This is a genomic window from Spiroplasma kunkelii CR2-3x (assembly GCF_001274875.1).
GTDB lineage: Bacteria > Bacillota_I > Bacilli_A > Mycoplasmatales > Mycoplasmataceae > Spiroplasma > Spiroplasma kunkelii.
In genome coordinates this window covers 403699-461369 of record NZ_CP010899.1, presented here as the reverse complement: position 1 = coordinate 461369, position 57671 = coordinate 403699, and the positions used below count along the sequence as shown (strand labels likewise).

Genomic DNA, 57671 nt, shown 5'->3' with positions numbered 1-57671 from the left:
AAAGACATCATTAGCTCTAATTCACGATTATCTTAAATCAAAATAATAACATTAAAATATTCACGGAAATTTACAATATTATATCCATCTTTATTAACTACTTGTTGTAATTGTGCAAAAATACTGCTTATTGTTTCACAAATTGAATCATTTACTTTTTGAAAGCCTAGTTTAAGTGCACTATTATATTTTCTAATATTAACTTAATTTACAATTAAATCAACAACTGCTGTTCCAGTAACAACATTATCATTTCCCACAGTAGTAATGAAAATTACTTTATTCCCAGTTTGTAATTTTTCAACATTATTTTCTGAAATTCCACTAATCCTAAAATCACTATCTGTTAAATTTAAACCATATCTTGCAGCTTGACTTAAAATACTAGTTTTGATTTGCCGATAAGCTTGTTGCTGTGTCCATGAACTATCTGCAAACAATAATGGTACTGTAAGATGTTCAATTAGCGCTGCTTTTACATAAATTAAATTAGTTCTTAATGTTCCTTGATAATTTAGTGATCCTTTTGTTGCTGTCACACTAGCATTATAGATTCCAACTCGTAAATTATTGTTATTATTCCGTCCATCATTAACTTGATTTAACTTAATTGCAAACGAATTTCGATTTGAAAATTCAACGGGATAATTATTATCTTTATTTCCTGCTCCCATTGGATTATTATTTTCTCATATATTAGCAACACCAATTATTTCTTCACGATAATCATTTTCTAAACTTGTTATTTTATCAAGGGTTGTATAATTTTCAAAAAAATTAAAATCACTTTGTAAAACTATGATATTATTTTTATCAACACCACGTCAATCTTTAACTACTTTAGATGCAACATCATATTGATAAGTTAAATTATAGGTTTTACTGCTAATACCATAATAAGAAAAACGTACTGTAATATAAATTTTTGGTAAAGTTATTTTTGGTAAAGTTAACAATTTATCTTGATATACTTTATTATTATTCCCACGCAAAGTTCCATTAATAGATGACTGTTTTAAAAAAAATGTTCATTCAATTGTAGAAACATTATTTGTAACACCAACAGTAATCTCTTTTACAATATTATCAATTTTAATATAGGGATTATTTAATTTCTTTAATAAATAATTTTTTAAATGAGTTTTAATAATTCCACTTTGATTTTGTAGAATAAAGGATGAAGTAGGACAAAAAACCAACCCAATAAGGGTCGGTTTTTTTATTTGAAAATTAACTCTAAAAATTAAATAATTGGCTCTACAAGTGTTTAATTTATAATTACATATTTTTAGGGAAGGTTCCCCAACAAGGCATTTCCGCCGGCATGAAACCATTAGAGCTGTTAACTTGTTTTTTTGCGATTTTGTAAATTAATGACTTTGATTAAGATAGACGCGTAGTGGTGCATTCATAACTATTAATTGCAAGAAGAAAAATAAAATCGTGTGCGTAGAGGTTAAATAACTTTTAAGAACTGGGCAAGGATTTCTTAATTAATCTACTAGTGGGGACTTGATGAGGAGTTACTTAATACTACAAGTAACTACAAAATGTAGAACATTTTAGTACTTTGTAGTTAATTGTAAAAAGGAGAATTTAAAAATTATTATGAAAAAGAAAATTTGTTTAAAAAAGATATTGAGGTTATTGTTTTACATGTAATAAAGAAAATGAAGAAGAAATTGAAAATAGATTAGTTAAATATACACTTTCAGCAGATGAAATTACAGATGAACATTGAGCATTAGGTAAACAAAATTAGGATTAAAAAATCTATGAAATGTCAAAGAATTAATTGTAATAATAAAAATGCTTATTTTGGAAATAATTATATTGAAAAAATTGGTGATAAATTAGAGTGAAATTTAGGTTATAAAAAAGAAATTATATTATGTGAAGAACATTGATTACAAACTTATCAATTAGAACCCAGCAGTAATTGATATTATTGCAATAATAGCAAAAAGATTTAAATTGCTTTCCGAGAAATTTTTCAACGAACTGGTTGAGTTGTTAATTTCACCACATTATTATTGCTATCTTCTTTATTCATTAATACAGTCTCCTCTAATATTTATTTTATATTATTCTTGTTTAGATGATTTTAAAGCTTCTTGTTCTTGCTCTTCTAAAACAGGTTTTTGTACATAAATATTTTTATTTTTTTCCTTTAAATGATTTAAACTATACTTTTCTTTATTATACTTAATCATTTCTAATTCAACAAGGCGCTGACGTCGTAATTCTAAAGTTGCTAATTTTGTTTCTACTTGTTTCATTTGTTCTTCATCTGCTAAATACTCAAATTTTTTTCGTAAAATTCATTGTTTTTTTACTTCACGTCATAATAAAAAATATGATAAAAAAATTACTAAAAAACAAATAATAATTAAAGTAAAACCCACAATAAAATAATTATTCATAGTGTTAAACATATTCATAAAAATTACTGCTAAGGTAAAACATGTTGTATAATATATTATTGCAAAAATACTTGAAATAATAATTCAACTTTTAAAACTAGCTGCTTTTTTTAATTTTACATATGGAAAACCAATAAAACAAAAGAAAAAACAAGCACAAATTAGAGCAACAATACCAGCAATAATATAATGTAATTCATAAGTTCGATGGGAAATAACACCTGTTAAATTTTTAATATTATTATAAGCCATTGCACAACCAGCACTAATAAAATAACCCATAGAAGTTCCTAAAATTGAAAAACTAATAACTAATAAACGTGCTGCAACTTCAATTCCTGTATTTCATTGGAGTGCTAATTCATCTCGTTTTGAACTAATTTTTGTTAACATAATAGTTTTTCTCCTTACTCTCTTAGTGCTCTAATTTGGTTTGATATTTCATTTTCTAATTTTGTTTGATATTTTTTACAATCACTTTTTAAAAATAATCACCCCAATATAAAACAACAAAAAGCAACAATCGCAATTGAAGGTAAAACAAATGGGTTAATATTTAATCCAGCAACTGAATTTTTAGCATAAATAAATTGTAAAATAGCTAATCCAAGAATTGAAAAGCAATTAATATTACCAACAATACTAACAATAATTATTCAAATATTAACAGTTTTTAATGTTTTAGTAATTAAAATTGGAATTGTTATAAAAAAGAATGTTGTAACCCATAAAATAGCTAATAAAATAATTATTCCAATTACAATTGGTTGACCAATTGCTACAATTTGATCAGTAAATGGAGTTTTAAATTTGGATAATAAAGAAATAATAAATTGTGCTCCTACCTGCCCTAACGTTGGAATATATATTAGAGCAACTACAATTAACAATAATTGTGAAAAGACAATTAAAGTTCTCGCTATTGTTTCACTTTTAGTAGAAAAATAATACTTACTTGCTTCAATGTTGTATTGGTAAGGTAATGGGCGAATTTGTTGCTTTCGATTTAATTCATATTTCCCTAATGATTTTACGGTGTGATCAATAACAGTTTTATCTAATTTTTTTAAAACTTGCGGACAATCATCAACAACAAACTGCATTTTTTTTACTACTTTTGCTGATTGTTCTTGATTTATTGTTTTACTATTTTCTGTTTTTTTCATTAAATCACCTTCCTATTTAATTATATTTAATTTAGAACTAAAATCTAAACTTTCAGCAATAGCAAGGTTAATTCGTTTCTGCTGACGAATTGCTGAGAATCATAATAAAAAACTGCCTCAAAATAACATTAACATACAAAGTCCAGCCATAATTATCCCTGGTAAATTTAGCCGAACAGGAATATAAAGATATGCAATAATGCTTAATACTAACATTAGTAAAACAAAGATGCATCCGACTGTATTAAAAATAATTCCAGTTACCTTTAAAAGGTTAATATTATGAACAATTAATGTTGGAACTACAAATATTAAAGAAAAGATAATCCCAAACAGAGCAATAAAAATGGTAAGACCACGAAAAACACCATAAGCTAAACCAAAATTATTAAAAACGGCAGGAATTGGTAATTTACTAGTTGCAATCATTGCTAAAGAAGCTGATACAATAATAATTACTCCTAGCATAACCGCTTGTCCAATTAAAATCATAATTCTAGCAATAACTTCCATTGGTGTAGTAAAATACATTCTTGTTAACCGAACATCATTTTTTTGAAAATCTTGTGTTGCTTTCTCCATAAATAATCACCTAATTTAATAATTTTTCCCTTGTTTAGAATGATTATAGCATTTTCTTTTAAAAATACTATCTTTCTTAATAAAAGCTTAGAATAAATTTTTAGGTACCGACTATACATAAAAAAGCAAGATTAAACGATTAAAATGCCACCAGAAAATAATCATTAATCTTGAAGTTATAAACTATATTCTAAAAAATGAAAATGATAAGGAGATGTTTAAATGTTAAATGAATTATGAAATGGTGTTACTTTAGAAAACTATAATAATTTTAATCCAATGACAGGTAAAATTACCCAAGTTCCAGTTCGTTATAATAAATTTTTTAAAAATGATGTAGAATTGTGATTTAAAACTTTTACATTAATAGCAAAAAATATTATTAATTCATATTTAAATTATCCTTTTACAAAATTAAAGTTTGAAACATTTAAAGACCCATTATTAAAAATAATATGTAGTATACCACAGACATTTTAAAGATTACAATAAAATAACAAAAATAATAAAAACATTTTTTCGTTGACTTAAAAAATATGAAAGATGATTAAAAATAAAAAATAAAATTAAATAAATTAAAAAACAACATCCAAGATATGAAGTTAAAGAAATAGGTTTATTAAAGATGGACGATAAATATTTTGTACCAAGTAAATTTCCATTTGATAAAAAGTATTATGTTTATGATTTTATTGATGAAAAAACAAGATTAGCATTAGGATATGTTTATGATGTATTAAGTATTGATAATGCTATTGCTGCTGTTAAAAAAGCAATTAGCGATTTTAAAAATATACTTTATGTTAAAATAACACGAATTAGAACTGATAACGGTTCTGAATTTATTAATAATTATCGGAATAATCAAAAAAATAATGTTAAAGAAACTAATTTTACTCAATTTTTAAAAGATAAAAATATTTTTCATCAGACAACACCCGTTCGTTCTCCACAGTCAAACGGCAAGATTGAAAGATTTCATCAAAATTATACTAAATTATTTGTATTTGAAGAAAAAATATTAAATGCAGTTAGTTTACAGAATAAATTAAATGAATATTATTATTTTTATAATTTTGAAAGAGTTCATAAGTCTTTAAATTTTAAGACACCATTTAATTTTTTGAATAGTTTAATTAAATAATTTTAAATTATTAAGTTTTTGTATTTAAACTAATTTTTAGTTTGTTTAATTTTATATTTTTTATTTATTTATTTTATGATATTTTTATATTATAAATAAATATTTTTATTATTTTTGTTATTTTCTTGTAATCTTTAAAATGTATGTGGTATAATACATATTTTTTTTAAAATTGTTTCTGGCAAATTATCAACTAACTCACCTAAGATTCAATTTTTAATTTATTCATTTAATACTTTAAAATTTTCTTGCCGTTTACTTCGGTTTAATATTTGTACTTATGGATTATAACTACTATTAGCATTGACTATTGGTCAACTACTTCTTATTAAACTAATTTATTAAACTAATACCGCTTAATAAATTCACTATTTTTTTCATTTTTAGATATTCTCTTTCGTTAAAATTATTATTATTTAATAAAATATTAATTGTTCAAAAGGCTATAATTGTTATATGTATTTAAATTAAAATAATGATCTAAATTATTTTTTAAGTATTGTATTTATATTCATAATTTTACAAATAAAAAAACTCTGAAAGTGCTAATTTTTTTTTTAATTTTATGGTCCGGGTGAAGGGACTTGAACCCCCACGAGTTACCCCGCCAGATCCTAAGTCTGGTGCGTCTGCCAATTCCGCCACACCCGGTTACTCTATTTTAAAAATGGTCTCCTGTAAAGGACTTGAACCTTTGACCCACTGGTTAAAAGCCAGTTGCTCTACCGACTGAGCTAACAGGAGACAGGCAATGGTGCTGGCTAGAAGAATTGAACTCCCAACCTACTGATTACAAGTCAGTTGCTCTACCTATTGAGCTAAGCCAGCTTATTAATTAAAAATGGTCGGGTGTAACGGACTTGAACCGCTGACCACCTGCTTGTAAGGCAGGCGCTCTCCCAACTGAGCTAACACCCGAAAATGGTGACCTGTACGGGGTTTGAACCCGTGAATGCATGCGTGAAAGGCATGTGTGTTAACCGCTTCACCAACAGGCCGGTAAATATCAATAAAAATTTTCAAAAAAATAATGGCGCCTAGTGCAGGACTCGAACCTGCGACCGATCGGTTAACAGCCGATTGCTCTACCAACTGAGCTAACTAGGCATGGCATATCTTTTTAACCTTATTGATTATATACTAAAAATGAAAAAACAAGCAACTATTTTTAGGATTTTTTTATTTTTTATGAATTATATCTTCAAAAATATATCATTTAAAAGAATAAAACATATTATTTTTTGTTAAGATATAGTTATAGACTTGATAAATAATGAAAGGAAGATAACAATGAAAATTACTACTGAACAGCAAAAATGATTTATTATTACAAAACCAATTAACTTTTTAGGAATCAAAACAATTGGTAAAGATATTAAAGAGTTACCAAAAACTTTTAAAATTCTTTTAATTTGCATTGGGATTATTGTTACTTTTTTATCTTTTTTTGATTTTAATCATTTTATTGATGCTAACCATAATCCTTCTTTTTTTAGTATTGTTAATAACTTAAATACTCCCAAACCTTATTTAGGAAATATTCCTAAATGAATTAACGCTACACTTTATTCATTAAGTGGTTTAGTCAGTTTTACAAGTATTTTAAATGTTGTTTTAATTAGTTTTGGTAAAATGAGCAATTATTTTTGAGGATTAATTAGTGTAACTACATTTGGTCTTTTTTCATTTAGTTTTGGTTATACTGGTTATGCTCAATTAAATTTATTTTTTTATTTACCATTTCAATTTATTGGTTGATATACATGACAAAAAACTTTTATTTTTGAACAAGATTCCTTATTAAACATTCGAAATTCAAAATGATGAATAATTTTACCAATTTCTTTAGGTATTTGTGCTATTCTTGCTATTGCTTGATATTATGAAATTCCAGCTTTTCATTATGCATTATTAAAATCAGATTATGCTTATTTAAACCAACCTATTGTTCATATTTTTGACAGTACAATCAATAGCATCGCAATTATTGCTGCAATTTTAATGTTTTTACGACTAAAAGAACAATGAATTTTATGGTTAATTTCAAATATTTTACAATTTGCAATGTTTGCAGGAGTTAATAGTATTGGTGCTAATTATCCAATAACAATTAATATTAATATGTTAATTCAAACAAGTTTTTTTATTGCAAATAGCATCATTGGCTTTTTAATTTGAGGTGGTTATTTAAATAAAATAAAATCAGAATAATGCTACTGATTTATTAATATTTTCTTGCTTTATTAGCCATAATAAAATTATAAAACATTGTTATTTATAGAAAATTAATTAGAATAATCTTTATATATTAAATCATTATTTATCTTATTTTGTTTTTAATTAGTTTGGACAAAAGCAAAAACTATAAAATAATCAATAAAACAAAGATCTAAAATATAAATTGGAATGGAAACTGTTTTAGCTTTTTTAGTAATTAAACAAATAAAGGCATAAGTGTAGTACACAACATACATTTTAAATATTACAAGAAAATAACAAAAATAATAAAAATATTTATTTATAATATAAAAATATCATAAAATGAATAAAAAAAATATAAAATTAAACAAACTAAAAATTAGTTTAAATACAAAAACTTAATAATTTAAAATTATTTAATTAAACTATTCAAAAAGTTAAATGGTGTCTGAAAATTTAAAGACTTATGAACTCTTTCAAAATTATAAAAATAATAATAATCATTTAATTTATTCTGTAAACTAACTGCATTTAATATTTTTTCTTCAAATACAAATAATTTAGTATAATTTTGATTAAATCTTTCAATCTTACCGTTCGACTGTGGAGAGCGAACGGGTGTTGTCTGATGAAAAATATTTTTATCTGTTAAAAATTGAGTAAAATTAGTTTCTTTAACATTATTTTTTTGATTATTCCGATAATTATTAATAAATTCAGAACCGTTATCAGTTCTAATCCGTGTTATTTTAACATAAAGTATATTTTTAAAATCGCTAATTGCTTTTTTAACAGCAGCAATAGCATTATCAATACTTAATTTATCATAAACATATCCTAATGCTAATCTTGTTTTTTCATCAATAAAATCATAAACATAATACTTTTTATCAACTGGAAATTTACTTGGTACAAAATATTTAGCGTCCATCTGTAATAAACCTATTTCTTTAACTTCATGTCTTGGATGTTGTTTTTTAATTTCTTTAATTTTATTTTTTATTTTTAATCATCTTTCATATTTTTTAAGTCAACGAAAAAATGTTTTTATTATTTTTGTTATTTTATTGTAATCTTTAAAATGTCTGTGGTATACTACATATTTTTTTCAATAGTGGGTCTTTAAATGTTTCAAACTTTAATTTTGAAAAAGGATAATTTAAATATGAATTAATCATATTTTGTGCTCTTAATGCAAAAGTTTTAAATCACAATTCTACATCATTTTTAAAAAATTTATTATAACGAATCGGAACTTGGGTAATTTTACCTGTCATTGGATTAAAATTATTATAGTTTTCTAAAGTAACACCTTCTCATAATTCATTTAACATTTAATCATCCCCTTATCATTTTCTTTTTTTAGAATATATTTTTTTTGTTATTAATTTTCTACTATTTAATAATGTTTTTGACTTAATTGTTTTACTTAAATTTTTATTTTTTCTAAATTGTTTATATGTTTTAAAAAGTAATCCACTACCCAATAAACTTGCTGCAACACTATCTTCAACAGTTTTTAACATTTCATTTTTACTCCAATTATTTTTTATTTGCTCTTTTAATTTTAAAAATTTAGCAATTATCCGAAATGTTTTAAAACTATCTCTTACTACTTGGCGATAAGCAGCGGGGGCAAAAGAAACTAAATTAAATAAACTTGTTTTTTTAAATCCTCAACCAATAAATCATTCACTATTCATATAAAATTTAAATGGTTCTTTTGATAAGATGAACTGTTCTGCTTTGATTAAAGTTGTAGTAACAACAATTGGAAAATATTTAGGACTTTTATAATATATTGTTAAAGCAACTTCACCCGCAACACTTATTGGAACAATTTTAACTGCTAAAAAACATCAGAACCATAAGCAAACGGCAGCAACTGTCCTTTATTAATTGCTTTGGTTTCAAATTTAGATAATATTTTTGCTCTTTGCTCACTAATTTTATTAATTACTTTTTGTTTAATATTAATTATTCTTTTTTCAATTGGTGCTAATAATTTTTTCGTTGCTTTTTGAATATAAAAATTTGGGTTTATTTTTTCTAATTTTTCTAATATTTTATTTAATTTGATTGGAGTTTTGTGGATAAAATTAACTAATTTATTTTTATATATTCTATTTGCTCGCATTAAATTAACATTTAATAATAATTTTTTAGCAATGCCTTTTTTATGCAAATCAGTCATAATTTTATATCATTCATCGGTACTAATTTTTGTTATTTGTTCAAAATTTAAACCATATTCAAACAACCATTTATCAACATATCCTTTATATTTTTTATTTAATCGTGGTGCTTTTTGTACCAACTTTGGGCTTATTTTTTGTAAGTTTTTTTCAATTTTTAATAGATTGTTAATTTTTTCTAAATTAGAAATTTTAAAACCCTTAGAAAAATCATTACGTGCTAATTTACCAATTGTGTATAATAAAGTCTCATTATTTGCTTGTTTAGTAAAATCAAATATTAATTTATTAAATAAAATCTTTTTACCTGTTACTTGTTTAACAACATCTTCTAAATTTTTAGCAGTTATTATTCCTAATTTTTCAAGTAATTTAGTTTCTTTTGCTAATTTTAAAACTTTTGTTATTCTAGCAGCACGTGTTAATTTATTAACACCACCAATTGCTGGTAATAAATTTAGCGTAGTACTTTTTGCTGTAACTTCTGAAGTTAAACTATCGTATATTTGATTTACAGCAAAATCGGTTGCTGTTTCTACTCCAAACGAGATAAGTGTGGCAGCAAAATTAGATAATCCAGCACCAAGACCAACAGCTGAAGCAACACCACCAGTTAAAACAGATAAACCAAGTGCTAAAACTTGTATTCCTAAAAATTCTAATAATTGTAAACTAAAATTTTTTTGTTGTTGTTGAATTGATAATCTAGTTGGTGTTTTAACTGCATAAATCAGAGCAGTTTTGCTTGTTCCTATTGGCATTTATTTATTTTCTAGTAGCAGCAGGAACTGTAATTTTCTTTCCAGTTGTTTCTTCGGTTAATCAATTTGTACCACTTAAAGTATATGGCACTTCAACATCTTTACTAAAATCACCTTCATCTCTATCATTAAAGATTTGATATGAATAATCTAAAATATTAACATTATAATCTGATGTTCTTAAACCAGAATTAATTTTTTGAATTGCTTTAATAATTCCTGTATTCATTTCATCAATTACAACTGATTTTTTAGTTAAATCAGGAACATCACTATATCAAGGTGTTGTTAAAGACCCAATATTATCTTTACTAAATCGTTTAATACTAATTTTATTTACTTTTTGTACTTTATAATATTCAACTTGTGAAACGCCAGTTGCTTTATTTTTACCAGCAATATAAATATCAATATTAATATCTGTTGATGTAATATCATAAGTATCTGGTGAACCTTGATAATATAAAGGCCATCAATCAAAATCATTAGTTGTTAAACTTGCATCAACTGCTTTAACAGCTTTTAAAACTTTTGCATTTAATAATGGTCTTAAATCTTCACTTGCTACTTTTTGTGGTACAGTAATTCCTTTAATTATTTCATCATCTGTTAAACTATCAACACTTGTAATTTTATCGTGAATATCTATGGCGCTAATTTAACTGGTGCTTGTTTAGAAGATGCTAATTTATGTGGTGCTAATTTATATGGTATCGAAATCACAGAAGAACAATTATACCAATTAGATATTATTTAGGAGGATTAATAATGACTATAACAGAATCAATTAAATTTGATAAATTACAAGAAGAAAATGAAGCACTTAAAGCAGAAAATGAAACACTTAAAAAAGAACTTGCTGAATTAAAAGGTGCTAATTTAATTGGTGCTGATTTATATTGTGCTAATTTAAAAGATGCTGATTTATATGGTGCTTATTTACATGGTGCTAATTTAAAAGATGCTGATTTATTTTATGCTAATTTAAGCGGTGCTAATTTAGAAGATGCTTGTTTACAAGGTGCTTATTTACAAGGTGCTAATTTACATGGTGCTTATTTACATGGTGCTAATTTAAAATATGCTAATTTACATGGTGCTAATTTATATGGTGCTAATTTAAAAGGTGCTAATTTAGAAGATGCTTATTTATGTGGTATTAAAATCACCAAAAAACAATTAAACCAATTAACTATTATTGAGGAGGATAAATAATGACAAAAACAGTTAAAGAAATAGAACAAATACAAGATATTATAGATTTTATTTGTTCTAAGCATCAAACAAATGTAGATGATAAATTATTTAAATTATATGAAATTAGAAATAAAATGTTATATTACGAAAATGAACTTGCTGAATTAAAACAACAACAATTATATAAAGAAGATTTTGATGAATATTGTCAATATGTAAATGGTCGAAGAGAAGATACTTTTATTATAAAAGATAAATCTTTATATAAAAAATTACCTAATAAGGATGTGGAATATGAAAAAGTTAAATAAAAAAATTATTAATAAATTAAATGAATTGATGCTTAGAGGTTATCCAGTTTCACAAAATAAAATTACTGATGAACACTGAACATTAGGTTTACGCAAAATAATTAAGGAGTATAGATAAAATGACAGAATATAAAAGTTTGTATATTAATAAAACTTGAGATGAAATAACAACATCGTTTGACTGAGTTAATTATAAACCCACTAATTGCCGTATTTCACATCATAAAAAACATTATGATTTGCAATGTTTAGAATGAGCCAAAATGTATTTAAATTTATTTGAAGATAAATGAAATTTAATTGCTTCTTATATGGAACATTACAAAATTAACGATATTTTAGATTTAGCTTCCGATGGGTGAAAAATATTACAATTTGAGAAAAAAATAAATCAAATAAATTAAAATATATTATTGCAATTGACCCCGCTGGAATTGGGCAAACTGGTATTATTATTTATAATGTTTTGAAAAAGAAAATAATTAATAATATTACTTTTAATTCTAATTCTGAAGAAGAAGCAATAAATAATATCTATTTAATATTAAATGAGTTTAAAAATAAAATTTGTTCTTATTTAAGCAAAGTTATTTTAATAATTGAAGATTACCAACTTCATAAAGGTTTAAAAATAAAAAACCCATTATCTACTCCTAAATTTATTGGTGGTTTAAAAGTTTTATGTAAATATTTATTTAACTTAAATTATGTTTTACAATCGCCAGTTGTTAAGAAAAATTATATTTATAAAGGAAATATTAAAATGACGGAGCATGAATTAGATGCTTGAAAACATTTACAATATTTTTTAGCAAAAGGAGTTAATAAAAATGGCACAAACAAAAAGTAATTTACATAAAAAAACAATAACTAATAAACCTAAATTAAAAAATAAAAAAGTTAATAAATTAGAATTAACTGTTAGATTACATGAAAATCCGATTAAAACTAAAATTAAGGCACTGGTTGCGGGGGGTGTTGAAGTTGATGCTTGCTCTGCTAAATGTCAATGAGAGGGATTAAATTATTCAACATTATCAATATATAATCCATTGATTTTAAATGATTTTTTGAAATTAAAAAAAGATGATGAAATAAAAATTAAAGGCTCAGTTTTTAATCAGTTAAATATAAAAACTAAACGCTATTTTTTATCTTTTAGGGTAGATAGTTTTGAAATTATACAAAAAGCTATTAGAAAAAGAACAAATACAAATATTAAAAAATAGGAGGAAAAATCAATGGCATTAAAAAATGTAAAATATTTTCTTATCAATGAAGATAATGAACCAATTAAAAATGAAGATGGCAGCTTAGATATTAAAACTGCTGAAATTATTTTAGAAAATACTGATGAAGTTGAAGAATTTAATGCAAGTAATTTAGAAAATAGTAATCAACAAATTACCGAATTACAAACAAAAAATAATGAATTAACTTCACAAATTGAACAACAAACAATTCAATTAAAACAAATTGAAATAATTGATTTTATTAATTTTTTAACTGATAATGAAGAATTTAAGAATGTTTTATTAAAATCTTATGACATTACTGATGATATTGAAGTTATCAAAACACAATTGCAAAGTGTTTATGATGAATTAATTAAGGTACAAACAGTTAATACTGGTGGAGTACCAAAAACAAAAGAAAAACAAAACAATATTTTAGATACAGACAATGTATTTAATAAATAGAAAGAAGGAATAAAATTATGGCACAAAATCCACAAAGAATTTTTGGTGATATTGTAAACCAAGCAACAGTTAATGATAAAGAAACATTTGAACAATGATACTTAAAAACTTATCAACAAAAATTAAGCTGAGAAGCATTATTTGCTTGACTAGATAAAAATAAATTTGGTTTACAATATAAAATAAAGAAAAATATTAAATATAAACAAGGTTTAGGAAAAGATGGGCAAGTATTCAATACAGATGATAATTTGTTAAAATATTCAGCAGTAGAATTTGAGGATGGAACTGTTGTATTAGATACAATTTTAACTTTTGCTCGTAAATTAGACCCTGTAGAGGGTGATTTTAACCCTAATCTTTGAGCTGCTGATATTGAACAAGCAATGGATACTGAAGTTGCTTATAAACGTAATAAAATTTTAGAAATTATTAATAAAGGAGAAGTTACAACTATTAAAGGAAATAAAGCAGATGATACAAATGCTTTACAAATCCATGATGAAATTATGGATAAAATATATGAAAATGGTTTTACTCCATCAGAAACAGTTGTCTTGGGTTCAGCAGATTTTATCCGTGGAATTCGTAATAAATTACAGTTACAACTTGGAGCAAATGACCAAATTAATAGTGTAATTTCAACAAGTGGAGCAATGAAAACCGTTGAAGGAACAACATACTATATGGTTCCTAAAAAATTACCAATTATTAATGAAGATGGTTCAGAAGGAACAATTAGCCTATTACCAAATGGTGTTAATGCAATCGCCTTTAAATTTAGCAAAAAATATGACCCATTAATTTTGCGTAAAAAAGACCATACCCCGTTAAGAGTAGGTGCAGCAGCATTAGGTACTGGAATGGGTAATACTTTAATTATGGAAAGAGTTTTATATTTAGGTGGAGCAGTAGTTGAACCCAAAGCAATTATTAAACATAATTATTTACAACCCTTATCAACAGTTATTACACAACCTAATTTAGGTCAAATAACAATGGCAGGCAATACACCAACAACAGCAGAATTAGAAGCTGCTATTAAAGTAAAAAATCCTAATTATCAAACTGGGGATGCAACATTCACTAATATTACATCTACTGGCGCATTAGCAACTGGAAATCCAAATAAATATAGTGGGACAGTTAACTTAATTTATTCAAAGTAAGTAGCATCTTCTAAATTAGCACCTTTTAAATTAGCACCATATAAATTAGCACCATGTAAATTAGCATATTTTAAATTAGCACCATGTAAATAAGCACCATGTAAATTAGCACCTTGTAAATAAGCACCTTGTAAACAAGCATCTTCTAAATTAGCACCGCTTAAATTAGCATAAAATAAATCAGCATCTTTTAAATTAGCACCATATAAATTAGCACCTTTTAAATTAGCATCCTCTAAATTAGCATCCTCTAAATTAGCATCTTTTAAATTAGCACCAGTTAAATAAGCACCTTCTAAATTAGCATCTTTTAAATTAGCATCTTTTAAATTAGCACGGTGTAAATTAGCACCGCTTAAATTAGCATAAAATAAATCAGCATCTTTTAAATTAGCACCAGTTAAATAAGCATCTTTTAAATTAGCACCAATTAAATTAGCATCTTTTAAATTAGCACCGCTTAAATTAGCACCAGTTAAATAAGCACCTTCTAAATTAGCATCTCATAAATTAGCTTCTTTTAAATTAGCACCTTCTAAATCTAATCTTTCACTTTCTAAATATTGATTTAATTTTTCTTTTTCAACAGTAACTCCTGTTAAATCTTTAATCATATCTTTTAATGTTTTCATTTAATTTTTTTCCTTTCTGTAAAAAAAACATAATATTCCTTTATTGGTTAATATTTTGATATTTAGTAGATAATTTATTTTATTATTTACTTACTTCGCCGCCCGCTTCACTTTGTGGGTGAGCGGGGGCGGTAGAATATTTTTATAGAGTTTAACCCCCCACGGAAATAAACAAACAATTTACCCAGTTATTAATTACACTTCATCCATCCCTACACAACTTTATATAAAGAAAATAACCTTTTGGAGCTCCTCCCTCTTGTTTTTTAGTGTCCGATATTGTTTTTTTCGGTTTAACAGCACTCTTTTTATGAAACAAGCAAAAACACACGCTCTGACATTTCGCGGGCGACTAACCCCGCCGAGAATTAAAAAAATAAATATGGGTAAATCCAATCGCTTTCACACTTTCTTTAAGGCTTCGTGTCATAGATGAGTTATTCATCTTTAAGCATCAAAATATTAAGTTTTAGTATTGCATTATTCATCAGATAGTACCTTTATTAAAAATGATATTATTAGCTGTTAAACCAAAAAAATATAATAAATCACAGAAAGGAAATTATAAAAATTAACTAATTAATGGAGAAAATAGGTTAATTTTTAATTTTAAAGATACTATCTGATGAATAATGCAATTAAAAAAAATCGCTCTAATAAGCGATTACTTTAATTTGTATTTAATTACTTTATTTATAATTTTTATAAAACCTAAGCTTTTTTCCGACTATCATCTTTTTTTAAACATATAATTTATTTCTCCATCTTATGGTTAAAGGATTTTGGTATTTATTATTTATCATATATTTTAACTGTGATACACTAGTTTTATAAGTGATTTGATGTAAAAAATAAATTTATTAAATAGAAAAATTAAATTATTATATTTACTATTTTAAAAATTTAGATTTTACAGATCGAACAAAACCAGCCCCACCCGAAGATGGTGTTATTTTATTTGATGAAAGTTATTTGTATATTGATGGAACTAGTCCTCACGATGAGAAAAAGTTCATATTGGTAAAATACCATGAATTGTTTTAGCTAGACATTTTGGTAATCGTGCGTTGTTTACTGCTCAACGTGAGGGTATGATAGTCAATGATTAAAATTTGTGCGTGATTTAAAAAATGATGAAATTGTTAATAAAAAAGAATATTATTGGTCGGAAATAGCAAAATTGAGTGTTAAAGAACGATTGGAGTTATTTGATATTGATATTCTCAAAAAGAATTTAAAATTAATTCTGTAAATGCAAGCAGTAAATTCTGTCTCTTGTTAAAAATGATGTTATTATTAAAAATAAAAAGAGGCAAAAATTACTGCTTGCATTTACAGAATTCCAAAGATAAAATTATTGGTTTTTATTAATATCACAGAATGGGGAAGGAATACTTGTGAGTATTAACTTTACAGAATATTACAATCAGTTAATGGCTGAAGTAACTTTAATTAAAAATGTTGAAAAAATTTCTGATACAAAAAGATTGGTTGTATACATTATTAAAAAATTTAAAAACTTTTAATACAAAACAAATTAAACTGCAACAACATGAATAGTTAATTTACCAAATTATGCGTGTTATTAATCATAGTACAGAATTTATTCATAACCGTATTAGTAATGCCCTTAATGAATATAGCAAATTATATCGACAACATTTTAAAGTTAATTTAAAAATTCGACAATAAAATTTACGAACTTTTGAGTATTGTGAAAAACAACTACAAACTAATTATGGCAACAAACTTAAAATTTTACGAGAATCAATCATTAATTATTATTACTTAAATTATTTAAAAGATAAAATTAAAGAAACATTAAAAATTATTAGTTTGTACGCACGAACATTATAAAAAGAGTAATTATGTCCTAATACTCTTTTTATAATGTCAAAATTGTTCATCATCTCAAATTTTATTTATACTATGCTCATTAATCTGAACAAAAACAATTGCTAACGTAATTCCCATTATTGTTGCAACAGCAATTTGAATTGCATCAGAAATTAATTCAATAATTGCAACATCAGGTCCAAATAAGAAATAACTATACAAAACATATAATAATAACATTAAAGAACTAACAAAAATAGCACCATAGCGACTTAAAATGCGAGCACCAAAATAACTAATTAAAAACATTAAAATTCTAATTAAAATTGAAATAGGAATAAAAATAAAACCGCCGGTAACAAGATCAATAATTATTACATACAAAATACCACTAATTAATAACATTGGTCCTTTGATTAACTTTATTAAACCTAAAAATAACCCATCTGCTAACTGAATAATCCCTTTACCAACACCAAAATTGAACTGAATAAATTGTGAAATATAAGCAATAACTACTAACAAAGCAGTAATTAATCCTGTTGTTGCTAAATATTTTAGTGATTTTAAACGATACATTTTAAATAAAAATATTTCCCACCATAATTTCTGACGAGGCATTATGATAATAATTTTTAGCATCAGTTACTTTTTTTCCCTCGCGTTGTAAACGCGTAATTAGCAAATAACCATCTTCAACTTTAACTTTAATCCCTAATTTTGAAATATCAATAATTGTCCCATTTACAAAATCAGCGTCTTTTTCCTCTAATGGATGTAAAGTAATCATTGCTTGGTGCAATTTATAATAAATATTATTAACAGTTGTATGAGCAATTGGTCATGCATATAATCCACGAATTTGGTCAACAATTTTTTGTTTTGGTAAAAACCAATTTACTTTTTCTTCATCACGTGTAATATTATAAGCAAATGTTGCTTGACTATCATCCTGTGGTGTTCCTTTAATTTTACCAGTAATAATATCTAATAAATATTTTTCAATCATTGTGCCTGCTAAAACCATTAACCGGTCATGCAAAGATGAGGCTGTTTCGGCGGCACTAATTGGAATTGCTGTTTGAACATACATTTCTCCTGCATCCATTTTTTTAATCATTTTCATTAGTGTAATCCCCGTTTCTCGCTCACCATAAATAATAGCCTTATGAATAGGTGCCCCACCACGTAATTTTGGTAATAATGAAGCATGAACATTAATACAATTAATACGTGCTAATTTTAAAATTCGCTCTGGAATAAATTGCCCATAAGCACACGTTACAATAACATCTGGTTGTAAAGTTCCTAACTCTGTATAAAGATCATTAATTTTTTCTGGTTGAAAAACAGGAATCTGATTTGTTAAGGCAAATTCTTTGACTGGAGAAAATTGAACAAGGTGCTGACGTCCAATTTTACGATCAGGTTGGGTAACAATTCCAATTATTTCAATTGTTGGCGCTAAATTTTGTAAAGCTTTTAAAACAGCTGTTGCAAAGATTGGCGTTCCCATAAAAATTACTCTATATTTCTGCATCTTTTTTCCCCCTTAATTGGTGTTAAAGATCCCATTAAACGAACAATATGTTGATAAATAACAACCATTGCTAATGTATCCCGATTACAATATTTTAACATTTCTCCTCGAAATAATTTTTGTCAAATGGTGATTGGAATATTATTCTCCACCCGACGACGAAAGATTTCACTGGCCATATCACCTTTTTGTACCTTTAATGTTTGATAAGTAAATTGATTATCAAATGCTGGTTGTGTTTTTTTAATTGAAACTGAACCATAAAATTCTTTTTTATAAATCATAAAGTCCTGAAAAAAATCCATTAAATCAATTGTTTTATTTAGAATAATCCTTAATTTTTTTTGTCAATCTTGAAAAGTTGTCATAAGTTCTTCATTGCGACTTTGATTAATTAAGATTGTTAAATAACTAATTAATTCGGCTAAAACTTTACATTCAAAACTCTTATAATAAGCAACATAAACCCCTCCGCCATATCTAAATAAATCAGTAACTAAATGTTTAATTAGTGCTAAGCGTGGATCACCTTCACCATCTGCTAAAAAGGCATAATGTTCAATTGTCGTTTCATCTTGATAATCAAAGTGATTATCTTTAATAAGATGGACTGAATATTGAAACGGAATTTGCTGATAAGAATATGAATAATCAAAGCGAGGAACTGCCGCTTTCATTGTTTCAAAATCATACATATATATTGGATACTGATACTGTTCTAAAATTTGATTAATAATAGCAACCTTCTTTGGATTAACAACTGGGGCATTATCTTGAGCAGCAAGAATTTGGCGTTGTTGTTTTTCTGAAAATAAAATTGGCTTTTTTTGTCGCGTTGATTGTTTAAAGGTAAATGGTAACACAATATCTTTTAACAAATCAATGTGTTCTTGATATTTTAATAACGTCTTTTTTTCCATCCCACGTGTTAACTCAAAGACATTATGATGCGGTGGTAAATAACTAGTAACATGTTGGCAATAACCATAACGATCACCTTTTCCATTGAAACATTGTTCCTTGTTAAATAACGGAAAAATTGTTTCAACTGGTTGCATAAAATAATGTTTAATTAAAGCTAAATCATCAGTAATATTGCGATTCTTTTCAACACGTTTGGCAAATTGTCCAGTCATCATTTGCTGACAAAATTCTAATAAACTAATAGCCGGTAAGGTTTTGGTTGGCAATTTATAATAATCTTGAAACATAAACAACTGGCAATCATCAATATCACCAATCCGTTGATACTCCGAATTTAACAACATTAACGAAACCCAACTAATTGTTAAGCCTGCTCCAGTTAAAACATAATACTGATAGGCAACATCATAACCATATTCATCCTTAACATCCTTGTCAACATACATTTGTGCTTCTTTATCATATTTTCGACCAGTTGAAGCTTTAACCTCAATTAAATGATAAGTACCATTTGGAAGTTTCTTTAAAATATCACACTTTGTAATACAATTGTTATAAATAAAAGATGGTTCAAAATAAACATCATAGTTTGGATTTGCTAACGCTTCAGTTGTCTTTGCAAAAGCAATTTTCTTGCTGTAATGTTCTAAATTAAAATAGGTATAATCACGCATAAAATATTCACGCGCGCGTTGGCCAACTTCATTTCCATCAGCAATTGTTTCACCGGGATAAAAATCAATTTGAACATCTGCCATCGTTGTTTGAATCTCGTCTGGTAAAGTTCGAACATCATTACTATCCGTGTCCTCAGCTGCTGATCAATAAGTTTCTAGAGCTAAATCATACAAATGTGGTTGAAATAAACCTTTTCCCTTCTCATTTTCATCATCATCAATAAAAATATCTTCATCAATTTTGGCACTGTTAATATTTTCTTGCAAGTCAAAAAAGACCGAAATTTTTTGAGCTGTCACTCATTCTTGGACTGTTTTTAAATTACTTCGTGAAGCTAATGTTCAAGCAATTTTAAAACATTTTTTAAATCTTTTAAAATCTTCTTTTTTTAAAGTGATTTCTAAATCCATTATTGCACTTCACTTTCGTTATTTCGGATTTGCTTTTTAAAGACAAAGAAAATAAGTTCTATCTTATTTTCTAGGGACAAATTTCTCTGGTTTTGGTTTTGGGCGTTCATCAACAGGAAGTTGTCCAGCTTTTCGCAATTTCCGTTCTTCTTCACGCTTTTTAAGCATTTCAGCACGATGTGCTTCATATTCTTTTCTTGCCGCAATTTTTGCTGCTTTTTTTTCTTCTTTTGTTAACTTAATTTTTTTTTCACTAATTTTAATTCGATGTTTTGTTTCTTCTAAATCAATTTCTTGGTTAACAATTCAAGTTGTTTCATATTGTTTTTTACTAATTTTTTTTGAAATACCTTCAATTTCAAAAGCTTTTTGTTCTAAAAAAGCATTTGTTTTTGCTTCATAAATATCAACAATAACATCAAAAATATCGCGATATTTAAATTCTTTTCCTTTACGAGCAATAACTTTTTCATATTCTAATCTTAAGTTTTTACGATTATCAGTATCTTTAATATATTGTTTAATTTTATCTTTAACTTGTTTTTTTCGTTTTTCTCGTTCAATGCGTTGTGCTTTTCGTCCCATAATTGAAGAAACAATTGCAAAAATAATAACTACGACTACAATTACGACTAAAATCACATTCATTGTCATACTACCACCCAAAAAATTTGACATTATTATCTAAACTCCTTTTTTTACTTTACTATTATTATGCACTATTAGCAATAATTTTTCAATTGTTTCTAATTTTCCAAGTTGTTTTCCTGCTTTTCACGCTTAACTAAACAAGGAAAACATTATGATAAACATCTTGCACATCATCAATGTCATCTAACATATTTAACATTTTTTCAAATTGTTCAGCGTCATCACCATGTAAAGTAATCCGGTCATGGGAAAGCATTGTAATTTCTGCCATTTGAAATGTTGTAATCCCGACTTGTTCTAATGCCCTTTTAACACTATTAAATACTGTTCCTGGCGCATAAACAACAATTTGTCCATTTTCAGCAACAACATCATTAATATCACAATCTGCTAGTAATAATAATTCTAATACTTCTTCAACCGTTTTACCTGTAAATGCAAACACCGCTAAATAATCAAATAAATGCACGACAGCCCCATTAACTCCTAGTTTACCACCTATTTTAGTAAAACAATTGCGTACTTCTGCCACAGTGCGGTTAACATTATTTGTCAGTGTATCAACAATAATTGCACTGCCTCCTGGTCCATACCCTTCATAACGAATTGCTTGGTAATTTTCATTATCGCTTCCACTTGCTTTATTAATCGCACGTTCAATAACATCACGTGGAACCTGTTTTGCTTTTGCTTTATCAATTGCATTCCGTAATGCTAAATTAGCATTGGGATCAACACTTCCTTCGCGTGCTGCTAAATAAATTTCTCGAGCAACACGATTATATAATACTGCTTTTTTTGCAGCTGTTGCTGCCATTGACTGCTTGCGAACTTCAAATGCTCTTCCCATTTTTTCTTTCCTTTACCACCTAATTTTTTCTTATATATTATACCGTAAAATTAAATAAAGTTAGTGATGATAAACCATTAAGTATCTATTTTCTGCACCATAATATTGAGCAATTGTTCGAATAATCTTAAACCCATGCTTTAAATATAATTGTTGAGCAACCAAATTATGTTCATTTACTTCTAAAAAATTTGTTGATATGAAAAATGTGTTAGAATATATTTTAACATTTGTTGACCATAACCTTGATGGTGATGACGCTTTTTAACTGTTAAAAGTATTAATTTAAAATCACCCCCACTATGCATTAAAATAAAATAACCATAGAGATTATTTTTAACAATTAATTTATAAACAAGATAATTTTTGTTATTAATCATTTAAATTAAATTACGATATTTATAATAATTATGTGGATAATTTTCTTGTTCTAATAAAAATAATAATAAAGCATCACTATTATTAACTGGTTTTAAAATAACCATTTAACTTCAATCCTTTTTTAAATACTGTGGCTCTAAAGCAAAAATATCTTCAACTAATATAAAATGCTTTTTTAGAACAAGATAATTTTGAACAAAATCAATTTCTTGTAAATCATAACGAAACTCATAACCTGGAAATTGCTTTGTAATTTCAATACAAGTTTCATAATCAAGAACTTGCCTTGGAATCACCTCTACACCATTACTAATTACCGCAAAATACCGTTTTCCACTCCGCGCATCAAGCATTGAAACAACATTATCTAACCCCGCCTGATAAAGTAATGTATTAATTGTATAAACATTAATCGCCGGATTAATTACTTTAACTGTTTTCACAATTGTCATTGGAATCCGAACACCAGTATAACTACCCGGACCAGCTGTTAAATAAAAATTATTAATGTCTTTTAATTTTAATTGATGCTGACCTAATAACTGGGTAATTGTTGGTAATGTTGTTTCAGTATGACGACGAGCATGGTTTTGGTGAACTTGAGCAATGATTTTTTGTTCTTTTTCTAAAATTAAAATTAAAAAATCAGTACTAGTATCAATAAATAGATTTAACATCTTATCCCTCTTTTCCTAATGCGCTTTGTAAATGTTTATTGTTGGTTTTAATCGTAAAAATTCGTTCATCCTCATTAATTATCTTAATGGTAATTTTAATTACCTCGTACTTTGAACTTAACTGGTTACTAATTCCCGCTGGTCATTCAATAATATTAATACTATCAGAAAAATGTTCAAAATACATTTCTCACTCTTCTTCTTGTTCTAAAACTAACAATCGATAGCAATCCATATGATTAATAATAACTTGCTGATTTGTCATATACTGTTGCATAATTAAAAACGTTGGCGAAGTAACGGGAGTAGTTACCCCTAACGCTTTTAATAAATATTTTGTAAAAGTTGTTTTCCCAGCGGCTAACGGTCCATCTAATAATAAGCATAAATTAGGATGTAAAAATGTAGCAATTTTGTCAGCTAAAAGTTTTGTTGCTATCTTATTTTTAACAATTATTTTCATCAATATCCCACTCTCTTTTACTAATTATATCTAGGAATTAATTATTGTGCTAGACTTTTAGAAAAATATGTAATAATTAAAGTGCAAAAAAATTAGAAAGGTTGTTATAAATAAATGAAAGATATTTTAATTATTGGGGCTGGGCCGGTTGGGTTATATGCTTGAAGTTGTGCTGGCATGTTAGGATTAAGTGGCTATATAATTGAAGGAAATGATAGTCCTGGTGGACAACCATGAGAATTATATCCAGAAAAACCATTATATGATATGCCTGGATTTGGCGAAATTAAAACTAAAACATTTATTGAGAATTTAATTAACCAAACAAAAAAAAATACGGGGCAAATAACATACATTGGTAAAACTAACATTAGTAATATCCTTACAACAACTGATGGTTTTACTATTACTTTAACAACTAATCAAACATTTACAGTTAAAACAATTTTAATTACAAGTGGAAATGGTGTTTTTACCCCCATTCGCCTAGAACATCTTGACCCTCACCAAGAATATGAAAACTTATGATACGCTGTTAAAAACCCAACTCTTTTAACAAACAAGAAAATTGTTATTCTTGGTGGTGGTGATAGTGCTGTTGATTGGGCAAATCATTTGATTAAAAATAACATTAGTAAAGATGTTACAATTATCCATCGTCGAACATTATACCGAGCTAAAGAAAACAATGTTCAAAAATTACAACAAAATAAGGTGACCGAATTAAAACCTTATCATGTTAAAACAGTTGAGCCAATTGATAATAAAATTACCGCTTTAACATTAGAACATGAAACAACACATAAACTATTAACTATTACAGCTGATTATTTTATTGTTCAATATGGAGCAAAAGTTTCACCAACAATGTTACAACAATTAACTTTAACAACAACTCCAATGCAAAAAATTATTATTGCATCAACTGGGCAAACAAGTCATCCTCATATATTTGCGGCTGGAAATAGTGCTTATTATGAAGGAAAATATTATAATATGGTAACTGGATTTGGTGAAGCTATTAATGCACTTTATAATATTACAAAAATTATTCATGGTCAAAAATACCATCCTGGTTATTTAAGTGATATTAAAAAATAAGTTAGTAATAACTTATTTTTTAGCCTGTTAACTTATAAATTTCTTTATTAGGTTCATCCTTCTCTATTTTTTTCGTATTTTTACGTAAAGTTTCTTCTCGTTCTCACATTTTTTGATATGGCATTTCTGGTTCCGTTAAGGTAATAAAATCATCTTCATATTTTTTACGACGTAGAATTCGCATTTTATCTTGGCGTTTAGTTCAAATTTTATAAACAAGTGGTAACCGTAAGAAGATCCCACGAACAGAACCAGGTGCTCAAAAAATTGAATTAGCAAAAATAACAAACAAGGAAGCAAAGATTAAACCAAAGAAGAAATTCAATAATTTTTGTCATCCCCAAACTGGCTGTAAATCAATATTATAAATTTGATTAGGATTATGTGTTTTTGATAAAAATAAATAATTAACTAAAATAGCAATAATCATTGGAACTAACAAAATTATTCAATTTCGAAAAACACCTTTAAAGTTACTATTATAAGTTAAAAATATTCAATTATAACATCACAAGTATAAAAACCGCAAAAAACTCATTAAGCAAGTAATAATTAAAATACTATATAATGCAGCTGCTAAATTATTAAAGCCAAAACGTCATAGTAAAGCACTAAAAAAACAAAAGACAATGTTAAGACAGCCAATAATAAAAGTAGGGATTGCGGTTTGTTTATAATTTGCTTTAGCATATACCAAAACATTTGCGGGTTCAGCTAATACAATAAAAACAGAACTTAAAGCAACTAATAAGGAAAAGGTTGGTTGATAAAAGATGCTTTTAAAAATTTCACGTTCCTGTGATGTTCATGGATTTAATGTTGAATCACTAGTTCGAATTTGTTCAATAATTTGTGGCGCATACAATGTTGTCACAAAATATGGTGATAAAATAAATTGGTTAACAAACAAAAACCCAGCTATCATAAAAGCGTATGTTTCAAATTTCATATAACTCTGTCAATCAACCCGACCATTTTTTGCTGTTCATGCGGCAAAAAACTCACGGAAGGAATTAATTAAAATCATCATAATGCTACGAACTCCAACCGTAATTGTCATATATAGCAATAAGGTTGATGATATTCGTAACCCTAATAACAGCGCCGTAATAATAACATCACCATTAATTAACAATGTTTCACCAATATTTTTAAACACAACAATATTACTTGATTTAACTAGTTGCATGTTATCGCGTTGGCGAGCAATACGAACTCAAGGATAATGTAACTTAATAAATAAATAAACTAAATTTCCTTTCATAACAGAATAAAGTAAGAAAATTAAAAAGACAAAAACAGGATCCACTGCAATTGAAATTAAGTAGAAAACAATTGAATATGAGATTAAATCACAAATCATTAAAATTAAACGGCGTAAATGATTATTTTGATCAGCTTGCATTAAGTTTTCATATGCTGCCGTTCAAAATAATGCAATTAAGTTTTTTGACCCAATAATAAATAGAATTAAAATCATTTTTCATAATGGATAACTAATTGTTTCATCATTTTGTAAAATACTAAAATTTTTTTCAAATAAATAAATATAAGCACTATACCCAACAGCAATTGCAATTAATAAAATAATACCAATGTACCCTGATATTTTATATTGATGCTTTGCTGTATTAACCATTTCATTTGCTTTAATTCAATCTTTTTGTAACAATGGTTTTACTAAAAAAATAACAGTAATGGCTCCTAAGCCACCTTCCACTGTTCCTAAAAAAGCAACAATTGCAACGCTATTCTTTACAAACCCATTAAACTGCGAACCATAACTACGAATTAATAAATACATTAGCATAAATTGAAAACATGTTCCAATTAACGAAGTAAAAGACCCGATTAAAATACTAAAAATTCCTCTTCTTGTTGACAATTACTTCACCTCGTTCCTAATATTTTTATTTTATAATATTTTTGGGAATTTTAATAATCTTTTCATTTAAATAACTTAAATGGTCTGACAATTTATGAAAGATTAAAGTTATTGAATATAAAGCAATCATATACTTCTTTGTTTCTTGTTTTGTTCCATATTTAACATCATTAATAATGGGATGATATAAATAACTTAATGAAGCACGAATTTGATGCTTACGGCCAGTTATTAATGTTGCTTCCAATCACGTTGCATTTGATATCTGAGCTTGAATTTTAAAATGTGCTTTAACTACTTTAGCATGTGATTGCTCTGTTTTAGTAAAAACCATTTTTTGTTTATCTTCATCTTTATATAAATAACCACTAAGGGTAAAATCAGTTTCTTGAATAATTCCTTCACACTTTGCTAAATATTTCTTTTCAATAAATTCTTTTTTGTTAATTTTAGCTAATAACAAATCTAATGTAATTTTATTTTTTGCATATATCACTAATCATTGTGCTAATTTAGCTAATAGATGAACATGGGAAATAACAAATGACTGTTCATCCTGCGGATGATATTCATCTTTTTGGATTAAATAATGTTGCACCATAGCATCTAATGAAGTATGAAACTTTGAGTGCATTTCTACTCAATGTGGTTTATCAACAACAAGAATGTTATCATCTTAATAAACAACTTATAATGGTAATGGTGCAACATTATTATAAGTTGCTGTCTGGTTTCGTTCTGTTACAACTAAATTTTTATCAAAAATAATAATTTGGTCTCCTAATTGAAGTTTATAATTTCGTTCTTTCATTACTTTGTTATTTACTTTAATTTTTTTTATTACGAAATAAATTATAAATAACTGATAACGGAGTTGTTTGAAACATTTTTTTAATAAAATTAAAAATTGTTTGATTAACATCATTTGCTTTAACTGTTAAAGTAACAACTGTTTTTGGTTCCATACTTCCCCTGTTTTCCTAGTATTAATTATATAATGAAAATTAACCATTATCCGAAGAAAAAACATTCTAAGCCATTATTTTAGAGTGTTTATCATTTTTTGCTTTCTGTTTTTCTTCAATTTTTAAGATATTTGCTTTAATTTCTGCAATTTCACTCACATCTGTAATTTGATTAAATAAATGATATAACATATAATTTTTTTCTTTTTCTTTCAAAAGATGTTTATCGAAGAAAGCGACTGTCTCATCAATTATTTTCATTAACTCATAAGCTTGTTCGCGAGTAATGTTGTTATTTGATAATGGTTTTTTCACCAATGTTGGTAATTGTGTTACAAAAGCATAGTCTTCCAATGCTTTTTCTTTTTCAGTATAATAGAAAATTCGAAAAGAACTCACTTTTGCTCCAATTGTTTTAATAGCATTACGAACACCAGTAACTTTTGTTGATAACATATTTTTTATAAATACTGAAATAATAACAGTAATTGTTCCAATTGGAATAATAATTGAAACAATCAAGTCTAAATCAACACCAAATTTTGTTACAAACATTGCTTTAATTAAAGTATAACCATTTTGAATTAGTAAAACAGTAATAAAGAAACTAAAGTTAGCTGCTTTTCATCATTTATGTGAAACTAAAACTTCTGTTTGACGATTCAACAGGTATCAGAAGAAATATGACACTAATACTAATAAAATTACATATATTAAAGTAATTAAGGTTGTTAAAAAGTTAAAAAAACTAAAAATTATTGTTAAATTTGTTAAAAAATTTAAATACATTCGCGGATTAAAAATAACATAATCATTTGGAAAAGTTGTTGATAATCCATAACGAACTTCAAAGCGATGACGTTGTGCTATTTTAATAATAATTACAATATAATAGCATAACGCAATCAAGGCAATCATCCCCGTAATAAATAAATATGAATAAGCCATATTAATATTTGTTGCACGTTGATTTCATGCTGCACTTCAATCGGTTACATTATTGTTTTCTCCAAAAAAATTAAAGGATAATAATGAAAAATCAATTAATGGATATGTAATACTCATTAAATTCTTATATGTTTCTTGCACTTGTTCAGCTGATTTTTTCCCAGCTGCAATTTCTGCTAAAGTTGTTGAAACATCGTTTGCATTATTAATCCGATCACGTTCATTAATAAATAAAATTAAAAATGTAATAATTACGGCAGTATAAATAATCCAAAAAAGCATTGAAACTAAATACTGCCAACCAACTAATGCTTTTAGTTTATTGGGTTTTATCATTAGCATCACCTATTTTCTATTTTTTTAAATAAAATGAATTATGTAAAATAAAATGCAAAAAATTTTTATTAATTAAATAATATAATAAAAATTACAAAAATCAACCATAAATTTAAAAAAATTAAAAATATTTTAATTTTTCTTTTATTTTATCCACATTTAAACACACTAAAAAATATTTTATTAAATTTTATTAATAAATTTATTTAATATTCTGTAAAAAAATTTCTTTTGCACTTATTCAATTTAAACACGGTCGAAGTTTATCATTTATAATATTAACTACTCAATTTATTTGTATAAAATTTAATAAATGCTTTTTTAGTGTGCTTAAATATGGATAAATTAAGTTATATTTATAAAATATTTTAATTTTTTTAAAAAAGAGTTGCATTTTCGAAAAATAATGTTATTTTTAAAAGTAAAAAGATGCAAAAATTACTGCTTGCATTTACAGAATTAATTTTAAATTCTTTTTGAAAATATCAATATCAAATAACTCCAATCGTTCTTTAACACTTAATTTTGTGATTTCTGACCAATAATATTCTTTTTTATCAATAATTTCATCATTTTTTAAATCACGCACAAATTTTTTACCATTGACTATCATACTTATTAGCAAATTCAAGCGGAATAATTATTTTAAAAAACCAAATTCCTAACCCAACATCCGACTTATGTTTTACTCGCTTACCTTCTGCTGTTCGTTCTACTGATTTTGTTTTTAAAATTTCATAATCTGTTATATCTTGAAAAATTCCAATTCGCATAATAAAGAAACGGTTAAAAAAATTAAACCCTTTCTTAATAACTGGTTTTTTCAATGAAATTGGAATAATAATTCCACTTGCTAACTGGCGAATATTGTTTCAAATCATTCCCTCACGCTGAGCAGTAAACAACGCACAATTACCAAAATGTCTCGCTAAAACAATTCACGGTATTTTACCACTATGAACTTTTTTCTCATCGTGAGGACTAGTTCCATCAATATACAAATAACTTTCATCAAATAAAATAACACTATCATCGGGTGGAACTGGTTTTGTTCGATCGGTAAAATCTAAATTTTTAAATGTTAAAACTTTAACTTTATCATCTTCTAACGTATAATTACTATAAATTTCATCTGTCAATAATTTCATAGTTTGCGATAAATAAGTTAAAAGTAATGTTTTACCAGTTCCTAATTTACCAATAATTACCGACAACGGATTATCTCAAATAAATTGAACTAACCGAAAAGCATTTAACTGATAAAAAATATTTTTTCACAATCATCACACAAAATAAACACACTGCAAAGCAAACAACAATCAAAATACTAAACCAACACAATACAAATAAATTATCCAAAATAATAAATAAATTAAACTAAACAAAAGCATTGTATCATTTAATTTTTCATTTAACTTTTTTATAAAAAAATCACGAGCAAATATAATTCTTTTTTGTGAATTTGACAATTTTTCCTTTGGAATTATTGGATTTTTAACTTGTATTACATCTTTTAAAAAAAATTCTATCACTTTCACCTAAATATAATGTTTGTTGTTCGTGTGTTTTAGTAATTCTACCTATATATTTACTTGTAATATCATTGGCAGTCTCTTTTAAATCTTCTAAATTAATACTTTTAAAAAATTTCCTAAAAACTAATAGTAAAATAATAGTTGTTGTCATACGTTGCTGTCCATCAATAATAAAACTCTTTTTTTTCATTAATACTATTATTAACAACTATTTTCCCAAAAAATAGGACTCCATTTCTTCATTAATCATTTCTTCTGTAGTATACCACAGACATTTTAAAGATTACAAGAAAATAACAAAAATAATAAAAATATTTATTTATAATATAAAAATATCATAAAATAAATAAAAAATATAAAATTAAACAAACTAAAAATTAGTTTAAATACAAAACTTAATAATTTAAAATTATTTAATTAAACTATTCAAAAAGTTAAATGGTGTCTGAAAATTTAAAGACTTATGAACTCTTTCAAAATTATAAAAATAATAATAATCATTTAATTTATTCTGTAAACTAACGACATTTAATATTTTTTCTTCAAATACAAATAATTTAGTATAATTTTGATGAAATCTTTCAATCTTGCCGTTTGACTGTGGAGAACGAACGGGTGTTGTCTGATGAAAAATATTTTTATCTGTTAAAAATTGAGTAAAATTAGTTTCTTTAACATTATTTTTTTGATTATTCCGATAATTATTAATAAATTCAGAACCGTTATCAGTTCTAATCCGTGTTATTTTAACACCAAATATATTTTTAAAATCACTAATTGCTTTTTTAACATAATCAATAGCATTATCAATACTTAATTTATCATAAACATATCCTAATGCTAATCTTGTTTTTTCATCAATAAAATCATAAACATAATACTTTTTATCAACTGGAAATTTACTTGGTACAAAATATTTAGCGTCCATCTGTAATAAACCTATTTCTTTAACTTCATATCTTGGATGTTGTTTTTTAATTTCTTTAATTTTATTTTTTATTTTTAATCATCTTTCATCTTTTTTAAGTCAACGAAAAAATGTTTTTAAATTTTTTGGTGCTTTATTTTTTAATTCTTCTCCATGAATCCCTTTTTTTAAATTATAAAACAAAGATAAAACACCACCAGCACACTTATTACAATATTCAAAATATAAATCACAAATATTTTGACGAACATCTTTACTATATTGATAATTAATATTATTAGGAATTGTTGACTTTAATAACAATTTATCAAAATCATTATTTTTATATGCAATTAAAATTCTATTCGCTCAATAATAAAAAGTTGAAAACTTATTTTTAAAATATTTTTTAATTAAATCTTTCAACAAAAATTTATCATTATTAATATAATAATTATTACACAAATTAATATATGAAAATATTTTTTGTTTTATTTTTTTATAATATTTATTTTTATAATTTTTACTTAAAAAATTTTTTAATTTTGCTTGTAAATCAAACAAATTAAAATTATTAATAATATATTTCATTAATTTACACCTACCATCAAAAATATATAAAATTAATATTTAATACAAAATAATTAATATATAATTGATATATAATAAAATCAATTATATATAAAACAATAAAAAGGAACAATATATATGAAAAAATGAATAAGTATTTTAGGAACAATCTGATTAACCGCAACAAGTACAACAACACTAATCAGCTGTGAAAAATCTGAAAAACCAAATAATAATAAAGAAGAAAATAAACCGATAATACCAACACCAGAAGCACAACAACCACCAAAAGATAGTAATTGAAAATTAATTGCTTTAACTTAACTCTTGGATAATGATTTTCTTTATAACGCTCAACATTATCCACAATTTTTTTAGACACATCATACATATTATATTTTACGGCAAAAGCATAAATAAAATCAGTTAAATCATTCAAAAAATTTTCCTTTTTAACATCATAAAATTTTTCAACCATATATGTATTTTTTCAACTATCTCACATTTGATAAAAACTAAAAAAAGATGAACTTGGTTTATCATAAACAAATCCCGTTGAATAACTATCTTGTAAAAAATCCAAATACCATTTATCATTAAACGATAATTTTTTTGATGTTTTTAAAGTTGGATTAATAAAATAATTTGTCTCCGACCAATTTTCAAAAAAACTACTACGTAAAAACATTGTATTAATAAAATCAGTTTCATTAATACCTTTATCAGTACTATTCTCTAGTTTAAGCATATAATGCTTCTCATTTAACGGTCCAAACGCCGTTAAAGTAATAAATGGAATAACCAAACCTAAAAAACTTAAAATAAATATGACAAATAAAGATAACGATTTTTTCATAAAATCAACTCCTAACTATACAATGTTTTTGAAACAATAAACCCAACAATATATAAACTTGATATTGTTAACATTAAGGGATGACTAAATAAAATTGCCATTCTACCAAATAATCAAATCAACCAAGTATCAGAATTATATAAATCCATAATAATATTTTTTGCTGATGTAAATTGATTAATAATAACAGTAATAAAACCAGTTCCAAATATAGCAATTGCCGCCACCAATAAAACTAATTTAATCATTATTTAACACCTCTTTTAATTTTTACTTGTTGTCTAATATTTTGACGTTTAATTTCTCGTTTAACTTGTTGCTTATTACTATTGTGATAAACTTTTTTACCTATTCCAATACCTTTTCGTACGGTTGATGAATATACTTGCGAAACACCATTATTAACTGTTGAACCTAAATTATTATATTGTGTTGATGTACCGTGAATTGCATAAATAGATAACTTAATAACCATAAAAAAGATTAAAAAATAAGCAATTGACGTATTTGTCATCGGTAACTTTGTATTTCAAATTACATCAAAAATAAACAAAAATATATCAAAAACAAAACTAAAAATCTTGTCTCAATTACTATTATTATTTTCAACTAATAAATTAATCATCTTTACTATTTCCTTTCTCTTTTTTAGGTTTTAAATTCTTTTTCAAAATATCAATATCAAATAACTCCAATCGTTCTTTAACACTTAATTTTGTAATTTCTGACCAATAATATTATTTTTTATTAACAATTTCATTATTTTTTAAATCACGCACAAATTTTAATCATTGACTATCATACTTATTGGAAAATTCAAGCGAAATAATTATTTTAAAAAACCGAATTCCTAATCCAACATCCGACTTATGTTTTACTCGTTTACCTTCTGCTGTTCGTTCTACTGATTTTGTTTTTCAAATTTCATAATCCGTTATATCTTGGAAAATTCCAATTCGCATAATAAAAAAACGGTTAAAAAAATTAAATCCTTTTTTAATAATAGGTTTTTTCAATGAAATTGGAATAATAATCCCACTTGCTAACTGACGAATATTATTTCAAATCATACCCTCACGCTGAGCAGTAAACAACGCACGATTACCAAAATGTCTCGCTAAAACAATTCACGGTATTTTACCACTATGAACTTTTTTCTCATCGTGAGGACTAGTTCCATCAATATACAAATAACTTTCATCAAATAAAATAACACTATCATCTGGGGGAACTAGTTTTGTTCGGTCAGTAAAATCTAAATTCTTAAATGTTAAAACTTTTACTTTATCATCTTCTAACGGATAATTACTATAAATTTCATCTGTCAATAATTTCATAACTTGCGATAAATAAGTTAAAAGTAATGTTTTACCAGTTCCTAATTTACCAATAATTACCGACAACGGATTATCTCAAATAAATTGAACTAACCGAAAAGAATTTAACTGATAAAAAATATTTTTTCACAATCATCACACAAAATAAACACACTGCAAAGCAAACAACAATCAAAATACCAAACCAACACAATATAAAGAAATTATCCAAAATAATAAATCAATTAAACTAAATAAAATCATTGAACCACTAATATAACAATAATTTTTAAAGAAAAATATAAATTTTTTCATTTTACCTCCAATAGTTATTTATAATTAAACTAGTATTATTATGGTTTTTTCTCCCCACAAATCAAAAAATAGAGTGATAAAAATTAAGAAAATTTTAAAAATAATTTCAATATTATTGCCTATTATTGCCTATTATTGGAATTATAAACTTTTTAATCAACCCTATCGGAAAATTAATTACTACAATTAATTTTGTAGAATGAATATTTAAAAATATTAATCAAATAAATGCAAAAGAAATATTTTTTACAACATTATTTATATTAATAATTATTGCATTCATAATGAAAATATATATTATATTCAAAAAAAGATTTTAAAATTTTGTGGGGAGAGAAAACCATAATAATAACAAAATTTAATTATTTAAAACAACTAACTATTTTAAAAACCATTCACAAGAAAAACCAAGTTAAGAACAAAATAACAATTCAAATACCAACCATTAAAGTTAAATATTCATTTTGCGTTAAATTCCACATTGTAATAGTTTCAACATTTGTTTTATCTATAAACAAAAATATATGAATAAAAAACTCTTTTAATTTAATTCAATCATTTTGCATATTTAAAAACTCCACATTTTTTGAATAAGTTTAAAAAACATTCCAAAAAACAAAACAATAAATAACACAAACGATATAACATATAAAAACTCAGGGGCATTTGCACCAATAATATAACTAACAAATTGAACTCAATAATCATATAAACTCATTTAATTTAAATCTTCCAAATCTTTAATTAATTGTTGCTCTTTTTCAACAGTTCAATTTATTAAATTATTATTATTATTATTATTTGCTTTTACTTTTTTAGGTTCACTTGAAAATAACGCTTATTTCATTTTAGTAAAATAATATTGTTTATATTGATTATATAAATTGATTAAGGCTGTTCCAATTAAATATTTTCAAATATTTCTCTTTAAATTTTCATCATACTTTATAATAGGATAAGAATTATCATAAATCAAACCAATTGCTACTTGCTCTGAATGTTTTTCACTCGGATAAATAAACTTATTACTCAACCAAAAACCAATATGGCGATTATGATTGGGTAAATTAATAAAACTTGCTTTATCTGTTGTAAAAGGGATAAATTCCTTACTAATAAAATAATTTTCTATATTCTGATTTTTCTTAATATAATTACTCAATTTTATCAACTCCTTCAATTTGTCAATATTGAATTAATTTTTCTTTTTCAACATCAAAATCCACCTTAATTTCAAAAATATATTTTATATGCATAATAATCATAAAAATAAATGATATAAAAGCAAATACAGACATAATAATTTCAAAGAATGGAAAATCTTTACCATAACTTAATATTGAAAGATAAATAAATAAACTTAAAATAAATAAATTAATAATATGTCCAAAAAAACAAATCAAATTTAATCAAAAAATATCTTTAATAAAATCTCTCTTTATTTTTTTATATTCCTTAGTTGTTTTAAATTTCATATCCATAATATAATCTCCTAACTAAATATTTGTTGTAAATTAACAGCTCACAACTTAACTAGAAAAATTAAACACTTATTTAGAAAACATTTACAGCTGTAAATTAACAGTTCACAACTTAACTAGAAAAATTAAACACTTATTTAGAAAACATTTACAGCTTAATAAACAATGTTATAAATAATGTTCGTATAATGTTTATTTATTGTAATAAACAATGATTATTAACAATGTTATAAAAAATGTTAATATATTGTTTATTTAATGTTTAATAAACACTGTTAATAAACATTGTTAAATATATAAAATAATAAAAATTGGCACACTGAAAATAACTATTAAGAACTTTAATAGTAAATATAATAAGTTCATTTTTCTATTTAATAAATTCATTTTTTACATCAAATCACATATAAAAACTAGTGTGCCACAGTTAAAATATATGATAAATAATAAATACTAAACTCCTTTAACCATAATACGGAAAAAATTTAATATTTTTATAATACAAAATATAGCAAACGGAATTAAAATAATTCACGCTTCACCTAAGAAAACCATTATCTCAGGTAAAATATTTGTTACACCATCTTTAACTTTTCATAATGCACTAGTTAATCCAGTTCAAATACCAGTCATACCCTCAGTCATAGTTTTAGGTGTATTTGCTAAAAAATTAACTGCTGTTGTTAAATACATACCTAACATTATTTTTTATCCTCCTTTCTTTCAATTTCTTTTTAATCTTTTTTATTTCGTTCAATTTGACGAATTTTTTGATAAATTCCTAAACCAATATAAAGAAAAATCCCCAATACAATAAGAACACTAAATATTGTCGTTAATCAAGTTGGCATATTACATCTCCTCTCTAAAAATTAAAAAATTGAAATTTGCAAACTCACTCCGCTCGTTGTCGCTTCGCTCCATTAAAAAACATTATTGAATAAATTATTCCGCTAATAAATTACGCGGAATAATTTATTCTTTTATTTTTTAATTTCAATATATTTTGCAATCTTATTAACAGTATTAATAACATTATCTTTACCATAATTTTTAACTAGCGACCGCAAAATAAAATATTGCTTTGTTTGCATAATTTCAACTCCTTAAATTAAAAATATTAAAAAAATTTACTTTCCAAAACTGTAAAAACCAAAAATACAAAATGTGTGTGGTTTCTACAATTAATCATTTCTTCTAAATCTATTCATAAATCAATAAGTTCTTCTTTATCTCATGAATATTCTCTTTGAGAATCAGGTATTCAGTAAGTATCACCAAAAATAAGAGAACCTATTTTCTTAATTTCAGAACTCTTGATTGACATATTTTTCACCTATTTTTAAATTTCTCGTTTAATATAATATGAATTAAAATAAATAGCATTTAATATTTTCCACATGGCATAGTTTTTGTATAATAATTATAACATTCTAAAATATAATGTTAATAGATATTTAAAAAGTTCATGGAAAGGTGTTATTTTATAACACATTTCCATGAACCTAAATAATAATATATTTGTTATTCATTAATGATTCCACATTTCATGATAATTCTTGTGAGTAATTCGTGGTAAAATTGTTTCTCTTCGACCAATAAAAGGATAATCAAAATAAAGAATTGCTTTCCAAAATATTGGCATAATAATAACAAATCAAATAAGAGTAAAGACTGGGACTCATAAGAAATTAGTTCCTTTGGCCACTGGAATAATTCCTCTGTAAATAAAATCAATTAAACCATTAACAAACGATACTAAAATGTGCACATCAAGCATCGACATAAATAAACCATTAAGACCAGCAAGTGGCGTATAAACACAAAAATATAACATTGGTGAAACAAAGAAAGTAAATAAATTAATAATAACATTATTCCCTGTTAAAATGGTAACCACCACAATTGCTGTCATTAAAATTGCTGTTGGCATACGGTTTTCTTTTTTACTAGTTAAAATAATGGCCGTACTAATTGCTAACGAATCACCAAAAACAAACGCATAATTTGGTGGTAATTTTAGTTGTAATAATTGACCAAAATTACTAGATAAAAACCAATTATAAGTTTGCGCAGAATAACCATTTACTTGTGGTAACCGGTCAATTGGTAGTAAGTTAAGTCAATCTAAAATTGTTAAATGACGTTCTTCAAATGTTGGTTGGTTAATAAAATCCCACATTTTTTGAATTGTGGCATTATTCCAAGTATCATCAAAAATATTGTGTATTCAACCATAATGCACGGCAATATTTTTGAATAAATTTTCAAACTCTGTTTGACTTAATAATTCAACATTTGGGTTAATAAATAAATTAGTAACAAGATCTTTAAAACCAAATGGAATTAATAATGTATTTAATAGTTCATAAACAAAAGCAGCTCCTAAAAAATGGTTTGCATTTTGTTGTCACATTCATTGATAAATATGGTTTAAAACAATTGCAATTACAATTCATAGTAATAAAAAAAATAACGCTAAGAACATATTTGCTAAAACAACAAGTAAGGTAACAAATGGAAAACCATTTAATAAACCAAATGCTTTTGCCAAGCGTAAATCAATACACTTAATGTAAATGTATGATGAAATAATTCCTACTGTTATTCCCCCTAAAATTGACGTATTTAAAGTAACAAGGCCAAAACTTGAGCCTAAAAACATTGCTAAATTTTCACCTTGGTAAAAGAAGAGAATACTTGTTACATAAAGTTTTCCTTCTGGGGTTATTTTATATTGAATTAATGCATATTGCATCACAATGAAAAATAAAAAGCCAATAACAGCAATTGCTACAGCTTTTACATTGTTGGTAATACTAATCACTGTTACTAAACAAAAGATAATTGATAAATTGTTAAAGACTGCTTTTCCAATCTTAATACAAACATCCCCAATCGTTAGGGCAACAAGATTACTAGTATATTCTTGTAAAATCATGCCAATTCCATAAATTAAAACAATTAATAATAATGGAATAATTATTAAAGTAATAATTTTAATAAAATATTCATAAATATTTCTAATTTTAATTTTATTACTATTATTACTATAGCCTTTTCCGTTTTTTCTAATTTGATACAACTTATCAATTTTCAAAATTATTATCCTTTCTTTACAAACAAATTATTTTTTTATTCATGGTAAAACTGGATTTTGTCAGTTTCTGAACTAAAAAATGGATAAGGCTTAATATATTGTTGTGAAATATTGATATTATATAAAACACCAAAATTAATAATCTTCTTGTCTTCTTTTACTTGGCCAAGAACCGATAAACGAATAAAATCAGTAATATATTTTGATTCAATTGTCTTAATTATAAATTGACCATTTTGTTCTTGTAATTTAAAATCAGCAGTGTTAAAAGTATATTTTGACAAATCTTCTTTTTTTTGGTCTCCTTTTAAATTAGTTTTCATACTTAATGTAGTAAATTTAAATTTTGGATATTTTTGAACAAATTCTGCTCAAGTATTAGCATAGTTTCCATATTCAAAAACTAAAGATTTTTGTTTATTGACAAAACCAGAGGCAAGTTTTTGCGCAGGAAAAGTATCTGTTCCTGTCATACTTGCAATACTATATTCTACTACCTCTTGTACAAATTCATGCGTTTGAACTGTTGAAGTTCCTTTATTAATATTTGGCATACCTGCAACTGAAGTCGTTGTCGCTGCAATCATTCCTAAAGTAAATATTTTCATATTTAAAAACTCCTTTTTGTATATATTAAATTGATATTGTTGATAATTGATACATAGTTAATACATGGTTGATATAAAAATAGGAAATCCTATGAGATAATAATACCATATTTTTAAAAAAGAAAAAATATCATAAATTTAACATAAAAAAGACTTAAAAAGTCCTCCTAAATATTACTTATTTTAATGCTGCAAGAGCAACATTTAAAGCTTCATGTAATTGTGTCGCTGATTTTTCAAATTTAACTTGCTCTTCTTTTGTTAATTTTCACTCAATAATTTCTTCAATCCCATTAACACCAATAACTGCTGGTACACCAATGTAAGTTCCCATAACATTATATTCACCTTCACATTTTGCACCAATTAAAAAGGTTGATCTTTCATCATTTAAAATTGCTTTTGCAATTGATGATAAACATATACCAATTCCATAAAAAGTTGCTTTTTTCAAATCAATGATCGTATAAGCCATTTTCATCATTTGTTGGTGCATATCTTCTAAATCTTTTTCTGTTAATTTTCCTTCTGCCACAAAATCAGCAATTGATTTTTGCATAATTGAAGCTTTTGATCAAACAGAAACTGAAGAATCACCATGTTCACCCAAAACATAAGCATTAACACTAGATGGAGAAATGTTTAATTTATTACCAACTAATCTTCTTAAACGTGCTGAATCTAAAGTTGTTCCTGAAGAAATAACTTTATTTTTTGCATAACCAGTTACTTTTTGATAAACTGATGCCAGAACATCCACCGGATTTGAAGCAATTAGTGTAACACCCTTAAAACCTGAGGCTTTAATTTTTAAAGCAATATCTTGTATAATTTTTGCATTATCAACAACCATATCTAATCGTGTTTCACCATCTCGTTGTGGTTTTCCTGCTGTAATAACAATTAAATCAGCATTTTTACAATCACTATAATCACCAGCTTTAATTGTACTAAAACGATTTTCTAAAACAGCAGATGCATCTGATAAATCAATAGCATTCCCTTCTGCTGCTTGTCGAAACGCATCAATTAGCACATAATGTTGTGCAATCCCTCTGTTCATTGCTGAATATAAAAAGCTGTTTCCAACCATTCCACATCCAACTAAAACTACTTTTCTCGTTGAATTTTCCATATTTTTTCTCCTTTTAAAAATCTCCTACATTTATTATATACAAAAAATAAAAAATTTTTTTAAAAAGATTCAAAATAGATGGGTTTTTATAATTAAAATTATAAAAAAGATATTTTTTATTATAAATTCTGTTTTTTTCTTTTTCTACTTTACATGACAATAAATTAATAAATATCAATGGTAATTAGGTATTTTACTTTGAAATAGTTTATCATTTTTACAAACCATATACCAAAATCCAATTTGTTTTCTTTCACACTTTAAAATTCAAAATAAAAAGGAGAATTTATGAGAGGCACTATTAAAAATATTATTTTTAATAAATATTAGTAACATTCCCTTAATAATAAATAAATGTGTTTTAATTCTATTACTATAAAATGACAGCGGACTAAAATGATTATTAAATATTCAAACAATTAATATACGTTATATTCTACTATAAAATGACAGCGGACTAAAAGTTAAATTTATTATACTAAAAAAGATGTTAATTAAATAATAAATTACATTTATCAAAAAAGTTTTTTCTACATTATCAACAATAATATTAATATCTAAATTTTTTAAAAACAAATATACAAAAATAAAATTAGCCTTAGTTACTTCTAAACATAATTCTGGTTTTTCTAAAGCAAATGTATTTTGATCTTAAATTTTTAATGATATTTTATCTCAATAAATAATATGTAAAATTAATAAAATATTATTTTTGATATAATTATTGTTTTCATAAAGAACACATCATCTTCTGTTAAAACATAACTTAAATCTTTTACAAAAATTTCATAATCAATATACTATCAGATTCTGAAAAAGCATAAATTGCAATTGTTTTAATAATTGTTTTAATAATAATTGAATTAATATTTTCAAAAGAAAATATCTTATTTTTTTTTAAAAAATACACTTGCTAAATTTTTTCAAAGAAAAAAGTAAACAAAACAGGGCAATTGCTAACAATTAATTATAATTACACTTTTCTCACTTAATAAATTTTTAACTTCATTAACTAAATTTCATAATGATTTAATTTGTTGATCTAAAATAAACACCAAAGGACGTAATTTATCTTGTAAATCACTATATTTTATAAAATATTCAATAATAATATTCGTAACTGATATGAACTATATTTTGCTGAATAAATTATTGCATTTTCTAAATCATAAAGATTAAATTAATAATTTATCAACAATTCCTTCCACTGATAAATTTGAAAAATTATATTTTAAAACCAATTCACTACTAATAATTTTAGTGTTGATTGAAATTAAATCTGTTTCTAATAAAATTAAATTAAATAAAGGATTTAATTTTTGTAATAACTCAACAGTTTCATTATATTTATCATTATTTAAAATAATTTCATTAATTGTCTTTATTAATTTATTTTGAAAATTAGATGTTTTTGTTAACTTAATTTCTTCAAGCAAATCCATTTTCTATTTTAAATAAATAATTTGATAGTCCCCAAATCCAATGATTTTATCATTAAAAGAAAATGTACTATCTTTGCCTAAAAAACTGGCATATATTTATTTTAGTAATTTGGTTTTGCCACTATTATTTTCCTCTATAATTAAAAATTTATTATTATATAATTTAAATGTCTTTATTTCTTTATTATTGTCTTTAAAAGTTAAAACAGTATAATCAATTTTATAATTCTAGAACCATTTTTGTTGTCATATATTTTTCTTGATGACTTTTACTACCAACTAATATTTTAATTGACTCATATTGTTTTTCTGTAATAATTAAAATTCGAATATTACCTCTTGGTGGTTTATTAAACATTGATAAAAACATTGGTGAAATTACTGATTAAAATAGTTATCAACAAAGTCGTGTAAAACAGTTTATTGATTTATCTTTATATTCTGTTTTGCAGGAAAATATTAGAGTTCAACAAGGTGGTAGTGCAGATTATGAAAATCCGAATAAGGTTGGAACAAAGCGGATAATTTTTAATTTTGAAACGGTTGATGAATTGGATGTTAAAAATATTAAAAAGCAATTTATCGAATGATTTTAACTGTTGATGAAGCAAATTTAATTATTTCGGGTAGTTTAGAGTTGAATAATGTTAATATTGATTATTTAAGTTTTAATTTTAGTTTTATGCGAACAGGAACGGGTGAAGTTTTTAATTTTAATGGTTCAATTTATTCATCATTAAATAGTAAAGATTTAAAATATTATCAACAATTTAGCGGTCAGTTTGATTTATCTAAGTTTTTACAGTCGTTTTTTGCAAGTGCTTTGGTGCCAGTGTTTCAAAATCGTAGTTCGTTTATTGAAAATGGATATATTGATAATTTACAGTATGATACTGTTTTAGTTAACTTTTTTGCGTTGAAATTGCAAAATTTTAATAATTTTTTTGAGTGAAAATATTAACTATAAATTACAATTTGATAAATTATTAAATAGTATGTTTAAGATTTCACAAAAATTTTATACTAATTATTTACGTACGATTTTTGTTTTAGAGAATAACACTTATGTTCAAGGTTATAATAAAAAATATGGTTTATTAGTAAATAATGGTTTTAAAATTTATCCACGATAATTTTTATTTTTCAGATAAATATAAGCAATTAGATATTAAATTATATTCAGCATTTAAAAATCGGTTTTTAATTATGATTTTTCGGTTACAAATGAATATAATATTAACTCAAATTCGGGTTATGTTTTTGGCGATAATTTACAAAATAAATATGGTTTGCAATATAAAAAAATTGAAGAACAAAAAAATGGTTATAATGTTTTTGAATTGTAAGAACAAAAAGAGAATGATATGTACCGATATTATGATTTTAATTTTGGAATTTATAATTGACAAGAAATTAATAACGGTGGGTTGTTCCCCAATAAACAATGATGACGGGTACAATATATAACGCCGGAGGGTTGATGAGATTTTGGTGCTCATATTAAAAATACGGTCATTTGAATTGTTAATACTATTCCCGGAGTTAAACAAGTTAACGAATTAGCGAGCGGTGTTGGTAAGGTTTTTGAAACAGTATATAGTTTTTTTAGTCAAATATTTGAGGTATGAAAATTTAATCCAGCATTGTATAGTACAATAACAAATATTTTTTTATTAATTATTTTTATGAAATTTGTGCAATTAATATAAAAAAAAGAACTGTTATTCAGTTCCTTTTTGTTCTTTTCAATCAGTAATTTAACCGGTGTTTTTATCAATGGTAGTTATTTGTGGTTAATTATTTAATTTTCATTTATATATAATATCCATTGGATAACCAGTACTATTTTCAAAGTTTTTTGAACTATTAATTTTTTCTATTATTCATAAATTAAAACTTTTATAAATTATTTATATTTTTTTAAGTTAACGAAAAAATTTTTTTAAATTTTTTGGTTCTTTATTTTTTTAATTTTTCTCCATGAATTCCTTTTTTTTAATTATAAAACAAAGATAAAACACCACCAGCACACTTATTACAATATTTAAAATATAAATCACAAATATTTTTGCGAATATGATTACTATATTGATAATTAATATTTAATATTATGTGGTAACGTTCATTTTAATAATAATTCATCAAAATAATTATTCTTATATGCAATTAAAATTTTATTCGCTCAATAATAAAAAAGTTGAAAATTTATTTTTAAAATATTTTTTAATTAAATCTTTCGATAAAAATTTACCACTATTAACATAATAATCATTACATAAATTAATATATGAAAATATTTTTTGTTTTATTCTTTTATTATAATATTTATTTTTATAATTTTTACTTAAAAAATTCTTTAATTTTACCTGTAAATAAAACAAATTAAAATTATTAATAATATATTTCATTAATTTACAACTACCATCAAAAATATATAAAATTAATATTTAATACGAATAATTAATATATGATAAAATCAATTATATAAAACAATAAAAAGGAACAATTTATATTAAAAAATGACTTAGCATACTTTTTCACTAGCGACCACAAAATAAAATATTGCTTTGTTTGCATAATTTCAACTCCTTAATTAAAAATATTAAAAAAAATTTACTTTCCAAAACTGTAAAAATCAAAAATACAAAATATGTGTGGTTTCTACACTCCGCAACTTTTACCCCTTTAAGTACGGTGGTAATAAGGAATTTAAAAAGGTTATTTAATTGAAAGTTTAAAAGATATTGATGAAAATTTAATTAAGCATTTTGATTATTTACATCCTTCAATTGCTACTGCAAAACAAAAAAGGAATGTGCCAATTATTAAAAAACTTAATCTACGCTTAAATCTTTGAACTTTTAAAAATAATAAAGATGTGAAAGTAATTAATAATTTATATGATAAAACTTTTATTCATGGTTATATTAGCGACAATGCTACTTTAAATCCTAATTTAAAATAACATTTGTTATTTTAAAAAGGAAGTAAAAAATGAAAAATAATAAGCAAAAAAAGTCTTAATCGTAAAAATAATTAATATTATTGCTATCTTAGCTTTAACTGATGTTTTAATAATGACTGTCCCATTTTATTTAAAAAATGTTATTTCTTCTGTTAAAATTGCTGATGGTTTAGGAATCACTGCTTCTGAATTCTCACAAGCAAATGCCATTTATGGTTATGTTGCGTTATTAAGTTATTTTGTTAGCGATTATTTTGCTGACCGATTTAATTTAAAAAAATTAACATTGCTTGGATTAAGAGGAATTGGAATTGTTAGTATTTGATATGGTGTAATTCCCTTTATAAATAGTGAGAAAATCATTCAAGTATACATTATTTTTTCGTTATGAAGTTTTATTACCTGTTTTTTTTAAAGCGCCTTATGAAAAATACTTTCAGAACAAGGAACACCAGCTGAAAATGGAAAATTAAATGTAATACATGGTAGTTTAAACGGTATAATTGGAACAATTTTAATTGCCTTTGCTTATTTATAGTCTTTTGATTATTTGAAAATGTTTGAACAGCATCATTAGGTAATTGAGAATTTAGCACATTAGTTTTTATTTTTACGGGTTTAATTTTTATTAATTGTTTATTATTATGAAAATTTGTTCCTGATTTAAATCACAACTCTAATCAAGTTACTACTTTTTAAATTAAAGATCTTGGAAAAACATTAAATAATTTTAAATTATGAATTGTAACGTTATTAATTATGGGGGGTTATATGTATCAATCAGGATTAAGTATTTTTGTTACTTTTATGCAAGATGCTTTAAAAATTATTCCAATTATTGTGGTTATTGTTGGAATTTTACGAACATATTTTTTCCGCTTTTTATTTAGTGCTCCCGCTGGAAAACTAGCTGATGCTACACAAAAATACATTTTATTTATTGTTATTGGTTTAACCTGCGCTTCAATTATTACAATCACTGCAATTAGTTTACCTCTAGATACACCAAAACTTCTTTTTAAACATTAAGTAACACCTGAAAAATAGCTATTCAAGGTATTATTATTATTATTATTTTATACTTAATGCTAGGAATTATTTGTTGAGCCTTAGTTACTAATCGATGAGCAACTATTTCTGAAATTAATATAAGTCAAAAAGAATATGCTGCCTCAGTTGGTTTAATTTCATTTATTGCTTTTTCCCCGATGCTTAATTTTGACAAATTGATTCTCTCTTATTAAAAAATTATGGAACCGAAGCCGGCTATCTTTATAATAAACTAGCTAACCAAATTAGTTTAGCAATTATTACTGCAATTGGTTTATTCGCAACAATTAGTGGTTTTGTTTTATTACTAGTTTTACAAAAAGAAAAAAAGCAATAAATTATAATGTTGCTTAATTTAACTTATTTCTTAACTTTCTTTTGTGCCTTAGCTGCTTTTTTTAGTCAACGAAGGTTATGAGCTTCAACTAGTGTAATTTCTGTTATTTTTTCACGACCATTAAATAAAATTAAGCCAACAGTCAAACAAAAGACCGGACCAATAATTCAAATTCAAGTAAAGAACATTAAAGTAATCATTAATAAAGCACCAGCTAGTCGTGCTCCAATTTTACCTTTTAAAGCAAAAATAAAGCAAAAAATAAAACCAATTAATGCAAAAATTGCAATACAAATAAAGGCAATTAAAACCCGACTATCAATGTTATAATACTCAATAAAATCATATCTTATCATGGATTCAATATTAGAACTTTGCTGAGGAAAAAAATTATCATAAATAATTGCCCTATCAAGAACAATAATATCAATGATAATATTAAAGACTAAAACAATAATTCCTATAATAAAACCAATGATGGTAAACTTATTAGTTTTCATCACATATTGAATTGAAACAATTTTAACATTTTTGTTTCGATAATAACGGAAGTACAATAAATTATTAATGAAAATATAAAAATATTGTAATGAAACTGAAACAACACAAATTACTACTAATGCTGTAGCAACCATAAAATCACCACCAAGTTTAAAATAATTTAAGAAAAAGTATGGAAAAAGAATTCTAGGGTCTTTGCCATCTAAATGTCGATAAGTTCCTCGTATTAAAATAATTATTAAATATGCTACCATATATAACATAATTAATCATAAATACTTTTTGTGATGTTCTTCATAATGATAATAATGATCACCAGCTGTTAAAACATAACTTGTAATCATTATAACTGGCATCACTAAATGTAAAATTACTGTTGCCACTCAGTGATAAGGACGATATTGTGCTGCTTGATTTTTTTGACCAACAATACCAACTCAAAAAACTAACATTGTAATTGTAATGTACGTTGTAACTGCTAATTGAATCACATAGTGTGGTTTTGTATTTTTAAATTTTGATTCAAACAAATATAAGAAAAAATATAGAGCAACAATATAATTTGTTTGCGTTGTAAAAAAAGAATAATAATTAGAAATTCTTTCACTATAACCTAAGTGTGCAAATTTTGGTTGTGGATAATAAATTGCCATGATTAAATCAAGCAATAAAAATAAACTTAAAATAATTAAAGCTCCCAAACGTAAATAAAAATGAACGCGAGGATTTCACTTGAACATTGTATAACTCCTTTAACATCAAATCATATAATATATATTTTAGTCATTTTTTATGTAAAGACAAGTAGGCATTATTATTTTATTTTTCATAATTTCCTTACTATTTTACTAAATTTAAATCTATTTTTTAAATTTTTTTCTTCTAACACCAAAAAGTGATAAAATTATAACTAATAAAAGGGGGATTCAAAATGTTTAATTTTAATAATGAAAAAATAAACCAGTTGGTTGTAAATTATATTAATTATACTGTTGATCCAAAGCATGATAATGAACAACAACAAAATAAACTTGATAGTAACAATTTATTTTATCAAATTGATACTCGTCAATTAAAAAATAGTATTAATGGTGTTATTAGTTCGCATCTAGCAACATCAGAACAATTTGCAAAAGCTGGTGAAATTATTGATGAATATTATTCAGAAAAAACACCATTTATTTGGTGTACAATTACAGTTGATAATAACCAAGCAGAACGTTCATTTTTTGAAAAAAATGGTTTAACATATTTGCAAACTGGAATTGGAATCATGATTGATTTAAAAACTTTTACCGCAAAAAATGAATTATTAAAAAACGAAAAATTTAATCCGATAACTGATCTAGCAATGTTTTACGAAGAAAAAAAACCCAAATTAATAACTACAACAAACCTTAAAATTATTAGTGATGCTGATTTACCATTAAAAGATTTACCAACTTCACAACCTAATCCTACATTAGATCAAGTTAACAATCTTTGCTATGCTGTAACCTTAACTAAAGATGAAACATCAATGACAACTGGGATTCTCTTTTTTGAGGCAACAATCGCTGTAATTAGAATTACTGACAATAATGATAATTCTGAAAATAAAAAGAAAATGTTAATGCATTTATTACACCAAGCAAAAAAAGCAAATTTCCAAACTGTTGGTATTGTGGTACCAGATAACCAAGTTGCTTGGTATCAAAAACTAGGTTTTGAGCCACAAGATTTATATTTTAACACTTATGTAATGCATTACTCACAAGAATAATGTTTTCTTAAATAAAGGGGAAAAGAAAAAGTAGAATGATTCTACTTTTTCTTTTCCCCTTTTAGAAATTTATTCATTTTCTTCTACTGTAATTACTTTTTCAGCAAGAGCATGAGCCATTCGAAATGGTTTATTATGCCCAGGTAACACATGTCATTTTGCATCTAAATTAGTAATGCGACGTAATTCAGTAATAAAGTAATTATCATTACACATAGCTCCTGTATAACCAGGACTTGTTTTATCAGGCATTAAACTAGCACCAGTTGTCACTAAATTTAGCGCTTTAATTCTTAACATTTGAGTTCCTACGGTATGACCAGGAATATGAAAAACTTCAATGTGATAACCAATTTCTTCAACAACAGTATCACCACTTAAAGCAACAATATTTGTTAATGGATAATTAATTCCTAGACCTAAAATTGCACCTGTCTCATCGTCAACCTTATGTTGCGACAATAATCGTAAATCAATTTTTTGAATATAAATTTTTAAATCTGGATATTCTTTTAAAACATTATCAAGGCCATCATAATGATCAATATGCCCATGTGTAATAAATAATGCTTTTAAGGTTAATTTTTTTTGTTTAATATATTCAATTGCTCTTCTTGTTGCATTTGATGCATCAATCATAATTGCCTCATTTTGATTATTAATAATTAAATAAACATTTTGGTTATCATATGTTGCATCTACAAAGTTTTTCATTTTTGCCATAAGTTTTTCTCCTTTATGAAATAATTCTATTGATCTGCTGCGCTAAACTCTTCAATAAAATAAGAGTTTTTTTCAATATAATTTAATAAATCTTCAATTGAAAATAAAATGTCATTAATATTATCATGGTCAAATCCCTTAATTTTATTAATATTCATTATATATAATTTTTGAATTAATTCATGTCCGTCATCTTGATGAAGAATTCTATAACCAAACCAACGGGCAATTCCTAATGCTGCCCCTCCTAAAATATAACTTAAAAAAGGATTAATATTAGGATTATCAAGATGTTCATCATGAAAAATTATTCGGATAAAATTGGTTTTAGTTATTTCCAAAATAATGGTTAATAATAAATTAGCATAATCAGTAATAGCAATTATATTTTCCCCATAAGCTTGGATTTCATCATCAATTTTAACAAAAACATTCATAATCCCTTTATATAAAGCTTTGAAAGAAACAACATCTTTTAAAGCAATATTAGGAATTAAATCTTGATAACGTTCAAAAGCAATCTTTGTTCCTCATACAGCAGTTGAATAAATACTTTCAAAAACTTCTTGCGATGGGCGATATCATTTAAAACATAAAATAATTTTAGCATCAACAGTCCCAGTTTTTTCTGCTAAAACCTTTTGGGTTAAAGTCATTGCTGTTTTATAATTTAAAGTTGCATCCTTTTTTGCTAATATTTTAATTAAATATTTTTTCTCCATAAATTTTATATGATCCTTTTGCTTTCAATTAATGTTATTATAACATTTTTTCCCTAAAAAAATCTTATTAACAAAATAGAACACAATTTAAATTCCTTTAATACTAGACTTTTATTAATAACTACAAAGAAAAAACCCTTTTCAAGGGGTTTTTATTGTTTTACTTTAAAATCAAAGAATGAATTAATTAGTAAAAGCAAAATCACGAACACTATAACGAGTTTTACCAGTAAAATCATTAAAATTTTTTTTATAAGTAATAGTAATTGCTGTAAAGCTTTCAAGATTAAATTCAGCATTTAATTTTTGTGCTAAATCATTTCATACTACACATTGCACTTCTTCACCATTATGTAAAACTCAAAATTCACATAAATCTCTTATTTGTCCATCTTTACTAGTAACTGTTTTTAATTGCGGTTGTTTTGATGCTAATAAAAACTTTTCATCGTTAATAAATTGTTCATTTTTTTTATTAAATCTGTGTTGTGGTTTATTATTATTATACATTCTTGCTGCCCTCCTTTCTTATTCAAATGAATATTTAAAATCATACTTTAAATTTTAAAAAGAAAAAAGGAAGATTTATTATATTGTCATATGAACAACAATATTATATCATTAAATTTTTTTTAAAAGATTATTTTGTAAAATATTCTCCTTTTTCTTTTCTATTAATATTGTCTTTTTACTTTTTAGGTTTTAATTTCTGAGCACATCATTTTTTAACATAATAAAATGGATAATCACTTAACATTCCACCTAATACAAGTAAATAATTTCATAACTCTCACATATTATGGGTATTTTGTGCATAATAATACATTGCTAAGATTGAACCAATAAAAGTAATCAAACAAGAACTTAATGCTAAAATAACTAAGATAATAAAAAGTGGTTTTTGATATAATGGCTCATACTTTGAATCATTAATCCGTAAATAAATTAAACTAAGCATTTAAATAAATTAAACTAAGCATTGTAATAAATTTTAAAACACTAACTGCTAAAATAAAATAATTTGTAACATTAAATAATGATGTTTATAAAATATAAATAACTGCTAATATAACTAAAAATAGCATTGCTAAGTATGGCATATTAGTTAGTTTTGTTGTTTTTTGAAAAAAAGCAAAAAAATCTTTTTCTTCACTCATTTTAAAAATCAACCACAAATGATAGACTAAAAATTGAATTTAATGAACCAACAAAAATAAAAATTGATAAAATCGAAAACAAATAATTCAAAACTGGTGGAATTGCTGGATTATTTATAATAGCATAATATCAAACATTATTAAATCCATTCGGCCCGATTCATGCCTGAGGTTTATTAATTGTTAGTAAACCAATTGCTAAAATAATATAAAGAATTACAATCATAATTGTAGCAATAATCATTGCCGGGGGAATATTTTTACGAGGATTAATAACTTCTCCACTAACATAGGTAATTGCTTCCATACTTGTATTACCATATACCATTACAATAATTAATACTAATACAATCGGTAAACCCTTTAGTAAGGCAAAAATAATTTGTGAATACCCACTACTCTTTTTAATCAATAGTTGCATTAAAACTAAACCAAATAAAATCAAAATCCCAAACATTTTACCATATAATTGATTTTATAATTTTAATAATGTCACAACAATATTCCCAAAAGCTAAACAAGCAGTTGCAACTGCTGTAGCACTAACAAATAACACCATAATTCATCCAAATCAAAATGAACAAGCATTCCATTTTGCTCGTTTAATTCAATAATAACTTTTCCAATTTTTAGAATACAATGTTGCACCCTCGGATAATAATAACATTTCTGGTAAAACTAATAAGCCCCCTAAAATTCATACAATAATAATTAAAATTTGTAGAAATTACACACATTTTGTATTTTTGGTTTTTACAGTTTTGGAAAGTAAATTTTTTTTAATATTTTTAATTAAGGAGTTGAAATTATGCAAATAAAACAATATTTTATTTTGCGGTCGCTAGTGAAAAAGTATGGTAAAGATAATGTTATTAATACTGTTAATAAGATTGCAAAAGATATTGAAATTAAAAAGTAAAAGAATAAATTATTCCGCGTAATTTATTAGCGGATAATTTATTCAATAATGTTTTTTAATGGAGCGAAGCGACAACGAGCGGATCGAGTTTGCAAATTTCAATTTTTTAATTTTTTAAAAGGGAGTTATATTGTGCCAACTTGATTAACAACAATATTTAGTATTATTATTTTATTGGAGATTTTTGCTTGAATTTGTTTATCAATTTATCAAAAAATTAAACAAATTCTAGGAAAGAAAAAAGATAAAAAATAATTGAAAGAAAGGAGGATAAAAAATAATGTTAGGTATGTATTTAACAACAGCAGTTAATTTTTTAGCAAATACACCTAAAACTATGACTGAGGGTATGACGGGTATTTGAACTGGTTTAACTAGTGCATTATGAAAAGTTAAAGAAGGTATAACAAATATTTTAACTGAGATAATGGTTTTTTAGGCGATGCGTGAATTATTTTAATTCCGTTTGCTATATTTTGTATTATAAAAATATTAAATTTTTTCCGTATTATGGTTAAAGGAGTTTAGTATTTATTATTTATCATATATTTTAACTGTGGCACACTAGTTTTTATATGTGATTTGATGTAAAAAATGAATTTATTAAATAGAAAAATGAACTTATTATATTTACTATTAAAGTTCTTAATAGTTATTTTCAGTGTGCCAATTTTTATTATTTTATATATTTAACAATGTTTATTAACAGTGTTTATTAAACATTAAATAAACAATATATTAGCATTATTTATAACATTGTTAATAATCAGTGTTTATTACAATAAATAAACATTATATAAACATTATTTATAACATTGTTTATTAAACAAATATTTAGTTAGGATATTATTTTGGATAATTTCTTTGTATTGTGTTGGTTTAATATTTTGATTGTTGTTTGCTTTGCAGTGTGTTTATTTTGTGTGATGATTGTGAAAAAATATTTTTTATCAGTTAAACGCTTTTCGGTTAGTTCAATTTATTTAAGATAATTCGTTGTCGGTAATTATTGGTAAATTAGGAACTGGAAAAACATTACTTTTAAATTATTTATCGCAAACTATGAAATTATTGACAGATGAAATTTATAGTAATTATCCGTTAGAAGATGATAAATTTAAAGTTTTAACATTTAAAAATTTAGATTTTACCGATAGAACAAAACCAGTTCCACCCGATGATAGTGTTATTTTATTTGATGAAAGTTATTTGTATATTGATGGAACTAGTCCTCACGATGAGAAAAAAGTTCATAGTGGTAAAATACCATGAATTGTTTTAGCGAGACATTTTGGTAATCGTGCGTTGTTTACTGCTCAGCGTGAGGGAATGATTTGAAACAATATTCGCCAGTTAGCAAGTGGAATTATTATTCCAATTTCATTGAAAAAACCTGTTGCTAAAAAAGGATTTAATTTTTTTAATCGTTTCTTTATTATGCGAATTGGAATTTTCCAAGATATAACCGATTATGAAATTTGAAAAACAAAATCAGTAGAACAAACAGCATAAGGTAAACGAGTAAAACATAAGTCGAATGTTGGATTAGGAATTCGGTTTTTTAAAATAATTATTCCGCTTGAATTTGCCAATAAGTATGATAGTCAATGATTAAAATTTGTGCGTGATTTAAAAAATGATGAAATTATTAATAAAAAAGAATATTATTGGTCAGAAATTACTAAATTAAGTGTTAAAGAACGATTGGAGTTATTTGATATTGATATTTTGAAAAAGAATTTAAAACCTAAAAAAGAGAAAGGAAATAGTAAAGATGATTAATTTATTAGTTGAAAATAATAATAGTAATTGAGACAAGATTTTTAGTTTTGTTTTTGATATATTTTTGTTTATTTTTGATGTAATTTGAAATACAAAATTACCAATGACAAATACGTCGATTGCTTATTTTTTAATCTTTTTTATGGTTATTAAGTTATCAATTTACGCAATTCACGACACATCAACACAGTATAATAATTTAGGTTCAACAGTTAATAATGGTGTTTCGCAAGTATATTCATCAACTGTACGAAAAGGTATTAATGTTGGTAAAAATGTTTATCAGAATAGTAATAAGCAACAAGTTAAACGAGAAATTAAACGTCAAAATATTAGACAACAAGCAAAAATTAAAAGAGGTGTTAAATAATGATTAAATTAGTTTTATTGGTGGCGGCAATCGCTATATTTGGAACTGGTTTTATTACTGTTATTATTAATCAATTTACATCAGCAAAAAATATTATTATGGATTTATATAATTCTGATACTTGGTTGATTTGATTATTTGGCAGAATGGCAGTTTTGTTTAGTCATCCGTTAATGTTAACAATATCGAGTTTATATATTGTTGGGTTTATTGTTTCAAAAACATTGTATAGTTAGGAGTTAAGTTTATGAAAAAATCGTTATCTTTATTTGCCATATTTATTTTAAGTTTTTTAGGTTTGGTTATTCCATTTATTACTTTAACGGCGTTTAGACCGTTAAATGGAGAACATTATACACTTAAACAAGAGAAGAATAGTATTGATAAAGGTATTAATGAAACTGATTTTATTAATACAATGTTTTTACGCAGCATTTTTTTTGAAAATTGGTCGGAGACAAATTATTTTATTAATCCAACTTTAAAAACATCAAAAAAATTATTGTTTAATGATAAATGGTATTTGGATTTTTTACAAGATAGTTATTCAACGGGAGTTGTTTATGATAAACCAAGTTCATCTTTTTTTTACTATTTTCTGGTGGTTGTTGTGGAGTATATGATAGTTCTGGTTTATTATTTTCTTTGTTTTCATTGTTATTATTTTTTTTATTACAACTGTGGTATACTACAATAATAATTAAAATTGGATTAAATTGTGCTTGAAAAGCAACTTACCCAAACGAAACTAAAATTGAAGAACCCAATGTGGCTGAAATGGCTAAGGATAAAATTTGTCAAAAGCCATTTTTTTGTAATTTCATTATTTTTTCCTTTCTTGTTGTATTAAAAATGTTTTAATTGCTGCTAAATAACTTTTATGACCTTTTGAAATTTCTTCAACATATCCTAAATTTAATAATTATAAAAACTGACTTTGTCCTAATGGTTCTGATTTAATTTTCTGAGTATAAAATTCTTTACTCATAAAATAAGGGACAAAATCATCATTAGTACCATGAAAAAATAACATTGATAAATTTTTTAATCGTTATGTATGTTTTAATAAATCATAATGGCAAAGATTAAAACCAAGTTATTGTTTAAATTTCTTTCTTAAACCAAAACTAATTAATCATCAACAACTCTGATAACAATATTGCATCACATACCGAAATTGTACTAATAAGTTACTAAACCCACAATCACTAATTGATCATTTAATTAAAGCATTTTGGTATCCATGATCTAGTAAATATTTTGTTAAACAAGCCGCTCCCATACTATTTCCAATTAAGCCAATTTCATTGACAGTAAAATTATTTGTTATCCATGCAATAACATCATTTAAGTTTTCTGCATTTAAATAACCAATCCCACTATATTTTCCGGCGCTTAAACCGTGTGCAACACTATAAAATGTCAAAACATTATAACCTTTTTGATAAAAATAATAAACTTGTCGTAACGATAAGTATTTTTTTTCTGTTCACCCATGTAAACCAATTACTCACTTTTGAGAATGTAGATGTTGTAAATAAAGAGCACTAATGAATTCTTGTTGTTGGTTTAAAATTGTTATGGTTTTCATTTGTGTTTCTTATATTGTGTTAAAACAAAAATTTAATTGCTTTAATTCTTTTGCAATAAGATCTTGATGATATGCTTCAAAACTATTAAAATCAAAACTTTTTAAATTCATTGTTAACATCCCAGTTCGTTGATAATTTTGGGTAAAATTAAAAAAATATCGCACATATTTTTTTGAATAATATTCATCATCAATTAAAACAAAATTATCAATACCCATTAAGAATAATTTTTTTTACTTGGTTTTTTTGTAACTACTTTCATTTTTTCCCTTTCATCAATACAACAAGAATAATTTATTTAAGATATTATTTTTTACAAAAAACTTAATTAAACTTTATTGATAATTTGTATTAATAACCTTCATTCTAATCCACTACGATAAAAAAATTTGTTCAATTACATTAGCAATACCATCATGGTCATTATCATCAGTTACTAAATCAGCAATTGTTTTAACATCATCAGGAGCATTCCCCATTGCAACACCAATTCCAGCTCATTTTAACATTGCAACATCATTATGTTCGTTCCCAAAAGCTAACACATTTTTTCTTGTTAATTGGTACTTCACACAAATTTTAGCAATTCCAGTTGCTTTATTAACATTACAACTAGTAATTTCTAACGATGAACGATCTGCACGAATTTCTTGGGAAATTTCAATCTTTCCTTGTCATTTTGTTACAAACCGATTAATATCAGGAGTATAACTACTAATATAAATTTTATTAACATTAATATTAAAATCAGCGGAATATAAACATGCTGTTACTTCATCTTTAACGGCAGCAAAACTTGCTAAATAACTTTTGGTTATTTTATCTTCAAATCCTTTACAATGTAAAAGGATTTTATTAAATGAAGACTGATCAGCATCAAACATAATTAATGTTTCTAAATCAAGTTTAATAACATCTAAATAAATATCTCGCAATAACTGTTGATTCAAAAAATCACAAAACAAAATTTCTTTTGTGGCATTATTTGTTACAACAGACCCATTTAAACTAACAGTAAAATCATCGCTATCAGTTAAACCTAACTTTGCGACAATATTCTTGCATTGATATAAAGGGCGACCTGTTGCAATGACTAATTTAATATCTTTGCTAACTAATCCTTTTAAAACTTGCAAAGTACGTGGGGACATTTCCCCGTTAGAATTTAAAGCTGTTCCATCTAAATCAACAGCAATTAATTTAATATCTGGCATAATCATTTTTCTCATATATAACATAATTATAATATATTTTATAAAAGTTTAAACATTTATTTTTAAAATTAAATTATATAAAATGAAGTACAACAAGTCTTTATTAATTAAATAATATAATAAAAATTACAAAAATAAACCATAAATTCAAAAAAATTAAAAATATTATAAATACATATTTTATTATT

The 57671-nt window shown here is 25.0% G+C and carries 72 protein-coding genes, 6 tRNA genes and 8 pseudogenes; 27 read left to right on the top strand and 59 right to left on the bottom strand.

Features of this window, described 5'->3' with window-relative positions; genetic code table 4:
- Positions 1-203 precede the first annotated feature (203 nt).
- On the bottom strand, positions 204-1334 hold the full coding sequence (locus SKUN_RS02520; RefSeq protein ID WP_235511307.1) for a hypothetical protein: 1131 nt from the start codon (positions 1332-1334) through the stop codon (positions 204-206).
- Between the two features lie 441 nt (positions 1335-1775).
- Between SKUN_RS02520 and SKUN_RS02515 the strand changes: the two genes are divergently transcribed.
- Positions 1776-1973: a hypothetical protein gene (locus SKUN_RS02515; protein ID WP_053390718.1), complete on the top strand. Its 198-nt coding sequence runs from the start codon at positions 1776-1778 to the stop codon at positions 1971-1973.
- 111 nt (positions 1974-2084) lie between these two features.
- Here SKUN_RS02515 and SKUN_RS02510 read toward each other — a convergent pair whose 3' ends face one another.
- From SKUN_RS02510 to SKUN_RS02500, 3 genes are read right to left on the bottom strand one after another with little or no spacing between them, the layout of a single operon-like run.
- Complete coding sequence (locus SKUN_RS02510; RefSeq protein WP_053390717.1) at positions 2085-2816, bottom strand: hypothetical protein; 732 nt, start codon at positions 2814-2816, stop codon at positions 2085-2087.
- 14 nt (positions 2817-2830) lie between these two features.
- Complete coding sequence (locus SKUN_RS02505; RefSeq protein WP_053390716.1) at positions 2831-3589, bottom strand: hypothetical protein; 759 nt, start codon at positions 3587-3589, stop codon at positions 2831-2833.
- Between the two features lie 12 nt (positions 3590-3601).
- The gene (locus SKUN_RS02500; RefSeq protein WP_053390715.1) at positions 3602-4171 is read right to left on the bottom strand and encodes a hypothetical protein; all 570 of its coding nucleotides are present in this window, start codon (positions 4169-4171) and stop codon (positions 3602-3604) included.
- Between the two features lie 222 nt (positions 4172-4393).
- On the opposite strand from SKUN_RS02500, the gene SKUN_RS02495 reads away from it, so the two are divergent.
- Both SKUN_RS02495 and SKUN_RS02490 read left to right on the top strand, forming a co-directional pair.
- Complete coding sequence (locus tag SKUN_RS02495; protein ID WP_053390714.1) at positions 4394-4651, top strand: hypothetical protein; 258 nt, start codon at positions 4394-4396, stop codon at positions 4649-4651.
- A 145-nt stretch (positions 4652-4796) separates the two neighbouring features.
- Positions 4797-5315 carry a DDE-type integrase/transposase/recombinase gene (locus tag SKUN_RS02490; protein ID WP_200903013.1) on the top strand — a complete coding sequence of 173 codons (519 nt, stop codon included), beginning with the start codon at positions 4797-4799 and terminating at the stop codon, positions 5313-5315.
- Between the two features lie 566 nt (positions 5316-5881).
- Here the strand turns inward: SKUN_RS02490 and SKUN_RS02485 are convergent.
- From SKUN_RS02485 to SKUN_RS02460, 6 genes are all read right to left on the bottom strand, one after another.
- A tRNA-Leu gene (locus tag SKUN_RS02485) sits at positions 5882-5966 on the bottom strand.
- Between the two features lie 17 nt (positions 5967-5983).
- A tRNA-Lys gene (locus tag SKUN_RS02480) sits at positions 5984-6059 on the bottom strand.
- Positions 6060-6067: 8 nt separating this feature from the next.
- A tRNA-Thr gene (locus tag SKUN_RS02475) sits at positions 6068-6143 on the bottom strand.
- Positions 6144-6157: 14 nt separating this feature from the next.
- A tRNA-Val gene (locus SKUN_RS02470) sits at positions 6158-6233 on the bottom strand.
- 4 nt (positions 6234-6237) lie between these two features.
- Positions 6238-6313 (bottom strand) — tRNA-Glu (locus SKUN_RS02465).
- A 33-nt stretch (positions 6314-6346) separates the two neighbouring features.
- A tRNA-Asn gene (locus tag SKUN_RS02460) sits at positions 6347-6422 on the bottom strand.
- A gap of 183 nt (positions 6423-6605) precedes the next feature.
- On the opposite strand from SKUN_RS02460, the gene pnuC reads away from it, so the two are divergent.
- Positions 6606-7526: a nicotinamide riboside transporter PnuC gene (gene pnuC, locus SKUN_RS02455; RefSeq protein ID WP_053390713.1), complete on the top strand. Its 921-nt coding sequence runs from the start codon at positions 6606-6608 to the stop codon at positions 7524-7526.
- 400 nt (positions 7527-7926) lie between these two features.
- Here pnuC and SKUN_RS02450 read toward each other — a convergent pair whose 3' ends face one another.
- The 5 genes from SKUN_RS02450 to SKUN_RS02430 form a co-directional block, all read right to left on the bottom strand.
- Positions 7927-8649: a DDE-type integrase/transposase/recombinase gene (locus tag SKUN_RS02450; RefSeq protein WP_235511306.1), complete on the bottom strand. Its 723-nt coding sequence runs from the start codon at positions 8647-8649 to the stop codon at positions 7927-7929.
- Positions 8591-8848, bottom strand: coding sequence for a hypothetical protein (locus SKUN_RS02445; RefSeq protein ID WP_053390712.1), 258 nt, complete (start codon positions 8846-8848; stop codon positions 8591-8593). The genes SKUN_RS02450 and SKUN_RS02445 overlap by 59 nt, the downstream gene beginning before the upstream one ends.
- Positions 8849-8860: 12 nt before the next feature.
- A complete protein-coding gene (locus SKUN_RS02440; RefSeq protein WP_053390711.1) occupies positions 8861-9217 on the bottom strand; it encodes a hypothetical protein in 357 nt (118 codons plus the stop codon).
- 146 nt (positions 9218-9363) lie between these two features.
- A complete protein-coding gene (locus SKUN_RS02435) occupies positions 9364-10470 on the bottom strand; it encodes a hypothetical protein (RefSeq protein ID WP_053390710.1) in 1107 nt (368 codons plus the stop codon).
- 4 nt (positions 10471-10474) lie between these two features.
- Positions 10475-10699 (bottom strand): hypothetical protein, encoded by a 225-nt coding sequence (locus SKUN_RS02430; protein WP_053390709.1) that lies wholly within the window; start codon positions 10697-10699, stop codon positions 10475-10477.
- A gap of 408 nt (positions 10700-11107) precedes the next feature.
- On the opposite strand from SKUN_RS02430, the gene SKUN_RS08245 reads away from it, so the two are divergent.
- From SKUN_RS08245 to SKUN_RS02395, 9 genes are read left to right on the top strand one after another with little or no spacing between them, the layout of a single operon-like run.
- Complete coding sequence (locus SKUN_RS08245; RefSeq protein WP_200903012.1) at positions 11108-11227, top strand: pentapeptide repeat-containing protein; 120 nt, start codon at positions 11108-11110, stop codon at positions 11225-11227.
- A gap of 11 nt (positions 11228-11238) precedes the next feature.
- Positions 11239-11685 carry a pentapeptide repeat-containing protein gene (locus tag SKUN_RS02425; protein WP_053390708.1) on the top strand — a complete coding sequence of 149 codons (447 nt, stop codon included), beginning with the start codon at positions 11239-11241 and terminating at the stop codon, positions 11683-11685.
- Positions 11685-11978, top strand: a complete 294-nt coding sequence (locus SKUN_RS02420) for a hypothetical protein (RefSeq protein ID WP_053390707.1) — start codon at positions 11685-11687, stop codon at positions 11976-11978. The genes SKUN_RS02425 and SKUN_RS02420 overlap by 1 nt, the downstream gene beginning before the upstream one ends.
- Positions 11962-12096, top strand: coding sequence for a hypothetical protein (locus SKUN_RS11230; RefSeq protein ID WP_268794864.1), 135 nt, complete (start codon positions 11962-11964; stop codon positions 12094-12096). Before SKUN_RS02420 ends, SKUN_RS11230 begins: the two co-directional genes overlap by 17 nt.
- A 1-nt stretch (position 12097) precedes the next feature.
- Positions 12098-12382 carry a hypothetical protein gene (locus SKUN_RS02415; RefSeq protein ID WP_053390706.1) on the top strand — a complete coding sequence of 95 codons (285 nt, stop codon included), beginning with the start codon at positions 12098-12100 and terminating at the stop codon, positions 12380-12382.
- Entirely contained in the window at positions 12337-12828 is a 492-nt protein-coding gene (locus SKUN_RS02410; protein ID WP_053390705.1) for a hypothetical protein, read from the top strand. The genes SKUN_RS02415 and SKUN_RS02410 overlap by 46 nt, the downstream gene beginning before the upstream one ends.
- A complete protein-coding gene (locus SKUN_RS02405) occupies positions 12809-13207 on the top strand; it encodes a hypothetical protein (RefSeq protein WP_053390704.1) in 399 nt (132 codons plus the stop codon). The genes SKUN_RS02410 and SKUN_RS02405 overlap by 20 nt, the downstream gene beginning before the upstream one ends.
- A 12-nt stretch (positions 13208-13219) precedes the next feature.
- Complete coding sequence (locus SKUN_RS02400) at positions 13220-13678, top strand: hypothetical protein (RefSeq protein ID WP_053390703.1); 459 nt, start codon at positions 13220-13222, stop codon at positions 13676-13678.
- A gap of 17 nt (positions 13679-13695) precedes the next feature.
- Positions 13696-14847, top strand: a complete 1152-nt coding sequence (locus tag SKUN_RS02395) for a hypothetical protein (RefSeq protein ID WP_053390702.1) — start codon at positions 13696-13698, stop codon at positions 14845-14847.
- On the opposite strand, the gene SKUN_RS02390 is transcribed toward SKUN_RS02395, so the two are convergent.
- Positions 14835-15479: a pentapeptide repeat-containing protein gene (locus SKUN_RS02390; RefSeq protein ID WP_053390701.1), complete on the bottom strand. Its 645-nt coding sequence runs from the start codon at positions 15477-15479 to the stop codon at positions 14835-14837. The two genes, SKUN_RS02395 and SKUN_RS02390, sit on opposite strands and share 13 nt — an antisense overlap.
- An 894-nt stretch (positions 15480-16373) precedes the next feature.
- Here SKUN_RS02390 and SKUN_RS11590 point away from each other — a divergent pair.
- Positions 16374-16731: pseudogene (locus tag SKUN_RS11590) on the top strand (hypothetical protein); the annotation flags it as partial.
- A gap of 145 nt (positions 16732-16876) precedes the next feature.
- Positions 16877-17005, top strand: a complete 129-nt coding sequence (locus SKUN_RS11225; RefSeq protein ID WP_268794863.1) for a hypothetical protein — start codon at positions 16877-16879, stop codon at positions 17003-17005.
- 340 nt (positions 17006-17345) lie between these two features.
- On the opposite strand, the gene SKUN_RS02380 is transcribed toward SKUN_RS11225, so the two are convergent.
- From SKUN_RS02380 to tsaE, 8 genes are all read right to left on the bottom strand, one after another.
- The gene (locus SKUN_RS02380) at positions 17346-17894 is read right to left on the bottom strand and encodes an ECF transporter S component family protein (protein ID WP_053390700.1); all 549 of its coding nucleotides are present in this window, start codon (positions 17892-17894) and stop codon (positions 17346-17348) included.
- A gap of 1 nt (position 17895) precedes the next feature.
- Positions 17896-18855 (bottom strand): methionyl-tRNA formyltransferase, encoded by a 960-nt coding sequence (gene fmt, locus SKUN_RS02375; RefSeq protein ID WP_053390699.1) that lies wholly within the window; start codon positions 18853-18855, stop codon positions 17896-17898.
- A complete protein-coding gene (locus SKUN_RS02370) occupies positions 18837-20867 on the bottom strand; it encodes a DUF2779 domain-containing protein (RefSeq protein WP_053390698.1) in 2031 nt (676 codons plus the stop codon). The genes fmt and SKUN_RS02370 overlap by 19 nt, the downstream gene beginning before the upstream one ends.
- 63 nt (positions 20868-20930) lie before the next feature.
- On the bottom strand, positions 20931-21545 hold the full coding sequence (locus tag SKUN_RS02365) for a hypothetical protein (RefSeq protein WP_053390697.1): 615 nt from the start codon (positions 21543-21545) through the stop codon (positions 20931-20933).
- A 106-nt stretch (positions 21546-21651) separates the two neighbouring features.
- Positions 21652-22368: a YebC/PmpR family DNA-binding transcriptional regulator gene (locus SKUN_RS02360; RefSeq protein WP_053390696.1), complete on the bottom strand. Its 717-nt coding sequence runs from the start codon at positions 22366-22368 to the stop codon at positions 21652-21654.
- Between the two features lie 182 nt (positions 22369-22550).
- Positions 22551-22748 (bottom strand): GNAT family N-acetyltransferase, encoded by a 198-nt coding sequence (locus SKUN_RS10370; protein WP_235511304.1) that lies wholly within the window; start codon positions 22746-22748, stop codon positions 22551-22553.
- A 105-nt stretch (positions 22749-22853) separates the two neighbouring features.
- Positions 22854-23426 carry a tRNA (adenosine(37)-N6)-threonylcarbamoyltransferase complex dimerization subunit type 1 TsaB gene (gene tsaB, locus SKUN_RS02350; protein ID WP_053390695.1) on the bottom strand — a complete coding sequence of 191 codons (573 nt, stop codon included), beginning with the start codon at positions 23424-23426 and terminating at the stop codon, positions 22854-22856.
- Position 23427: 1 nt separating this feature from the next.
- Positions 23428-23889: a tRNA (adenosine(37)-N6)-threonylcarbamoyltransferase complex ATPase subunit type 1 TsaE gene (tsaE, locus tag SKUN_RS02345; RefSeq protein WP_053390694.1), complete on the bottom strand. Its 462-nt coding sequence runs from the start codon at positions 23887-23889 to the stop codon at positions 23428-23430.
- A 114-nt stretch (positions 23890-24003) separates the two neighbouring features.
- On the opposite strand from tsaE, the gene SKUN_RS02340 reads away from it, so the two are divergent.
- Entirely contained in the window at positions 24004-24990 is a 987-nt protein-coding gene (locus SKUN_RS02340) for an NAD(P)/FAD-dependent oxidoreductase (RefSeq protein ID WP_053390693.1), read from the top strand.
- Between the two features lie 19 nt (positions 24991-25009).
- On the opposite strand, the gene SKUN_RS02335 is transcribed toward SKUN_RS02340, so the two are convergent.
- From SKUN_RS02335 to SKUN_RS02240, 24 genes and pseudogenes are all read right to left on the bottom strand, one after another.
- Positions 25010-26875 (bottom strand): hypothetical protein, encoded by a 1866-nt coding sequence (locus SKUN_RS02335; protein ID WP_053390692.1) that lies wholly within the window; start codon positions 26873-26875, stop codon positions 25010-25012.
- Positions 26876-26900: 25 nt separating this feature from the next.
- The gene (locus SKUN_RS10365; RefSeq protein ID WP_235511303.1) at positions 26901-27509 is read right to left on the bottom strand and encodes a pseudouridine synthase family protein; all 609 of its coding nucleotides are present in this window, start codon (positions 27507-27509) and stop codon (positions 26901-26903) included.
- Between the two features lie 54 nt (positions 27510-27563).
- Positions 27564-27686, bottom strand: coding sequence for a hypothetical protein (locus tag SKUN_RS11220; RefSeq protein ID WP_268794862.1), 123 nt, complete (start codon positions 27684-27686; stop codon positions 27564-27566).
- A 16-nt stretch (positions 27687-27702) separates the two neighbouring features.
- Positions 27703-27840 carry a hypothetical protein gene (locus SKUN_RS10360; protein WP_235511302.1) on the bottom strand — a complete coding sequence of 46 codons (138 nt, stop codon included), beginning with the start codon at positions 27838-27840 and terminating at the stop codon, positions 27703-27705.
- 66 nt (positions 27841-27906) lie between these two features.
- Entirely contained in the window at positions 27907-29124 is a 1218-nt protein-coding gene (locus SKUN_RS02325) for a hypothetical protein (RefSeq protein WP_235511300.1), read from the bottom strand.
- A gap of 451 nt (positions 29125-29575) precedes the next feature.
- Positions 29576-30515: pseudogene (locus tag SKUN_RS02320) on the bottom strand (hypothetical protein).
- Positions 30516-30618: 103 nt separating this feature from the next.
- On the bottom strand, positions 30619-30849 hold the full coding sequence (locus SKUN_RS02315) for a DUF262 domain-containing protein (protein ID WP_053390691.1): 231 nt from the start codon (positions 30847-30849) through the stop codon (positions 30619-30621).
- Between the two features lie 219 nt (positions 30850-31068).
- Positions 31069-32157 (bottom strand): IS481 family transposase, encoded by a 1089-nt coding sequence (locus SKUN_RS02310; protein ID WP_053390690.1) that lies wholly within the window; start codon positions 32155-32157, stop codon positions 31069-31071.
- A gap of 289 nt (positions 32158-32446) precedes the next feature.
- Positions 32447-32992, bottom strand: a pseudogene (locus tag SKUN_RS11585) (spiroplasma phage ORF1-like family protein); the annotation flags it as partial.
- A gap of 11 nt (positions 32993-33003) precedes the next feature.
- On the bottom strand, positions 33004-33240 hold the full coding sequence (locus tag SKUN_RS02300) for a hypothetical protein (RefSeq protein WP_053390637.1): 237 nt from the start codon (positions 33238-33240) through the stop codon (positions 33004-33006).
- Positions 33240-33617, bottom strand: a complete 378-nt coding sequence (locus SKUN_RS02295) for a hypothetical protein (RefSeq protein ID WP_053390688.1) — start codon at positions 33615-33617, stop codon at positions 33240-33242. The genes SKUN_RS02300 and SKUN_RS02295 overlap by 1 nt, the downstream gene beginning before the upstream one ends.
- Positions 33610-34623, bottom strand: a pseudogene (locus tag SKUN_RS02290) (hypothetical protein). Before SKUN_RS02290 ends, SKUN_RS02295 begins: the two are co-directional and overlap by 8 nt.
- A gap of 362 nt (positions 34624-34985) precedes the next feature.
- The gene (locus SKUN_RS02285; RefSeq protein ID WP_053390687.1) at positions 34986-35189 is read right to left on the bottom strand and encodes a DUF2649 family protein; all 204 of its coding nucleotides are present in this window, start codon (positions 35187-35189) and stop codon (positions 34986-34988) included.
- Between the two features lie 2 nt (positions 35190-35191).
- Complete coding sequence (locus SKUN_RS09110) at positions 35192-35341, bottom strand: hypothetical protein (protein ID WP_015967972.1); 150 nt, start codon at positions 35339-35341, stop codon at positions 35192-35194.
- Positions 35342-35785: pseudogene (locus tag SKUN_RS02280) on the bottom strand (DUF3627 domain-containing protein). It lies immediately after the preceding gene.
- Positions 35778-36104 (bottom strand): hypothetical protein, encoded by a 327-nt coding sequence (locus tag SKUN_RS02275; protein ID WP_053390685.1) that lies wholly within the window; start codon positions 36102-36104, stop codon positions 35778-35780. Before SKUN_RS02275 ends, SKUN_RS02280 begins: the two are co-directional and overlap by 8 nt.
- Positions 36105-36557: 453 nt before the next feature.
- Positions 36558-36806 (bottom strand): hypothetical protein, encoded by a 249-nt coding sequence (locus SKUN_RS02270; RefSeq protein WP_053390684.1) that lies wholly within the window; start codon positions 36804-36806, stop codon positions 36558-36560.
- 32 nt (positions 36807-36838) lie between these two features.
- Positions 36839-36955: a hypothetical protein gene (locus tag SKUN_RS08235; RefSeq protein ID WP_083436088.1), complete on the bottom strand. Its 117-nt coding sequence runs from the start codon at positions 36953-36955 to the stop codon at positions 36839-36841.
- Positions 36956-37224: 269 nt separating this feature from the next.
- A complete protein-coding gene (locus SKUN_RS02265; RefSeq protein ID WP_053390683.1) occupies positions 37225-37431 on the bottom strand; it encodes a hypothetical protein in 207 nt (68 codons plus the stop codon).
- A 204-nt stretch (positions 37432-37635) separates the two neighbouring features.
- Positions 37636-39204 carry a PTS transporter subunit EIIC gene (locus tag SKUN_RS02260; RefSeq protein ID WP_053390682.1) on the bottom strand — a complete coding sequence of 523 codons (1569 nt, stop codon included), beginning with the start codon at positions 39202-39204 and terminating at the stop codon, positions 37636-37638.
- A 35-nt stretch (positions 39205-39239) separates the two neighbouring features.
- A complete protein-coding gene (locus tag SKUN_RS02255; protein ID WP_053390681.1) occupies positions 39240-39812 on the bottom strand; it encodes a hypothetical protein in 573 nt (190 codons plus the stop codon).
- A 178-nt stretch (positions 39813-39990) separates the two neighbouring features.
- Complete coding sequence (locus SKUN_RS02250) at positions 39991-40947, bottom strand: L-lactate dehydrogenase (protein WP_053390680.1); 957 nt, start codon at positions 40945-40947, stop codon at positions 39991-39993.
- Between the two features lie 1175 nt (positions 40948-42122).
- Entirely contained in the window at positions 42123-42389 is a 267-nt protein-coding gene (locus SKUN_RS02245; RefSeq protein WP_053390679.1) for a hypothetical protein, read from the bottom strand.
- Between the two features lie 220 nt (positions 42390-42609).
- A complete protein-coding gene (locus tag SKUN_RS02240; RefSeq protein WP_200903011.1) occupies positions 42610-42747 on the bottom strand; it encodes a CRISPR-associated endonuclease Cas2 in 138 nt (45 codons plus the stop codon).
- Between SKUN_RS02240 and SKUN_RS11735 the strand changes: the two are divergent.
- Positions 42746-44098: pseudogene (locus SKUN_RS11735) on the top strand (spiroplasma phage ORF1-like family protein); the annotation flags it as partial. The gene SKUN_RS02240 and the pseudogene SKUN_RS11735 overlap by 2 nt on opposite strands.
- 465 nt (positions 44099-44563) lie before the next feature.
- On the opposite strand, the gene SKUN_RS09735 reads toward SKUN_RS11735, so the two are convergent.
- Entirely contained in the window at positions 44564-44797 is a 234-nt protein-coding gene (locus SKUN_RS09735; protein ID WP_200903006.1) for a hypothetical protein, read from the bottom strand.
- A 407-nt stretch (positions 44798-45204) separates the two neighbouring features.
- Here SKUN_RS09735 and SKUN_RS10340 point away from each other — a divergent pair, with 407 nt between their 5' ends.
- From SKUN_RS10340 to SKUN_RS10330, 3 genes are all read left to right on the top strand, one after another.
- Complete coding sequence (locus tag SKUN_RS10340; RefSeq protein WP_235511295.1) at positions 45205-45354, top strand: hypothetical protein; 150 nt, start codon at positions 45205-45207, stop codon at positions 45352-45354.
- 112 nt (positions 45355-45466) lie between these two features.
- Positions 45467-45769: an MFS transporter gene (locus SKUN_RS10335; protein WP_235511294.1), complete on the top strand. Its 303-nt coding sequence runs from the start codon at positions 45467-45469 to the stop codon at positions 45767-45769.
- A gap of 356 nt (positions 45770-46125) precedes the next feature.
- Positions 46126-46383, top strand: coding sequence for a hypothetical protein (locus SKUN_RS10330; RefSeq protein WP_235511293.1), 258 nt, complete (start codon positions 46126-46128; stop codon positions 46381-46383).
- A 381-nt stretch (positions 46384-46764) separates the two neighbouring features.
- Here SKUN_RS10330 and SKUN_RS02215 read toward each other — a convergent pair whose 3' ends face one another.
- Positions 46765-47982 (bottom strand): hypothetical protein, encoded by a 1218-nt coding sequence (locus tag SKUN_RS02215; protein WP_053390678.1) that lies wholly within the window; start codon positions 47980-47982, stop codon positions 46765-46767.
- 191 nt (positions 47983-48173) lie between these two features.
- Between SKUN_RS02215 and SKUN_RS02210 the strand changes: the two genes are divergently transcribed.
- Positions 48174-49004, top strand: a complete 831-nt coding sequence (locus SKUN_RS02210) for a GNAT family N-acetyltransferase (RefSeq protein WP_053390677.1) — start codon at positions 48174-48176, stop codon at positions 49002-49004.
- Positions 49005-49073: 69 nt separating this feature from the next.
- Here the strand turns inward: SKUN_RS02210 and SKUN_RS02205 are convergent, their stop codons facing one another.
- The 6 genes from SKUN_RS02205 to SKUN_RS10315 form a co-directional block, all read right to left on the bottom strand.
- Entirely contained in the window at positions 49074-49727 is a 654-nt protein-coding gene (locus SKUN_RS02205) for an MBL fold metallo-hydrolase (protein WP_053390676.1), read from the bottom strand.
- A 26-nt stretch (positions 49728-49753) separates the two neighbouring features.
- Entirely contained in the window at positions 49754-50449 is a 696-nt protein-coding gene (locus tag SKUN_RS02200) for a hypothetical protein (protein ID WP_053391569.1), read from the bottom strand.
- Positions 50450-50632: 183 nt separating this feature from the next.
- The gene (locus SKUN_RS02195) at positions 50633-50959 is read right to left on the bottom strand and encodes a hypothetical protein (RefSeq protein WP_053390675.1); all 327 of its coding nucleotides are present in this window, start codon (positions 50957-50959) and stop codon (positions 50633-50635) included.
- A 178-nt stretch (positions 50960-51137) separates the two neighbouring features.
- On the bottom strand, positions 51138-51407 hold the full coding sequence (locus tag SKUN_RS10325) for a hypothetical protein (RefSeq protein WP_235511292.1): 270 nt from the start codon (positions 51405-51407) through the stop codon (positions 51138-51140).
- 200 nt (positions 51408-51607) lie between these two features.
- On the bottom strand, positions 51608-52063 hold the full coding sequence (locus SKUN_RS10320) for an APC family permease (protein ID WP_235511291.1): 456 nt from the start codon (positions 52061-52063) through the stop codon (positions 51608-51610).
- A gap of 18 nt (positions 52064-52081) precedes the next feature.
- Positions 52082-52273, bottom strand: a complete 192-nt coding sequence (locus SKUN_RS10315) for a hypothetical protein (RefSeq protein WP_235511290.1) — start codon at positions 52271-52273, stop codon at positions 52082-52084.
- Between the two features lie 300 nt (positions 52274-52573).
- Between SKUN_RS10315 and SKUN_RS10310 the strand changes: the two genes are divergently transcribed.
- The 6 genes and pseudogenes from SKUN_RS10310 to SKUN_RS02160 form a co-directional block, all read left to right on the top strand.
- Positions 52574-52780 (top strand): hypothetical protein, encoded by a 207-nt coding sequence (locus tag SKUN_RS10310; RefSeq protein ID WP_053390674.1) that lies wholly within the window; start codon positions 52574-52576, stop codon positions 52778-52780.
- A 25-nt stretch (positions 52781-52805) separates the two neighbouring features.
- The gene (locus SKUN_RS10305) at positions 52806-52964 is read left to right on the top strand and encodes a hypothetical protein (RefSeq protein ID WP_235511289.1); all 159 of its coding nucleotides are present in this window, start codon (positions 52806-52808) and stop codon (positions 52962-52964) included.
- 395 nt (positions 52965-53359) lie between these two features.
- Positions 53360-54307: pseudogene (locus tag SKUN_RS11560) on the top strand (hypothetical protein); the annotation flags it as partial.
- Entirely contained in the window at positions 54300-54677 is a 378-nt protein-coding gene (locus tag SKUN_RS02170) for a hypothetical protein (RefSeq protein ID WP_053390673.1), read from the top strand. The pseudogene SKUN_RS11560 and the gene SKUN_RS02170, both read left to right, overlap by 8 nt.
- Positions 54677-54913 (top strand): hypothetical protein, encoded by a 237-nt coding sequence (locus SKUN_RS02165; RefSeq protein WP_015967964.1) that lies wholly within the window; start codon positions 54677-54679, stop codon positions 54911-54913. The genes SKUN_RS02170 and SKUN_RS02165 overlap by 1 nt, the downstream gene beginning before the upstream one ends.
- Before the next feature lie 11 nt (positions 54914-54924).
- A pseudogene (locus SKUN_RS02160) lies at positions 54925-55275 on the top strand (spiroplasma phage ORF1-like family protein); the annotation flags it as partial.
- Between the two features lie 498 nt (positions 55276-55773).
- On the opposite strand, the gene SKUN_RS10290 reads toward SKUN_RS02160, so the two are convergent.
- The 3 genes from SKUN_RS10290 to SKUN_RS02150 all read right to left on the bottom strand — a co-directional run bounded on the left by SKUN_RS10290 (position 55774) and on the right by SKUN_RS02150 (position 57483).
- Complete coding sequence (locus SKUN_RS10290) at positions 55774-56268, bottom strand: alpha/beta fold hydrolase (RefSeq protein WP_235511286.1); 495 nt, start codon at positions 56266-56268, stop codon at positions 55774-55776.
- 9 nt (positions 56269-56277) lie between these two features.
- Positions 56278-56487, bottom strand: coding sequence for a hypothetical protein (locus SKUN_RS10285; protein ID WP_235511285.1), 210 nt, complete (start codon positions 56485-56487; stop codon positions 56278-56280).
- Between the two features lie 156 nt (positions 56488-56643).
- The gene (locus SKUN_RS02150; RefSeq protein WP_083436087.1) at positions 56644-57483 is read right to left on the bottom strand and encodes a Cof-type HAD-IIB family hydrolase; all 840 of its coding nucleotides are present in this window, start codon (positions 57481-57483) and stop codon (positions 56644-56646) included.
- Between the last annotated feature and the right edge of the window lie 188 nt (positions 57484-57671).